The sequence below is a fragment of the Curtobacterium sp. MCPF17_031 genome, from assembly GCF_003234035.1.
In the GTDB taxonomy this organism is placed as follows: Bacteria; Actinomycetota; Actinomycetes; order Actinomycetales; family Microbacteriaceae; genus Curtobacterium.
Genome location: NZ_QKSG01000001.1, coordinates 280,831 through 338,501, shown reverse-complemented (window position 1 = coordinate 338,501; position 57,671 = coordinate 280,831). Strand labels below are relative to the sequence as shown.

At 70.3% G+C, this 57,671-nt stretch carries 48 protein-coding genes (2 of these 48 only partly in view); 29 read left to right on the top strand and 19 right to left on the bottom strand.

Translation table 11 applies throughout. The features are described from left to right. From polA to DEJ31_RS01610, 7 genes are all read left to right on the top strand, one after another. Positions 1-2,531: the 3' portion of a DNA polymerase I gene (polA, locus tag DEJ31_RS01640; RefSeq protein ID WP_111121052.1), read on the top strand. 142 nt of this gene lie to the left of the window's left edge; 2,531 of the gene's 2,673 nt are visible here — the last part of the coding sequence; the start codon falls outside the window, past its left edge; the stop codon is at positions 2,529-2,531. A 113-nt stretch (positions 2,532-2,644) separates the two neighbouring features. Further along, positions 2,645-4,324 carry a DUF885 domain-containing protein gene (locus tag DEJ31_RS01635; RefSeq protein ID WP_110902215.1) on the top strand — a complete coding sequence of 560 codons (1,680 nt, stop codon included), beginning with the start codon at positions 2,645-2,647 and terminating at the stop codon, positions 4,322-4,324. Between the two features lie 175 nt (positions 4,325-4,499). Then, entirely contained in the window at positions 4,500-5,951 is a 1,452-nt protein-coding gene (gene rpsA, locus DEJ31_RS01630; RefSeq protein ID WP_110902487.1) for a 30S ribosomal protein S1, read from the top strand. A 162-nt stretch (positions 5,952-6,113) separates the two neighbouring features. Continuing rightward, positions 6,114-6,716, top strand: coding sequence for a dephospho-CoA kinase (gene coaE / locus DEJ31_RS01625; protein ID WP_111121051.1), 603 nt, complete (start codon positions 6,114-6,116; stop codon positions 6,714-6,716). After that, positions 6,713-7,789 carry a hypothetical protein gene (locus DEJ31_RS01620; protein WP_146243081.1) on the top strand — a complete coding sequence of 359 codons (1,077 nt, stop codon included), beginning with the start codon at positions 6,713-6,715 and terminating at the stop codon, positions 7,787-7,789. Before coaE ends, DEJ31_RS01620 begins: the two co-directional genes overlap by 4 nt. Positions 7,790-7,811: 22 nt before the next feature. After that, a complete protein-coding gene (locus tag DEJ31_RS01615; RefSeq protein ID WP_111043744.1) occupies positions 7,812-9,395 on the top strand; it encodes a class I adenylate-forming enzyme family protein in 1,584 nt (527 codons plus the stop codon). Next, a complete protein-coding gene (locus tag DEJ31_RS01610) occupies positions 9,392-10,552 on the top strand; it encodes an acyltransferase (RefSeq protein WP_111121049.1) in 1,161 nt (386 codons plus the stop codon). Before DEJ31_RS01615 ends, DEJ31_RS01610 begins: the two co-directional genes overlap by 4 nt. Before the next feature lie 113 nt (positions 10,553-10,665). Here DEJ31_RS01610 and DEJ31_RS01605 read toward each other — a convergent pair whose 3' ends face one another. Further along, positions 10,666-11,997, bottom strand: coding sequence for an MFS transporter (locus DEJ31_RS01605; protein ID WP_110902219.1), 1,332 nt, complete (start codon positions 11,995-11,997; stop codon positions 10,666-10,668). A gap of 143 nt (positions 11,998-12,140) precedes the next feature. Between DEJ31_RS01605 and uvrB the strand changes: the two genes are divergently transcribed. The 11 genes from uvrB to DEJ31_RS01550 all read left to right on the top strand — a co-directional run bounded on the left by uvrB (position 12,141) and on the right by DEJ31_RS01550 (position 26,481). Then, a complete protein-coding gene (uvrB, locus tag DEJ31_RS01600; RefSeq protein ID WP_181421449.1) occupies positions 12,141-14,231 on the top strand; it encodes an excinuclease ABC subunit UvrB in 2,091 nt (696 codons plus the stop codon). Next, entirely contained in the window at positions 14,221-15,159 is a 939-nt protein-coding gene (locus DEJ31_RS01595; RefSeq protein ID WP_110902220.1) for an SDR family NAD(P)-dependent oxidoreductase, read from the top strand. Before uvrB ends, DEJ31_RS01595 begins: the two co-directional genes overlap by 11 nt. Positions 15,160-15,207: 48 nt before the next feature. Next, positions 15,208-18,216, top strand: a complete 3,009-nt coding sequence (gene uvrA, locus DEJ31_RS01590; protein WP_258366068.1) for an excinuclease ABC subunit UvrA — start codon at positions 15,208-15,210, stop codon at positions 18,214-18,216. Next, positions 18,217-20,337 carry an excinuclease ABC subunit UvrC gene (uvrC, locus tag DEJ31_RS01585; protein WP_110902221.1) on the top strand — a complete coding sequence of 707 codons (2,121 nt, stop codon included), beginning with the start codon at positions 18,217-18,219 and terminating at the stop codon, positions 20,335-20,337. It begins immediately after the preceding gene. Between the two features lie 151 nt (positions 20,338-20,488). Further along, positions 20,489-21,376: an RNase adapter RapZ gene (gene rapZ / locus DEJ31_RS01580; RefSeq protein WP_110902222.1), complete on the top strand. Its 888-nt coding sequence runs from the start codon at positions 20,489-20,491 to the stop codon at positions 21,374-21,376. Between the two features lie 78 nt (positions 21,377-21,454). Continuing rightward, a complete protein-coding gene (gene whiA / locus DEJ31_RS01575) occupies positions 21,455-22,435 on the top strand; it encodes a DNA-binding protein WhiA (RefSeq protein WP_110902223.1) in 981 nt (326 codons plus the stop codon). A 239-nt stretch (positions 22,436-22,674) separates the two neighbouring features. Further along, on the top strand, positions 22,675-23,679 hold the full coding sequence (gap, locus tag DEJ31_RS01570; RefSeq protein ID WP_110902224.1) for a type I glyceraldehyde-3-phosphate dehydrogenase: 1,005 nt from the start codon (positions 22,675-22,677) through the stop codon (positions 23,677-23,679). 4 nt (positions 23,680-23,683) lie between these two features. Beyond that, a complete protein-coding gene (locus DEJ31_RS01565) occupies positions 23,684-24,901 on the top strand; it encodes a phosphoglycerate kinase (protein ID WP_111121048.1) in 1,218 nt (405 codons plus the stop codon). A gap of 43 nt (positions 24,902-24,944) precedes the next feature. Continuing rightward, entirely contained in the window at positions 24,945-25,724 is a 780-nt protein-coding gene (gene tpiA, locus DEJ31_RS01560; RefSeq protein ID WP_111121047.1) for a triose-phosphate isomerase, read from the top strand. Positions 25,725-25,865: 141 nt separating this feature from the next. Then, positions 25,866-26,117, top strand: coding sequence for a preprotein translocase subunit SecG (gene secG / locus DEJ31_RS01555; RefSeq protein WP_110825023.1), 252 nt, complete (start codon positions 25,866-25,868; stop codon positions 26,115-26,117). Between the two features lies 1 nt (position 26,118). Next, positions 26,119-26,481 (top strand): RNA polymerase-binding protein RbpA, encoded by a 363-nt coding sequence (locus DEJ31_RS01550; RefSeq protein ID WP_110902226.1) that lies wholly within the window; start codon positions 26,119-26,121, stop codon positions 26,479-26,481. A gap of 158 nt (positions 26,482-26,639) precedes the next feature. Here the strand turns inward: DEJ31_RS01550 and pgl are convergent, their stop codons facing one another. The 6 genes from pgl to tkt all read right to left on the bottom strand — a co-directional run bounded on the left by pgl (position 26,640) and on the right by tkt (position 34,982). Further along, positions 26,640-27,410 carry a 6-phosphogluconolactonase gene (gene pgl / locus DEJ31_RS01545; RefSeq protein WP_110902227.1) on the bottom strand — a complete coding sequence of 257 codons (771 nt, stop codon included), beginning with the start codon at positions 27,408-27,410 and terminating at the stop codon, positions 26,640-26,642. A gap of 108 nt (positions 27,411-27,518) precedes the next feature. After that, positions 27,519-28,463, bottom strand: a complete 945-nt coding sequence (locus DEJ31_RS01540) for a glucose-6-phosphate dehydrogenase assembly protein OpcA (RefSeq protein ID WP_111121046.1) — start codon at positions 28,461-28,463, stop codon at positions 27,519-27,521. Next, the gene (gene zwf, locus DEJ31_RS01535; RefSeq protein WP_110902229.1) at positions 28,460-29,998 is read right to left on the bottom strand and encodes a glucose-6-phosphate dehydrogenase; all 1,539 of its coding nucleotides are present in this window, start codon (positions 29,996-29,998) and stop codon (positions 28,460-28,462) included. The genes DEJ31_RS01540 and zwf overlap by 4 nt, the downstream gene beginning before the upstream one ends. Before the next feature lie 19 nt (positions 29,999-30,017). Then, positions 30,018-31,616, bottom strand: a complete 1,599-nt coding sequence (locus tag DEJ31_RS01530) for a glucose-6-phosphate isomerase (RefSeq protein ID WP_111121045.1) — start codon at positions 31,614-31,616, stop codon at positions 30,018-30,020. Between the two features lie 2 nt (positions 31,617-31,618). Beyond that, positions 31,619-32,731: a transaldolase gene (tal, locus tag DEJ31_RS01525; RefSeq protein WP_111121044.1), complete on the bottom strand. Its 1,113-nt coding sequence runs from the start codon at positions 32,729-32,731 to the stop codon at positions 31,619-31,621. 154 nt (positions 32,732-32,885) lie between these two features. Next, entirely contained in the window at positions 32,886-34,982 is a 2,097-nt protein-coding gene (gene tkt, locus DEJ31_RS01520) for a transketolase (protein ID WP_111121043.1), read from the bottom strand. Between the two features lie 414 nt (positions 34,983-35,396). On the opposite strand from tkt, the gene DEJ31_RS01515 reads away from it, so the two are divergent. Beyond that, positions 35,397-36,326: a heme o synthase gene (locus DEJ31_RS01515; RefSeq protein WP_181421450.1), complete on the top strand. Its 930-nt coding sequence runs from the start codon at positions 35,397-35,399 to the stop codon at positions 36,324-36,326. Between the two features lie 507 nt (positions 36,327-36,833). On the opposite strand, the gene DEJ31_RS01510 is transcribed toward DEJ31_RS01515, so the two are convergent. After that, positions 36,834-37,799 carry a heme A synthase gene (locus DEJ31_RS01510; protein WP_111043738.1) on the bottom strand — a complete coding sequence of 322 codons (966 nt, stop codon included), beginning with the start codon at positions 37,797-37,799 and terminating at the stop codon, positions 36,834-36,836. Positions 37,800-38,049: 250 nt separating this feature from the next. Between DEJ31_RS01510 and sufB the strand changes: the two genes are divergently transcribed. The 5 genes from sufB to DEJ31_RS01485 all read left to right on the top strand — a co-directional run bounded on the left by sufB (position 38,050) and on the right by DEJ31_RS01485 (position 42,245). Next, positions 38,050-39,468, top strand: a complete 1,419-nt coding sequence (gene sufB, locus DEJ31_RS01505; protein WP_110902235.1) for a Fe-S cluster assembly protein SufB — start codon at positions 38,050-38,052, stop codon at positions 39,466-39,468. Then, positions 39,469-40,752, top strand: a complete 1,284-nt coding sequence (sufD, locus tag DEJ31_RS01500; protein WP_111043737.1) for a Fe-S cluster assembly protein SufD — start codon at positions 39,469-39,471, stop codon at positions 40,750-40,752. It abuts the gene before it with no gap. Then, the gene (locus DEJ31_RS01495; protein WP_372377828.1) at positions 40,752-41,078 is read left to right on the top strand and encodes a non-heme iron oxygenase ferredoxin subunit; all 327 of its coding nucleotides are present in this window, start codon (positions 40,752-40,754) and stop codon (positions 41,076-41,078) included. The genes sufD and DEJ31_RS01495 overlap by 1 nt, the downstream gene beginning before the upstream one ends. 61 nt (positions 41,079-41,139) lie before the next feature. Then, positions 41,140-41,913, top strand: coding sequence for a Fe-S cluster assembly ATPase SufC (sufC, locus tag DEJ31_RS01490; RefSeq protein ID WP_111043735.1), 774 nt, complete (start codon positions 41,140-41,142; stop codon positions 41,911-41,913). Between the two features lie 2 nt (positions 41,914-41,915). After that, a complete protein-coding gene (locus DEJ31_RS01485; protein WP_110902238.1) occupies positions 41,916-42,245 on the top strand; it encodes a metal-sulfur cluster assembly factor in 330 nt (109 codons plus the stop codon). A 79-nt stretch (positions 42,246-42,324) separates the two neighbouring features. Here DEJ31_RS01485 and DEJ31_RS01480 read toward each other — a convergent pair whose 3' ends face one another. Beyond that, positions 42,325-42,924, bottom strand: coding sequence for a biotin transporter BioY (locus DEJ31_RS01480; protein ID WP_111121042.1), 600 nt, complete (start codon positions 42,922-42,924; stop codon positions 42,325-42,327). Between the two features lie 114 nt (positions 42,925-43,038). On the opposite strand from DEJ31_RS01480, the gene DEJ31_RS01475 reads away from it, so the two are divergent. Continuing rightward, entirely contained in the window at positions 43,039-44,637 is a 1,599-nt protein-coding gene (locus DEJ31_RS01475) for an ABC-F family ATP-binding cassette domain-containing protein (RefSeq protein ID WP_110902240.1), read from the top strand. A gap of 95 nt (positions 44,638-44,732) precedes the next feature. Here DEJ31_RS01475 and DEJ31_RS01470 read toward each other — a convergent pair whose 3' ends face one another. The 3 genes from DEJ31_RS01470 to DEJ31_RS01460 are packed head-to-tail and all read right to left on the bottom strand — an operon-like array spanning position 44,733 to position 46,509. Next, a complete protein-coding gene (locus tag DEJ31_RS01470; RefSeq protein WP_111043733.1) occupies positions 44,733-45,722 on the bottom strand; it encodes an SURF1 family protein in 990 nt (329 codons plus the stop codon). After that, entirely contained in the window at positions 45,719-45,994 is a 276-nt protein-coding gene (locus DEJ31_RS01465) for a hypothetical protein (protein WP_110902242.1), read from the bottom strand. The genes DEJ31_RS01470 and DEJ31_RS01465 overlap by 4 nt, the downstream gene beginning before the upstream one ends. Further along, entirely contained in the window at positions 45,994-46,509 is a 516-nt protein-coding gene (locus DEJ31_RS01460) for a DUF3099 domain-containing protein (protein ID WP_220033158.1), read from the bottom strand. Before DEJ31_RS01460 ends, DEJ31_RS01465 begins: the two co-directional genes overlap by 1 nt. A 165-nt stretch (positions 46,510-46,674) precedes the next feature. On the opposite strand from DEJ31_RS01460, the gene fabG reads away from it, so the two are divergent. After that, entirely contained in the window at positions 46,675-47,388 is a 714-nt protein-coding gene (gene fabG / locus DEJ31_RS01455; protein ID WP_111043732.1) for a 3-oxoacyl-ACP reductase FabG, read from the top strand. A gap of 62 nt (positions 47,389-47,450) precedes the next feature. On the opposite strand, the gene serB is transcribed toward fabG, so the two are convergent. Both serB and glgC read right to left on the bottom strand, forming a co-directional pair. Then, on the bottom strand, positions 47,451-48,089 hold the full coding sequence (serB, locus tag DEJ31_RS01450) for a phosphoserine phosphatase SerB (protein WP_111121041.1): 639 nt from the start codon (positions 48,087-48,089) through the stop codon (positions 47,451-47,453). A gap of 66 nt (positions 48,090-48,155) precedes the next feature. Then, positions 48,156-49,397: a glucose-1-phosphate adenylyltransferase gene (gene glgC, locus DEJ31_RS01445; RefSeq protein ID WP_111121040.1), complete on the bottom strand. Its 1,242-nt coding sequence runs from the start codon at positions 49,395-49,397 to the stop codon at positions 48,156-48,158. A 47-nt stretch (positions 49,398-49,444) separates the two neighbouring features. Between glgC and glgA the strand changes: the two genes are divergently transcribed. From glgA to DEJ31_RS01430, 3 genes are all read left to right on the top strand, one after another. Further along, the gene (gene glgA, locus DEJ31_RS01440; protein WP_110902245.1) at positions 49,445-50,641 is read left to right on the top strand and encodes a glycogen synthase; all 1,197 of its coding nucleotides are present in this window, start codon (positions 49,445-49,447) and stop codon (positions 50,639-50,641) included. 138 nt (positions 50,642-50,779) lie between these two features. Further along, a complete protein-coding gene (locus DEJ31_RS01435) occupies positions 50,780-51,562 on the top strand; it encodes an ABC transporter ATP-binding protein (protein ID WP_111121039.1) in 783 nt (260 codons plus the stop codon). A 139-nt stretch (positions 51,563-51,701) separates the two neighbouring features. After that, positions 51,702-51,950 carry a type B 50S ribosomal protein L31 gene (locus tag DEJ31_RS01430; RefSeq protein ID WP_071275272.1) on the top strand — a complete coding sequence of 83 codons (249 nt, stop codon included), beginning with the start codon at positions 51,702-51,704 and terminating at the stop codon, positions 51,948-51,950. A 70-nt stretch (positions 51,951-52,020) separates the two neighbouring features. Here DEJ31_RS01430 and DEJ31_RS01425 read toward each other — a convergent pair whose 3' ends face one another. The 5 genes in view from DEJ31_RS01425 to DEJ31_RS01405 are tightly spaced (at most 3 nt apart) and all read right to left on the bottom strand, a layout consistent with a single transcriptional unit that may run on beyond the window. Further along, positions 52,021-52,836, bottom strand: a complete 816-nt coding sequence (locus tag DEJ31_RS01425) for an HAD family hydrolase (RefSeq protein WP_111121038.1) — start codon at positions 52,834-52,836, stop codon at positions 52,021-52,023. After that, positions 52,833-55,547 (bottom strand): phosphoribosyltransferase, encoded by a 2,715-nt coding sequence (locus DEJ31_RS01420; RefSeq protein WP_258366067.1) that lies wholly within the window; start codon positions 55,545-55,547, stop codon positions 52,833-52,835. Before DEJ31_RS01420 ends, DEJ31_RS01425 begins: the two co-directional genes overlap by 4 nt. Next, a complete protein-coding gene (locus DEJ31_RS01415; protein ID WP_110902248.1) occupies positions 55,544-56,710 on the bottom strand; it encodes an HpcH/HpaI aldolase/citrate lyase family protein in 1,167 nt (388 codons plus the stop codon). The genes DEJ31_RS01420 and DEJ31_RS01415 overlap by 4 nt, the downstream gene beginning before the upstream one ends. Positions 56,711-56,713: 3 nt before the next feature. Continuing rightward, entirely contained in the window at positions 56,714-57,595 is an 882-nt protein-coding gene (locus tag DEJ31_RS01410; RefSeq protein ID WP_111121037.1) for a hypothetical protein, read from the bottom strand. Beyond that, positions 57,592-57,671, bottom strand: the 3' portion of a protein-coding gene (locus DEJ31_RS01405) for a TerD family protein (protein ID WP_110902250.1). 481 nt of this gene lie beyond the right edge of the window; only the last 80 of its 561 coding nucleotides appear in the window; the start codon falls outside the window, past its right edge; it ends in the stop codon at positions 57,592-57,594. Before DEJ31_RS01405 ends, DEJ31_RS01410 begins: the two co-directional genes overlap by 4 nt.

Genomic DNA, 57,671 nt, shown 5'->3' with positions numbered 1-57,671 from the left:
TGCTCATGCTGCTGCAGCGTGAGAAGCCGACGCACCTGGCGGTGGCGTTCGACATCTCCCGGTTCTCGTTCCGCACGCGCGAGTACGCCGAGTACAAGGGCACCCGGTCGGAGACCCCGGCCGAGTTCAAGGGCCAGATCCCGCTCCTGCAGCAGGCGCTCGAGGCGATGGGCATCACGACCGTCACGAAGGAGGACTTCGAGGCGGACGACATCCTCGCCACGCTCGCGAAGCAGGGTGCTGACCAGGGATTCCAGGTCTACGTGGTGTCCGGCGACCGCGACTCGATCCAGCTCGTGAACGACGACGTCACACTGCTGTACCCGTCGGTCCGCGGCGTGTCCGAACTCACGCGCTACGACCGCGACAAGGTGTACGAGCGGTACGGCATCGAGCCGCACCAGTACCCGGACATCGCGGCCCTGGTGGGGGAGACCAGCGACAACCTGATCGGCATCGACAAGGTCGGCGAGAAGACCGCGGTGAAGTGGGTCACGCAGTACGGCTCGCTCGACGGGGTGCTCGAACACGCCGACGAGATCAAGGGGGTGGTCGGGAACAACCTCCGCGAGCAGCGTGACCGGGCGATCCGGAACCGCCGGTTGAACCGCCTCGTCACCGACGTCGAACTGCCGGTCGGCCCGGCGGACGTCGCCCTCCGCCCGCTCGACGAAGCCGCGGTGCGCGAGCTCTTCGCCACGCTGCAGTTCCGGACCCTGCTCGACCGGGTGTTCAAGGTCGTCGGCAGCGGCGAACCGACCGAACCGTCGACGACCGACGGCAGCGTCGAGGACGCCGGCCCGACACCGCCTCCGGTCAAGACCCTGATCGACGAGGAACTCGGCTACTGGCTCGAGCGGAAGAACGCCGCGGACGCCGAGAACGGTTTCGGCGTCGCGGTGGAGGTCATCGACGGTCGTCTCAGCGCGATCGGCATCGCCACCCACGACGACGCCGTCCTGGTCCCCGGTGGCAGCGGGGCACAGGATTACGAACAGCTCTCCGCCTGGTTCGCCTCGGACGCCCCGAAGCACTTCCACGACGCCAAGGCCGCGATCAAGGCGCTCGGGACGGCGGGCTTCACCGTCGCGGGCATCGCCGGCGACGCCCGCATCACCGGCTGGCTGGCGAACCCGGGCAAACAGGGTCAGCCCCTGGCCGACCTCGTCTACCAGGAGCTCGGTGAGGAACTGCCGGCGGCGGACCCGAACCAGCTTGTGCCGGAGACCGACCCGGTGAACGTCGGGGTGCACGCCTGGTACGTCCTCCGAGTCACCACGGCACTCCGCGCCCGCGTCGACCCGAGTTCGCTCACGGTGCTCGACGACATCGAGCTGCCGCTGACGTCCGTGCTCGCGCGCATGGAGACCACCGGTGTCGGCATCGACCGCCCGGTGCTCACCGGGCTCTCGCACGAGCTCGGGGAGCGCGCCGCGGACCTCGCCCAGCAGGCCTTCGCCGAGATCGGGCACGAGGTCAACCTCGGGTCGCCGAAGCAGCTGCAGGAGGTCCTGTTCACCGAGCTCGCGATGCCGAAGACCCGCAAGACCAAGACCGGCTTCTCCACCGACGCCGCGAGCCTCACCGACCTGCAGGAGCAGCACCCGCACCCGTTCCTCGGCCTGCTGCTGCAGCACCGCGACGCGACGAAGCTCCGCCAGATCGTCGACACCCTCGACGCCGCCGTGGTCGACGGCCGCATCCACACCCGGTACGAGCAGACCGGCACGAGCACCGGGCGTGTGTCCTCCACAGACCCGAACCTGCAGAACATCCCGGTGAAGACCGCCGTCGGTCGCCGGATCCGGTCGGCCTTCGCGGTCGCCGAGCCGTACACGACGCTCCTCACCGCGGACTACTCGCAGATCGAGATGCGGATCATGGCCCACCTGTCGGGAGACGCGGGGCTCATCCAGGCGTTCAACGAGGGCGAGGACCTGCACCGCTTCGTCGGCGCCCGGGTCTTCGGCGTGGAGCCGTCCGACGTCAGCCCGGAGATGCGCACGAAGGTCAAGGCGATGTCCTACGGCCTGGCGTACGGCCTCAGCGCCTTCGGCCTGTCGAAGCAGCTCCGCATCGAGCAGAGTGAAGCCCGCACGCTGATGACGGAGTACTTCGCCCGCTTCGGCGCGGTGCGCGACTACCTCCGGAACGTCGTGGAGCAGGCCCGCGAAGACGGCTACACCGAGACGATCTTCGGTCGCCGCCGTCCGTTCCCGGACCTGAAGAGCCCGAACCGGGTGCTCCGCGAGAACGCCGAGCGCGCGGCGCTGAACGCTCCGATCCAGGGGTCCGCGGCGGACATCATGAAGATCGCGATGCTCGGTGTCGACGCGGACCTGCGCGACGGTGGCCTCGGTTCGAGACTGCTGCTGCAGGTGCACGACGAACTGATCCTCGAGATCGCGCCGGGGGAGCAGGACCGGGTCGAGGAGATCCTCCGCACCCGCATGGGCGGCGCAGCCGAACTGACCGTCCCGCTCGACGTGTCGGTCGGGCTCGGCACGAACTGGGAGGCGGCGGCGCACTGAGCGCGATCGCACCCGGGTGAGCGGCGGGACGGACGGGAGGCGCGCCTCCCGTCCGTCCCGCCGCTCACTCCGTGCTGGTGGGTAGGGTCGGGCTGGTGGGTAGTGTCTGGGACATGAGCGATGACCGTCCCGTCCGTCAGCCGTCCGCCGTCGACCAGGTCGCCGAGCAGTGGGTCACCACGCTCGTGGACCTCGACCCGACCGTCGCCACGTACATCGGTGTGCCGGGTCGCACCGACGGGTACGGCGACACCTCGCCGGCCGGTGCTGCGGCCCTCGCCGACGCCGCTCGCACGGCACGCCGCGCGCTCGATGCCGCCGACGCTCGCGACGACGTCGACCGTGTGACGAAGACCGACCTCGGTGCCGAGCTCGACCTGACCGTCGAGTCGTACGAGCGGAAGCTGCACCTGCGCGACCTCAACGTCATCCAGAGCCCGGCGCAGTCGCTCCGTGACGTCTTCGACCTGATGCCGACCGCGACGGCGGAGGACTGGCAGGACGTCGCCGGCCGCCTGCAGTCGCTGCCCGACGCGCTGGAGGGCTACCGCGAGACCCTGCTGGAGGGCACGCGCGAGGGCGTCACCGCGGCGAAGCGCCAGGTCGAGCTCATCGCGGAGCAGGCCGCCCGCAACGGCGCGCCCGACGGGTTCTTCCGGCAGCTCGCCGACGGTGCCGTGCTCGAGGGCGGCGCTCCCGTCCCCGACCGGTTGCGCGCCGAGTTGACCCGGGGAGCCGAGGTCGCCGCGGCCGCCTACCGGTCCTTCGGTGCGTTCCTGGAGCACGACGTGCTGCCGCTCTCGACCCCGGTGGACGCCGTCGGCCGGGACGACTACACGCTGCACTCCCGCCGGTTCCTCGGCGCCGTCGTCGACCTCGACGAGACGTACGAGTGGGGCATCGAGGAGCTCGCCCGGATGCGCGACGAACAGGAGCGCATCGCCGACCGCATCGAGTCCGGTGCGAGTGTCGCCCGCGCGATCGAGGTCCTGGACGCTGACCCGGCGCGGGTGCTGCACGGCACCGATGCGCTCCGGGCCTGGATGCAGGAGACCAGCGACGAGTCGATCCGGGCGATGGACGGTCGCTACTTCGACATCGCGGACCCGATCAAGCGCCTGGAGTGCCGGATCGCCCCGACGCAGGAGGGCGGGATCTACTACACCGGACCGTCCGACGACTTCTCGCGTGCCGGCCGCATGTGGTGGTCCGTCCCGCAGGGTGTCACCGAGTTCGGCACCTGGCGTGAGAAGACCACCGTCTACCACGAGGGTGTCCCGGGCCACCACCTGCAGATCAGCCAGGCGGTCTACAACCGCGGCGAGCTCAACACCTGGCGTCGGCAGCTCGCCGGGCCGTCCGGCCACGTCGAGGGCTGGGCGCTGTACGCCGAGCGGCTCATGGAGCAGCTCGGGTTCCTGGACGACGACGGCGACCGCCTGGGCATGCTCGACGGGCAGCGGATGCGGGCCGCCCGCGTGGTGCTCGACATCGGCGTGCACCTGCAGAAGACCAACCCGGACGGCGGCGGTTGGACGTGGGAGTACGCCCTCGACTTCATGGGGCGGAACGTCAACATGGACCCGGCGTTCGTGCAGTTCGAGGTGGCGCGGTACTTCGGGTGGCCGGGACAGGCGCCGTCGTACAAGGTCGGGCAGCGCGTCTGGGAGTCGATCCGCGACGACGTGGCGGCCCGTGAGGGTTCGTCGTTCGACCTCAAGGCCTTCCACCACCGCGCCCTCGCGCTCGGCGGCGTCGGCCTCGACACCCTGCGGAGTGCGCTGGTCGGCTGAGCGGACACGCCCGGTTGTGGGCGTCCCGCCTGCTGGATAGACTTGTGCGGCGCAATCCGCGCCAACAACACTCATCGCCATGGTGGCTCGCACCGGTCGCTCGACCGGCACGCGGACCGGGGGTCGCTCCCTCGCCGCCACGGCCCGACTCATGTCCGTTCGGAGCAATCTCTACATGACAACCACCACGACCAAGGCTCCCAAGCAGGTCGCCATCAACGACATCGGCTCGGCTGATGACTTCCTGGCCGAGGTCGAGAAGACCCTGAAGTTCTTCAACGACGGAGACCTCATCTCCGGCACCGTCGTGAAGATCGACCGCGACGAGGTCCTCCTCGACGTCGGTTACAAGACCGAGGGTGTCATCCCCTCGCGCGAGCTCTCGATCAAGCACGACGTCGACCCCAACGAGGTCGTCAACGTCGGTGACGAGGTCGAGGCCCTGGTTCTCCAGAAGGAGGACAAGGAAGGCCGCCTGATCCTGTCGAAGAAGCGTGCACAGTACGAGCGTGCATGGGGCGACGTCGAGAAGATCAAGGAGTCCGACGGCGTCGTGACCGGCACGGTCATCGAGGTCGTCAAGGGCGGTCTGATCGTCGACATCGGCCTCCGCGGCTTCCTCCCGGCATCGCTCATCGAGCTTCGCCGTGTCCGCGACCTGACGCCGTACCTCGGTCAGGAGCTCGAGGCGAAGATCCTCGAACTCGACAAGAACCGCAACAACGTGGTCCTCTCGCGTCGCGCCCTGCTCGAGCAGACGCAGTCCGAGTCGCGCACCACCTTCCTGAACAACCTCCACAAGGGCCAGGTCCGCAAGGGCGTCGTCTCGTCGATCGTCAACTTCGGTGCGTTCGTCGACCTCGGTGGTGTCGACGGTCTCGTCCACGTCTCCGAGCTCAGCTGGAAGCACATCGAGCACGCCAGCGAGGTCGTCGAGGTCGGTCAGGAAGTCACCGTCGAGATCCTCGAGGTGGACCTGGACCGCGAGCGCGTGTCGCTCTCGCTCAAGGCCACGCAGGAAGACCCGTGGCAGGTCTTCGCCCGCACCCACGCGATCGGTCAGATCGCGCCGGGCAAGGTCACGAAGCTGGTGCCGTTCGGTGCCTTCGTCCGTGTCGCGGACGGCATCGAGGGCCTGGTGCACATCTCGGAGCTCTCGAACAAGCACGTCGAGCTCGCCGAGCAGGTCGTGTCCGTGGGCGACGAGGTGTTCGTCAAGATCATCGACATCGACCTCGACCGTCGCCGCATCTCGCTCAGCCTCAAGCAGGCCAACGAGGGCGTCGACCCGGAGAGCACCGAGTTCGACCCGGCGCTCTACGGCATGCCGACCGAGTACGACGACAAGGGTGACTACAAGTACCCCGAGGGCTTCGACCCGGAGACCAACGAGTGGCTCGAGGGCTACGACACCCAGCGCACCGAGTGGGAGGGCCAGTACGCGGCCGCCCAGGCGCGTTGGGAGGCCCACAAGGCCCAGGTCGCCAAGTCCCTCACCGAGGAGGCGCAGGGTGGCTTCGACCTCCCGGCCGCCGCTTCGACGTTCACGAGCGAGACGACCGGAGCCGGCACCCTCGCCGACGACGCGTCCCTCGCCGCGCTGCGCGAGAAGCTCAGCAACAGCTGAACGGATGTGACCGGGTGAGCTGATCATCCGTCGCATCGACCGGGAGCCCGGTCCTGGTCGTCCCCCGGGGACGGCCGGGGCCGGGCTCTTCGGCGTCGTGCCGGAGCGCTCGGCGTGCGTCGCTGGGAGCATTCGTGGAGCAGGCCGTGCGACGCTGTCCCCGTGCGCATCATCGGACTCACGGGCGGCATCGCCGCGGGCAAGTCGACGGTCTCCCGGCGGTTCGCGGATCACGGCGCGGTCGTGGTCGATGCCGACCGGCTCGCGCGGGACGCCGTGGCACCCGGCAGCCCGGGGTTGCAGGCGGTGCGGGAACGCTTCGGCGACGCGGTGATCGCCCCCGACGGCAGCCTCGACCGTCCCGCGCTCGGTGCCGTCGTGTTCGCCGACCCGGAGGCGCGCAAGGCCCTGGAGGCCATCACCCACCCGGAGGTCTGGCGGCTGGCGCAGCAGCGCTTCGACGCTGCCGAGGCAGCCGACCCGGATGCCGTCGTCGTCTACGACGTGCCGCTCCTCGCCGAGGCACAGGGGACGCGGCCGCTGCGGTTCGACGCCGTCGTGGTCGTGGACGCCCCTGCCTCGGTGCGGATCGGGCGCCTCGTCGAGCACCGGGGGATGCGCCGCGACGACGCGGAACGCCGAGTGGCGGCACAGGCCTCCGACGCGGACCGACTCGCCCTGGCCGACCATGTGGTCGACGCCACCGGCACGCTCGAGCAGACGATCCGGTCGGCCGACGAGGTATGGGCGCGCCTCGTCCGATGAGGACGCACCACCGGCTGCTCGTCGTGGCGGTCCTCGTCCTCGCCGCCATGGGGCTCGCCGCGCTGGTCGGGGCGAACGTCCTCGGTGGTCAGCGTGTGGCGGAGGGCGGTCGTCCCGGACAACCGCACCGGACGCTCGAGCCGGGCGAGGCACCGCACGGCGACTTCCACCGCTTCCGGCTCGGCGCGATCGACGGGGAGCGCCTGGCCCCGAACCGCGACGACTTCGCGGCCCGGACCTCGCCGAACGGTCCGCTGCTGCTCTTCCTGCCGGCCACCCGCGCGAAGCCGGCCGACTACCAGCGGTTCCTCACGACGGCGCTGGACGACGGGTACCACGTGCTCGGGCTCGACTACTGGAACCTCGGCAGGACCCTGTCCGGCACGTGCGAGGCCGACGCGCGGTGCTACGGGCAGGTGCAGCGGAACCGGTTCGACGGCACCCGCGGTTCGACGTTCAGCGACGTCAGCCCGGCGGGCTCGATCGTGTCGCGGTTCCGGGACGCCGTCGCACACCTCGACGACGTCGACCCCGCCGGGGGATGGGGGCGGTTCGTCCAGGCCGACGAGGACATCCGGTGGCAGGACATCGTCGTCGCCGGGCATTCACAGGGCGGGGGCGAGGCCGCGTACATCGCCCACATCCGGCCGGTGCTCGGTGCACTGATGTTCTCGTCGCCGGTGGAGTCCGTCGGCCCGGTGCACGCAGCGTGGATGGACCACCCCGGTCAGACCCCGGCGAGCCGGATGTACGCGCTCGACGACGTCCGCGACGAGTTCGGCCCGCGCATCACCGGGTCGTGGTCGGCGATGGGACTCGACGGCGCTCGTGGGACCGAGGGGCCGGCCGGTACCGACGGCCCGTGGCGGACCGACACCGCGCCACCGCCGCCCGCCGCCGACCCGCACGCGATCCTCACCGACCTGCCGGTGGGCGACCCGCGCTGGGCGCACTCGCGGATCATCAAGGACTCGACCCCGCTCGACGAGCACGGCGACCCGCGGATGCTCCGGATCTGGCAGTGGATGCTGCACCGGTTCCCGACTCCTGCCGTTCCCTCCGGACGGTCATAGCCAGCGGAAATACGATGAGGCGGTGCACCACGACGGCGAACGCCCCACCCCCGACCGCACGGCGGTCACCATCGACGAGCCAGACGACGGACACATCGACGGACACAGCGACGCGACGACCCTGGCCGCGCTCATCCGGCAGCGCGCCGAGCGCACCCCGGACCACGTCTACCTCGAGGACGCCCGCTCCGACCGGACGCTGACGTACGGCGGTCTCGACGCCGCCGTGACGGCCTGGTCGCGGACGTTCGACGCCATCGGCGTCCCGCCCTCCGGCGGCGTCCTCGTCGACGTGGGGGACCCGATCGCGTTCGCCGCCGTGCACCTCGCGGCCGTCGCCTCCGGCCGTCGGTCGGTCCCCGTCGACACCGGGCAGCCGGCCTCCGAACCCGCTCGGCTGGCGGCGCTCCTGGGCGGGGCCGCGATGGTCGTGTCGGACCGAGACCCTGACCCTGGTGCGGAGGCCGGAGCGGCGAGTGTCCCCGGAGCCCCGTCGGCCCGGGTGGACGCGGCCACGGGCCTCCCGGTCGGGGTCCGGGACGGCGACGTGCCGGACGCACCCATCGACGGCCCCGGCGAGGGCTCGGTCGTGCTGTTCACCTCCGGCTCGACCGGGACGCCGAAGGGCGTCGAGCTGCCGGAGTCGCAGCTCCGGTTCGTGGCGCACGCGATCGCCCGGCACAACGGCCTGACCGAGCGGGACCGCGGGTTCAACTCGCTGCCGCTGTTCCACGTCAACGCCGAGGTGGTCGGTCTCCTCGCGACACTGGTCGCCGGGGCGACCCTGGTGCTCGACCGCCGGTTCCGACGCACCGGGTTCTGGGAACTGCTCGAGGCCCGCCGCGTGACGTGGCTGAACGCCGTGCCCGCGGTCCTGGCCGTCCTCGCCAAGACCGGCCCCCTGCGGCCGCCGGCGAGCCTGCGGTTCGTGCGGAGCGCCTCTGCGCCGCTGCCCGACCCGGTGCGGGCCGCGCTCGGTGACCTGCCGCTCGTGGTGAGCTGGGGGATGACGGAGGGCGCCAGCCAGATCACCGCCACGCCGCTCGACGCGCCGCCCCGACCGGGCACAGTCGGGCTGCCCGTCGGGTCCGAGGTCCAGGTCCGCGGCGAGGACGGCGCGCTCCTGCCCGCGGGCGAGGTCGGTGCCCTGTGGGTGCGCGGTCCGGGCATCGTGCGCTCCTACCTCGGCGGTCGGGCGGCCGACCGGTTCGACGCTGACGGCTGGCTCGCGACGGGCGACCTCGGCTCCGTCGCCGTCGACGGCTGGGTCTCGCTGGCCGGCCGGTCCGACGACGTCATCAACCGTGGCGGTGAGAAGGTCTACCCGTCCGAGGTCGAGGACGTCCTGCTCCGGGACCCGCGCGTGCTCGAGGCAGTCGTCGTCGGCCGGCCGGACGAGGTCCTCGGGGCGGTGCCGGTGGCGTACGTCATCCCCCAGCCCGACACCGACACCGACGGGCTCGTCGAGGACCTGCGGGCCCTCGCCGAGTCCGCCCTGACCCGGTTCCGTCGTCCGTCCGAGATCACCGTCGTCCTCGACCTGCCCCGGGCCCCGACGGGCAAGGTGCAGCGCGCCCGCGTCCGAGCGATGACCGAGTCGCGGTGAGCGCCGCCACCACCACGCCGGGCGTGCAGACCCCCACCCGGACTGCCTCCGGCAAGCCGCGGCACCTGTACGAGGTCGACGTCCTCCGCATCCTCACCTTCGCGTGCGTCATCGGCGTGCACACCACGAGCCACACCATCGCGTCCGACGACGTCCCACTGAACGCCCTGCTCGGCCTGCTGCACTTCACCCGCCTGGTGTTCTTCTCGCTCACGGCGTTCGTGCTGGTCTACAGCTGGTCGCTCCGCCCGCGCCCGCTGGCGCAGTTCTGGCCACGCCGGTTCCTGCTCGTCGGCGTGCCCTACCTGGCGTGGTCGTCCGTGTACGTCACCGCGTCGTGGCTCCTCAGCTCCACGACCCGGGGTGACGTGCCGGCCCTGGTGACGACGTACGCCGAGGGGATCGTCACCGGGACGTCCTGGTACCACCTGTACTTCCTGCTCGTGACGATGCAGGTCTACCTGCTGCTGCCGGTGATCATCTGGCTCGTCCGGGTCACCCGTCGCCACCACGTCGCCGTGCTCGTCGTCGCCTTCCTGCTGCAGCTCGCCGTCTTCGCCGCGTACAAGTACTGGCCGCACTCCATCGACTGGTTGCGCGGCTACCAGAAGCAGTTCTTCTTCTCGTACGTGTTCTTCATCGTCTCCGGGGCGGTGGCGGCCGACCACGCGGACCCGTTCCTCCGGTTCATCCGGGAGCACCGGCGGGCCGTCCTCTGGGCCTTCGCCGGCACCGGGGCGCTCACCCTGGGCGTGTGGTGGCTGCAGGTCGGGCTCGGCCAGTCCCTGTACGCCGCCGGCACCCCGCTGCAGCCCGTCCAGGTCCTCTGGAGCACGGCGGTCTTCGTCGGCTTCCTGGCGATCGGTGCGGCCTGGGCGGACCGCCGTCGGGCCGGCTCGGCGCTGGCGCGGGTCGTCGACTACGGATCGGACCGGTCCTTCGGGATCTTCCTCAGCCACCCGTTCATGATCTGGATCCTGCTGTACGGCGACAGCTGGCTCGAGAGCGTGGTGCCGAAGCCGTGGCTGACACTCGTCACGTACGTGCTCGTGCTGGTGCTGTCGGTCGCGGTGACCGAGGCGTTCCGGTGGACGCCGCTCAGCGTGCCGCTGACCGGACGGCCGTCGCGGGCGCGCCGGGCACGGGCGAGGGGCTGACGGCGGTCCGGTCAGGACGGACGGTCGCGGGCCTCCCGGCCTGGAGGCCCGCCACAGGTCCGACGGGACGCTGACCGACCGACGGCTGCGCCGGCGGGTCCGCCGCTCGATCGCTAGTGCGTCGCGTCGCGCTCGACTGCGGGGACGCCCACCTCGAGCACGCCGTCGGTCACGGTGAGCCGCTGCGGCTTCATCACCCACGCCACGACCGCCGCACCGGCGAGGAGCGCACACGAGATCCCGAACGGCAGCTGCCAGCCGGAGGTGTCGATGAGGAACCCGAACACGATGGGCGAGACGACGCCGGCCACACCGAACCCGGTGTTCATGAAGCCCGAGGCGGTGCCGGACCACTGCGGCGCCACGTCCATCGGGATGGCCCACAGGTTCGCGTTGCAGAGCTCGAGGAAGAAGAACGACAGCGCGAGCGACACCGTCGCCACCGTCAGGCTCTGCCCGACCACGACGAGCGGCAGCAGGCAGACCAGGGATCCACAGAGGCCGATCACCAGCACCAGACGACGGGCCTGACGGGAGTCCCCGCCCCGGTGGATGATCCGGTCGCTGAGCATCCCGCCGACCGTGTCACCGACCACACCGGCCAGGAGGACCGCGGTCGTGAACCATGCGAAGGCATTGATCTCGAGGTCGTACTGGTCGCTCAGGAACGTCGGGATCCAGGTGAGGAACACCCAGAGTGTCCACCCGTACCCGAAGTCGACGAAGGACACCGGCAGGATCTGCTTCGCCAGGGCGCGCCAGGGGACCGGCGGACGCGTGGCCCGGGTCTCGACGGGTGGCAGCTCGGCGAGTTCGGCCTTCGTGATCCCGTGGGCGTCCTCCGGACGGTCCCGGAAGAGGAAGAACCAGGCGATGCCCCAGGCCACGGACAGCACGGCGGTGGCGAAGAACGCCAGACGCCAGCCGCTGATCGCGATGAAGTAGGCGACGAGCAACGGCGCGAGGGCGTTGCCGAGCCGGGCGGCGGAGTGCACCACGCCCTGGGCGAAGCCGTTCCGGTCCCGCGGGATCCACCGACTCATCGCCTGGGTGGCGGACGGGAACGCGGCTGCTTCACTGAGGCCGAGGAGCAGGCGTGCCGCGAACAGCGTCCAGAACCCCAGCGACAGCCCGGTCCACAGCGTCGCGACTCCCCAGACCACGGTGATCACGAAGAGGGCCCGTCTCGGCCCGAACTTCTCGCTGATCGTGCCGCCGAACACCTGGAGCAGGGCGTACGGCAACGAGAAGGCGGACACGATGAAGCCGGCGGCCGTCTCGGTCAGCCCGAACTCGTCGGTGATGTGTGGGAGGGCGGTGGAGATGTTCGTACGGTCGATGTACGAGATGGCGTACATGCAGCAGAGGAGCAGCAGCACCCGTCCGCGGATGCGTCCGCGGAACGGGGTGCCCTTCGCCGGTGCTGCAGCGGGGGCCGTGGTCATGGGGCCTCTTCGGTCGGGTTGCTGAACGGATCGGAGGCTACGACCGGATTCGATCAGGGACCTCTGAGTGCGCTATCGGGAGACAGTACGCCCAGGGCGAGCAGAGCACGTGGATGTCGGGGGCCGCGCCTACTGTTGAGGCCATGGGAGTTGCCATCGAGCCCACGCGTGCCATCCGACCCTTCGAGGTCATCAGCGAGTACTCGCCGAGCGGTGACCAGCCCGCGGCGATCGCCGAACTCGCCGGGCGCATCAACGCGGGTGAGACCGACGTGGTGCTGCTCGGCGCGACCGGTACCGGCAAGTCGGCGACGACGGCCTGGCTCATCGAGCAGGTGCAGCGGCCGACGCTGGTGCTCGCGCACAACAAGACGTTGGCGGCGCAGCTCGCGAACGAGTTCCGCGGGCTGATGCCGAACAACGCGATCGAGTACTTCGTCTCGTACTACGACTACTACCAGCCAGAGGCCTACGTCCCGCAGACGGACACCTTCATCGAGAAGGACTCGTCCGTCAACGCCGAGGTGGAACGACTGCGCCACTCGACGACGAACTCGTTGCTCAGCCGGCGCGACACCGTCGTGGTGTCGACCGTGTCCTGCATCTACGGCCTCGGCACGCCGGAGCAGTACATGAACGCCTCGGTCGCGCTCCACATCGGGCAGAACATCTCCCGTGACCAGCTCGTCCGCAAGTTCGTCAGCATGCAGTACCAGCGCAACGACGTCGACTTCGCGCGCGGCACCTTCCGGGTCCGCGGCGACACGCTCGAGATCATCCCGATGTACGAAGAGCACGCGATCCGCATCGAGATGTTCGGCGACGAGATCGAAGCGCTCTCCTCGCTGCACCCGCTGACGGGCAACGTGATCGACGACCTGCCCGCGGTCTCGATCTTCCCGGCGTCCCACTACGTGGCGGACACCGACGTCATGCACCGCGCGATCAGCTCGATCAAGGAAGAACTGGCCGAACGGCTCGCCGAGCTCGAAGGTCAGGGCAAGCTGCTCGAAGCCCAGCGGCTGCGGATGCGCACCACGTTCGACATCGAGATGATGGAGCAGATCGGGTTCTGCTCGGGCATCGAGAACTACTCGCGGCACATGGAAGGCCGTGGGCCGGGCGAAGCACCGCACTGCCTGATCGACTACTTCCCGGACGACTTCCTCCTCGTCATCGACGAGTCGCACGTCACCGTGCCGCAGATCGGTGCGATGTACGAGGGCGACGCCTCCCGGAAGCGCACCCTGGTGGAGCACGGCTTCCGTCTGCCGAGCGCGATGGACAACCGCCCGCTGAAGTGGGAGGAGTTCCTCGACCGCGTCGGGCAGAAGGTCTTCCTGTCGGCGACGCCCGGCAAGTACGAGCTCGGCATCACGGACAGCGTCGTCGAGCAGATCATCCGCCCGACTGGCCTCGTCGACCCCGAGATCATCATCAAGCCGAGCGACGGTCAGATCGACGACCTGCTCGAGGAGATCAAGCAGCGCTCCGAGAAGAACGAGCGCGTGCTCGTCACCACGCTGACGAAGCGCATGGCCGAAGAGCTCACCGACTTCCTCGGCAACGCCGGGGTCCGGGTGCGGTACCTGCACTCGGACGTCGACACCCTGAAGCGTGTGGAACTCCTCACGGAGCTGCGCCAGGGGGTCTACGACGTGCTCATCGGGATCAACCTGCTCCGCGAAGGCCTCGACCTGCCCGAGGTCTCGCTCGTCGCGATCCTCGACGCGGACAAGGAGGGCTTCCTGCGCTCGTCGACGTCGCTCATCCAGACGATCGGTCGTGCAGCGCGCAACGTGTCGGGCCAGGTGCTCATGTACGCCGACAAGATGACCGACTCGATGAAGCAGGCCATCGAGGAGACCGACCGCCGCCGCGAGAAGCAGGTGGCGTACAACCTCGAGCACGGCATCGACCCGCAGCCGCTGCGCAAGAAGATCGCGGACATCACCGAGGTCCTCAACCGCGAGAGCGACGACACCCGCGAACTCCTGGAGCGCCGCGGTGGTGGCGTCCGTGACGGTCGTCGTGCCCCGACCCCGTCGCTCCGCCGCGAGGGCATCGCCGGCGAGGGTGCGACGCAACTCGAAGCGACGATCGCCGACCTCAACGACCAGATGCTGCAGGCGGCCGCCGAGCTGAAGTTCGAGCTCGCAGCACGACTCCGCGACGAGGTCCAGGACCTCAAGAAGGCGCTGCGCCAGATGGAGTCGGCCGGACATGTCGTCTGATCCCGGCGCCCCGGCCGGACCTCGCACGGTCGTCGTCACCGGCGCCAGTGCGGGGCTCGGGTACCAGGCGGCCGAACAGCTCGCCGTGGGCGGACACCGGGTGGTCCTGGCGACGCGCGACTCCGGCAAGGCCGCGGCTGCCGAGCGCAGCATCCGCTCGGTGGTGCCCGACGCGCAGCTCGAGCACGTGCACCTCGACCTGGCGGACCTCGACTCGGTGCGCGCGGCTGCGGCAGCGCTGGGAACGCTCGGGCCGGTGCACGCGGTGCTCAACAACGCCGGGGTCGTCGGGTCTCGCGAGCGTCGGTCCACGGCGCAGGGCCACGAACTGCAGATGGGGACGAACCACCTCGGGCACTTCGCCTGGACGGGCCTGGTGCTCCCGCTGCTCCGGGACACCGGCGGTCGGGTCGTCCACCTCGGATCCATCTCGCACCGCTGGGTGACGCTCGACCGGCACGACCCGCTCGGTGCCGGGCACTACAACGGCTACCGGCAGTACGCGCGCAGCAAGCTCGCGGTGATGCTGTTCGGGTTCGAGTTGGCCCAGCGTCTGGCAGACGCAGGGTCCCCGGTGTCCAGCGTCGTGGCGCACCCGGGCCTCGCCCTCGACTCCCTGACGCAGGAGGCCGTCACCGGCACCCTGGCAGTCGGCCGGTCGCGACCCGAACCCGCGTGGATCGGGCCCGGGCAGCGCTTCGTCGCGCAGGGGAAGGACGCGGGCGCGGTCCCGCTCGTCCACGCCTCGGTGGGCGACGACGTCCGGTCCGGCGAGTACTGGGGACCGGACGGCTGGTTCCAGCTCCGCGGTCGGGCGACGGTCGTCCCGGCGGAACCCCGGGCGCACGACCGCCACGAGGCCGCGCGACTCTGGGCCGCCAGCGAGACGGCTTCCGGCGTCACGTTCGCTCTCGACGCACTCGGCTGAGCCGGCTCAGCGGGCGTTTGTCGGACCGGCTTCGTAGAATCGTCTGCGATGACCATCACCTCTGACCGCGGAACCGCCATGTCCGGCCCGGACGACTTCGACGAGCCGTCGGACCTGCACCTGCCCGGCGGGACGGCCCCGCACGACACGTCGACGCTCAGCGTCCGTGGTGCGCGCGTGCACAACCTCCGAGACGTCGACCTCGAGATCCCGCGCGACTCGCTCGTCGTGTTCACCGGGCTGTCCGGCTCGGGGAAGTCCTCGCTCGCGTTCGACACGATCTTCGCCGAGGGCCAGCGGCGCTACGTCGAGTCCCTGTCGGCGTACGCCCGCCAGTTCCTCGGCCAGGTCGACCGCCCCGACGTCGACTTCATCGAGGGCCTGTCGCCGGCGGTGTCGATCGACCAGAAGTCGACGAACCGCAACCCGCGTTCCACGGTGGGCACCATCACCGAGGTCTACGACTACATGCGTCTGCTCTGGGCGCGCATCGGCATCCCGCACTGCCCCGTCTGTGGTGAAGTGATCAGCAAGCAGAGCGTGCAGCAGATCGCCGACCAGTTGATGACGCAGGAGAGCGGCACCCGTTTCCAGGTGCTCGCGCCGATCGTGTCGAAGAAGAAGGGCGAGTTCGTCGACCTCTTCCAGGAGCTCGCGGCCTCCGGCTACTCGCGCGCCATCGTCGACGGCGAGCGGATCCAGCTGAGCAGCCCGCCGACGCTGAAGAAGCAGGTCAAGCACGACATCTCCGTCATCGTCGACCGCCTGGTCGCCAGCGACGACATCCTCGGACGCCTGACGGACTCGCTCGAGACCGCCCTGCGCCTGACGAACGGCACCGTGGCGATCGACCTCGTGGACCACGAGGGCCCCGGCGCCGTCCGGACCTACTCCGAGAACCTGTCGTGCCCGAACAACCACCCGCTGGCCCTGACCGAGATCGAGCCGCGGACCTTCTCGTTCAACGCCCCGTTCGGCGCCTGCCCGGAGTGCTCGGGCCTCGGTACCCGGATGTCCGTCGACCCGGACCTGGTGCTCGGCGACCCCGAAGCCTCGTTGAAGGACGGCGTGCTGCTGCCCTGGACCGGCACCAGCGGCCTGTACTCCTACTTCGAGAAGCTGCTCGCCGGTCTGGGCAAGGAGCTCGGGTTCCGCATGGACACCCCGTGGAGCCAGCTGCCGTCGTCGGTGCAGGCGGCGATCCTGACGGGCAAGGACTTCGAGGTCTCGGTGTCCTGGCGGAACCGCTTCGGCCGCGAGATGCGGTACACGAGTGGGTTCGAGGGTGTCATGCCCTACATCGAGCGGAAGTTCGCCGAGGCCGAGACCGACTCGCAGCGCCAGCGCTTCCAGGGCTACCTGCGCGAGGTGCCCTGCCCGGTGTGCGACGGCACCCGCCTGAAGCCCGAGGTGCTCGGCGTGACCGTCGACGGTCGCAGCATCGCCGACGTCACGAGCATGGCCCTGGACCAGGCATACGCGTTCATGGCGGACATCGCCCTCACGGATCGCGAGGCGCACATCGCCGCGGCCGTCCTGCGGGAGATCCGGGCGCGTCTCGAGTTCCTGCTCGAGGTCGGCCTCAACTACCTGACGCTCGCGCGCGGAGCAGGCGGGCTCTCCGGCGGCGAGGCGCAGCGCATCCGTCTGGCGACGCAGATCGGTTCGGGCCTGACCGGCGTCCTCTACGTGCTCGACGAGCCGAGCATCGGTCTGCACCAGCGCGACAACCGCCGGCTCATCGACACCCTGGTCAAGCTCAAGGACCTCGGGAACACCCTCATCGTCGTCGAGCACGACGAGGACACCATCCGCACCGCTGACTGGGTCGTCGACATCGGACCGGGCGCGGGCGTCAACGGCGGCAACGTCGTGCACTCGGGCTCCTACGCGGACATGATCGAGAACCGCGAGTCGATCACGGGTGACTACCTGGCCGGACGTCGGGCGATCGAGATGCCGTCGGAGCGCCGGAAGGTGAACCGCAAGCGCGTCATCAGCGTGCAGGGTGCGCGGGCGAACAACCTCAAGGACGTGGACGTCGACTTCCCGCTCGGGGTGTTCACGGCGGTCACCGGCGTGAGCGGTTCGGGCAAGTCGACGCTGGTGAACGACATCCTCTACAAGGTGCTCGCCAACCAGCTCAACGGTGCCCGACACATCGCCGGCAAGCACACCCGCGTGAAGGGCCTCGACCAGCTCGACAAGGTCGTGCACGTCGACCAGGCACCGATCGGCCGCACCCCGCGCTCGAACCCGGCGACGTACACCGGCGTCTTCGACCGCATCCGTCAGCTCTTCGCCGAGACGCAAGAGGCCAAGACCCGCGGCTACCAGCCCGGTCGCTTCAGCTTCAACGTCAAGGGCGGGCGCTGTGAGAACTGCTCTGGCGACGGCACGATCAAGATCGAGATGAACTTCCTGCCCGACGTCTACGTCGCGTGCGAGGTCTGTGGCGGCGCCCGGTACAACCGCGAGACGCTGCAGGTCCACTACAAGGGCAAGAGCATCTCCGAGGTCCTGGACATGCCGATCAGCGAGGCGGCCGAGTTCTTCGAGCCGATCTCCGCGATCCACCGGTACATGGCGACCCTGGTCGACGTCGGCCTCGGCTACGTCCGACTCGGCCAGAGCGCGACGACCCTGTCTGGTGGCGAGGCGCAGCGCGTCAAGCTCGCGACCGAGCTGCAGCGTCGCTCGAACGGCCGCACCGTGTACGTGCTCGACGAGCCGACCACGGGTCTGCACTTCGAGGACGTCCGGAAGCTGCTGCTCGTGCTGCAGTCGCTGGTCGACAAGGGCAACACCGTCATCACGATCGAGCACAACCTCGACGTCATCAAGTCCGCCGACTGGCTCATCGACATGGGTCCCGAAGGCGGTTCGGGTGGTGGCACGGTCCTCGCGACCGGCACCCCGGAGCACGTCGCCGACGTCCCGGAGAGCCACACCGGTGTCTTCCTCCGCGAGATCCTCGAGGCGCAGGACGCCCGCGTGGGCAAGGAGCGGTCGGTCGGCGCGCGTCGAGCAGGTGCACAGAAGGCAGGTGCTCGCTAGGTGGCCGACACCGTCCCCTGGCGGCCGAAGGCGGGTGAGATCCCGACCGACCCGGGCGTCTACCGATGGCGCGACGGCAACGGTCGGGTGCTCTACGTCGGCAAGGCGAAGAACCTCCGCGCCCGCCTGAGCAACTACTTCGCGCCGCTGCCGACCCTGCACGAGCGCACCCGGCGGATGGTCCTGACGGCCAAGAGCGTCGAGTGGACCACCGTCGGATCCGAGATCGAGGCGCTGCAGCTCGAGTACACGTGGATCAAGGAGTTCGATCCGCCGTTCAACGTCAAGTTCCGGGACGACAAGTCGTACCCGTACATGGCGATCACGATGGCGGACGAGGCGCCCCGCGTGATGGTGACCCGGAACCGCAAGATCAAGGGCGCCAAGTACTTCGGGCCGTACCCGAAGATCTGGGCGGTGCACGACACGATCGACCTGATGATCAAGGTCTTCCCGATCCGCACGTGCTCGGAGTCCTCGTACAAGCGGGCCATGCAGACCGGCAAGCCCTGCTTCCCGGGGCAGATCGGCAAGTGCGGCGGCCCGTGCTCCCAGCGCGTGACCATCGAGGAGCACCGCGCGCTCGTCGAGGAGTTCGTCCGCTTCATGGGCAGCTACGACCGACGCGTCATCACGCAGCTCCGGCAGCGGATGGCCGCGTCGGCGGACGCCATGCAGTACGAGCAGGCCGCGCGCTTCCGTGACCAGGTCGAGGCGCTCGAAGCGGTCCTCGAGAAGTCCGCCGTCGTGCTCAAGGACTCGGTCGACCTCGACCTCTTCGGCATCGCCGAGGACGAACTGGCCGCGGCCGTGCAGCTGTTCTCGGTCCGTGGCGGCCGCATCCGCGGTGTGCGCGGCTGGGTGGTCGACAAGGAGCTCGACATCAGCACCGGCGACCTCGTCGAGCAGATCGTGCAGGGCGTGTACGCCGACGACGGGCTCTCGACCGGTGCCGACGGTGCCCTGCTCACGCAGGCGAGCGCAGACCCCACCCCGGGCGTCGCGAACGACGGCCCGCCGCGTGAGGTCGTCGTGCCCGTGCTGCCGGACGACGCCGACGCGCTGCAGCAGTGGCTCAGCGACCGCCGTGGGGGTCGTGGCACGAAGCTCAGCACGGCGCAGCGCGGTGACCGGGCCGGACTGGCCCGGACCGCGTCACAGAACGCCCAGCAGGCGCTGATGCTCTACAAGACCAAGCGCTCGGCCGACTACACCACGCGGGCCGCAGCCCTGGCCGACATCCAAGAGGCCCTCGGCATGAGCGAGGCACCACTGCGGATGGAGTGCTACGACATCTCGCACCTGCAGGGCACGAACGTCGTCGCCTCGATGGTCGTGTTCGAGGACGGCCTGCCCCGCAAGGACCAGTACCGCCGCTACACGATCGCCGAGACCACTGACGACACCGACAGCATGTACCAGGTGCTCACACGGCGCCTGGCGCGGCTCGACGAGGACGCGGCAGTACCCGACGTCCCGGACGTGACGGGGGACGGCGTTGTCGAGGGATCGAAGCCCTCGAAGCGGTTCGCGTACCGGCCGCAGCTGCTCGTCGTCGACGGCGGGCAGCCCCAGGTCGCGGCGGCGAAGCGTGCGCTCGACGAGGCCGGGGTCCGGGACATCGCCCTGGTCGGCATCGCGAAGCGCCTCGAGGAGCTCTGGCTGCCGGACGACGACTTCCCGGTGATCCTGCCGCGCAACTCCGAGGCGCTCTTCCTCATCCAGCGCCTCCGTGACGAGGCACACCGGTTCGCGATCACGCACCAGCGCACACGTCGGAAGCGTGACGTGCGCTCGCAGCTGTCCGAGATCCCCGGGCTCGGACCGAACCGCGTCTCGGCGCTGCTCAAGCACTTCGGGTCCGTCGCCCGGCTCCGGCAGGCGACGCCGGAAGAGGTCGCCGAGGTCCCGGGCGTCGGACCGGCGACCGCGGCCGCGGTGGTCCGGAAGCTCACGACGGTGCCGGCCAGTGCGCCAGAGTCGGCCAGTGCACCTGGACCGACCGGTGCACCTGGACTGACCAGTGCGCCAGAGCCGCCCGAGCCCGTCAGTGCTCCCGCGCCGGCAGGCCCGGTGCGTGTGCCCGAGCCGACCCCGGACGGTCCGCACCGGCCTGTGTGACCCCGGCACGGGCCTCCCGGCCGGACGGTAGCCTGGACGCGGACCCGGGGCGTGCAGCCCGAGGGTCCGCGGGCCGACCCCTGCCGAGCGCACCGCGCACGGCGACGACGGGCGACCCGCCCGGCCAGACCACGATGGAGCCCCTTCGCAGATGACCGACACCACCTCGCAGCAACAGCACGACGTCCTCATCGTGACGGGCATGTCCGGCGCGGGGCGGTCGACGGTCGGCAAGGCGCTGGAGGACCTCGGCTGGTACGTCGTCGACAACCTGCCGACGCAGATGCTGGGGCCGCTCACCGACCTGGCGGACCGAGCGGGGGAGTCGATCCCGAAGATCGCCACCGTCGTCGACGTCCGCGGCGGCCGGTTCTTCACCGATCCCGAGCGTGCCGTGCAGTCGCTTCGCGAGAGCACGAGCGCCCGCGTCCGGGTGCTGTTCCTCGAGGCCACCGACCAGGTCCTGGTGCGGCGCTTCGAGCAGGTGCGCCGGCCGCACCCGCTGCAGGGCGAGGACACGCTGCTCGACGGCATCGCACGGGAGCGCACTCGGTTGCTCGGCCTCCGCGAGGCATCCGACCTGATCATCGACACGTCCGACCTGAACATCCACCAACTCGCGAACTCGGTGACCGAGAAGTTCGCAGAGGACCGGTTCGTCGGAGTCCAGGTGACGCTGATGAGCTTCGGGTTCAAGTACGGCCTGCCCGCCGACGCCGACATGGTGGCCGACGTGCGCTTCATCCCGAACCCCTACTGGGTGCCGGAACTGCGGCCGCACACGGGGCTCGACAAGCCCGTCTCCGACTACGTCATGGAGCAGTCCGGAGCCCGTCCGTTCGTCGACCGCTACGCCTCGGTCCTCGAGCCCGTGTTCGAGGGGTACCAGCGCGAGAACAAAAGACACGCTACGATCGCCATCGGCTGTACCGGCGGCAAGCACCGTTCGGTCGCCATCGTCGCCGAGTTGGCGAGCCTCCTCCGCGGGATGCCCAACGTCGCCGTGCGTGTGAAGAACCGAGATCTCGGCCGGGAGTGACCGTCCCACCGGCCGCCTCCACACGTGTGCGCCCCGGGACCGCAGAACCCCACCCCGAAGAACGTAAGGAATGATGCCGTGCCGTTGACTGCCGAGGTGAAGGACGAGCTGGCCAGGGTCGTCGTCAACCGGAACACGGTCCGCGCCGCCGAACTCGCGACCGTCCTGCGCTTCGCCGGGGGCCTGCACGTCATCTCCGGCCGCATCGCGGTCGAGGTCGAGCTCGACACCCGGATCATCGTGCACCGGGTCCGCAAGGACCTGGCCGAGCTCTACGGCGTCCGCAGTGAGGCCTCCGTCGGCTCGACCGCGTCGTCCCGTCGCGGCACCCGCTACCTGGTGCGTGTGCTCGAGGCGGGCGAGACGCTCGCCCGCCAGACCGGCCTGATGGACGCCCGTCGTCGTCCGGTGCGGGGCCTCCCGAACCGGCTGACCACCGGCAACCGCGAGGACCTCGCCGCCATCTGGCGCGGGGCGTTCCTGGCCTCCGGGACCCTGACCGACCCGGGCCGTGCCGCGGCGCTCGAGGTCACCTGCCCGGGCAACGAGGCCGCGATGGCGCTCGTCGGTGCAGCCTCCCGCCTCGGGATCGCCGCGAAGGGCCGTGAGGTCCGCGGGGTGCACCGCGTCGTGATCCGTGACGGCGAGGCGATCGGTCAGATGCTCACGGCCATGGGCGCCGCCCGCACCACCGCCGACTGGGAGGAGATGCGCCAGCGCCGGGAGGTCCGGGCCACCGCCAACCGCCTGGTCAACTTCGACGACGCGAACCTCCGCCGTTCCGCGCAGGCCGCCGTGGCCGCGTGCGCCCGGGTCGAGCGCGCGCTGGAGATCCTCGGCGACGAGGTGCCCGACCACCTGCAGTACGCCGGCGCACTGCGCCTCGAACACCGTGACGCCTCGCTCGACGAGCTCGGCCAGCACGCGGACCCGCCCATGACGAAGGACGCCATCGCCGGGCGCATCCGCCGACTGCTCGCGATGGCTGACAAGCGTGCCAGCGACCTCGGCATCCCGGGCACCGAGGCGAGCGTCCCGGAAGAGCTCGAGGGCGCCTGACCGCAGCCCGCGCCGGGCAGTCATCTGACCCACCGTCGGACCCCCGTGGCCGCCGCACCCGAACCGTCCCCAGGACGGCGTCATGCAGGCGGTCCGCGGGGGTCCGACTGCTAGGGTCGGTACGGCGACGTCACGGGGCCCATCGTCCCGTGCGTGGGTCGGCCGTCGTCCACGACGACGCCTCCACACTCCGAAAAAGCAGCGTCTCCCGAGGCGCTCCACACCCAACAGGAGATCCATTGACCGTCAAGATCGGCATCAACGGCTTCGGCCGGATCGGCCGTAACTTCTTCCGCGCCGCTCTGGCCAAGGGCAGCGACCTCGAGATCGTGGCGGTGAACGACCTCACCGACAACGCGTCCCTCGCGAACCTGCTCAAGTACGACTCGATCACCGGCAAGCTCGGCGTCTCCGTCGAGCTCGACGGCGACAACATCGTCGTCGACGGCAAGGCCATCAAGGTCCTCGCCGAGCGTGACCCCGCCAACCTGCCCTGGGGCGAGCTGGGTGTCGACATCGTCATCGAGTCGACCGGCTTCTTCACGAAGGCCGCCGATGCGCAGAAGCACATCGACGCCGGTGCCAAGAAGGTCATCATCTCCGCTCCGGCGACCGGTGACGACGTCACGATCGTCCTCGGCGTGAACGAGGACACCTACGACGCCGCGAACCACCACATCATCTCGAACGCCTCGTGCACCACGAACAGCCTCGCGCCGCTCGCCAAGGTGTTCCACGACGCGTTCGGCATCGAGCGTGGTCTCATGACCACCGTGCACGCGTACACGGCCGACCAGAACCTGCAGGACGGCCCGCACAAGGACCCCCGTCGTGCCCGTGCGGCCGCGCTGAACATCGTCCCGACCTCCACCGGTGCAGCGAAGGCCATCGGCCTGGTCCTGCCGGAGCTCGCCGGCAAGCTCGACGGCTTCGCGCTCCGCGTCCCGGTCCCGACCGGATCGATCACGGACCTCACGCTCGAGACCAAGGCCGACGTCACCGTCGATGAGATCAACGCCGCGTACAAGGCTGCCGCCGAGGGGCCGCTGAAGGGCATCCTGCTCTACAGCGAGGACCCGCTGGTGTCGACCGACATCACCACGGACCCGCACTCCTCGATCTACGACTCCGGCCTGACCAAGGTCATGGGCAACCTCGTCAAGATCACCTCGTGGTACGACAACGAGTGGGGCTACTCGAACCGCCTGGTCGACCTGACCGAGTTCGTGGGCGAGAAGCTCTGACCTGATGGCTCTCCGCACCCTCGAGGACCTCGGCGACCTCGCCGGCAAGCGTGTCGTCGTCCGCTGTGACCTGAACGTCCCGCTCGCGGACGGCACGATCACGGACGACGGCCGCGTGCGGGCGTCGCTCACCACCCTGAACACCCTGATCACCGCCGGTGCGCGCGTGGTCGTGGTGTCCCACCTCGGCCGGCCCGACGGCGAACGGAAGCCCGAGTACTCACTCGCGCCCGTCGCCCAGCGCCTGTCCGAGCTGCTCGGCAAGCCGGTCGCCTTCGTCGGCGAGACGGTCGGCGACGACGCGACCGCGGCTGCCGAGGCCCTCGAGGACGGTGACGTCCTGCTGCTCGAGAACCTCCGCTTCAACCCGGAGGAGACCTCGAAGGACGCCGCCGAGCGGACCGCCTTCGCGGAGCGCATCGCCGCACTCGGGGACGCCTTCGTCTCCGACGGCTTCGGTGTCGTGCACCGCAAGCAGGCCTCCGTCTACGAGCTGGCGTCGGCGCTCCCCAGCGCTGCCGGTCAGCTCATCGAGCAGGAACTGACCGTGCTCGAGCGGCTGACGAAGGACCCGGAGCGGCCGTACACCGTCGTGCTCGGTGGTTCGAAGGTCAGCGACAAGCTCGGTGTCATCGACCACCTCCTGCCTCGGGTCGACACGATCTGCATCGGTGGCGGGATGCTCTTCACCTTCCTCGCGGCCCAGGGCCACGGCGTGGCAAAGTCGCTGCTCGAGCAGGACCAGCTCGACACGGTCCGCGAGTACCTCTCGCGGGCGACCGAGCTCGGCGTGACCATCGACCTGCCGACCGACGTCGTGGTGGCCTCCGGGTTCGCCGCGGACGCCGAGCACGTGACGGTCGCCGCGGACGCCATCGAGTCGTCGTCGTTCGGCACGGACGGCATCGGCCTGGACATCGGACCGGAGACGGCCGAGCGGTTCGCGGCAGCGGTCTCCGCGTCGAAGACGGTCTTCTGGAACGGCCCGATGGGCGTGTTCGAGTTCCCGGCCTTCGCCGCCGGCACGAAGACGGTCGCCCAGGCGCTGACCGAGGTCGACGGTCTCGGTGTGGTCGGCGGTGGCGACTCCGCCGCCGCGGTCCGGTCGCTCGGGTTCACGGACGACCAGTTCGGCCACATCTCCACCGGTGGTGGAGCGAGCCTCGAGTTCCTCGAGGGCAAGTCGCTGCCGGGTCTCGAAGCACTGGGGTGGTCCGCATGAGCCGCACGCCGCTGATCGCCGGGAACGCTCGGGAGGACGCAGCATGAACCGCACCCCCTTGATCGCGGGCAACTGGAAGATGAACCTCGATCATCTCCAGGCCATCGCGACCGTCCAGAAGCTCGCGTGGACGCTGAAGGACGCGCGCCACGACCACGCGGACGTCGAGGTCGCGGTGTTCCCGCCGTTCACCGACCTGCGAAGCGTGCAGACGCTGATCTCGGCGGACAAGCTGCCGCTGGCGTTCGGTGCCCAGGACCTCTCGCAGTACGACTCGGGTGCGTACACCGGTGACGTCTCGGGCGCCTTCCTCGCGGCACTCGACGCGAAGTACGTCATCGTCGGGCACTCCGAACGTCGCACCATGCACGGTGAGACGGACGAGGTCGTGGCTGCCAAGACGGCCGCTGCCGTGAAGCACGGTCTCGTGCCGGTCGTCTGCGTCGGCGAGACCGGCGAGCAGCGGGAGCAGCGCGGGGCCGGCGTCGTGCCGGTCGAGCAGCTCCAGGTCGTCCTCGGCACCGTGCAGCCGTCCGAGATCGTCGTCGCGTACGAGCCGGTGTGGGCCATCGGCTCCGGCCAGGCAGCGACCGCAGAGCAGGCGCAGGACGAATGTGCTGCGCTGCGCCGCGGGATCGCCGCCGCCTGGGGTGACCAGGCCGCTGCCGACACGCGGGTGCTGTACGGCGGTTCGGTCAAGTCGGGCAACATCGCCGGCTTCCTCCGCGAGCCCGACGTCGACGGCGCCCTCGTCGGTGGCGCGTCCCTCGACGTGCAGGAGTTCGCCGCCATCGCGCGGTTCCAGCAGCACGTCGGTCTCTAGACCAGCACCGCCGAGGCGCGACGGGCACCGCCCGTCGCGCCTCGTGCTGTGCCCCTCCCGAACCGCCCAGCCCGTCCGGGTCCCGACCGCGCTCCGCGTGACCGGTATACTCGGATGGCTGACTGACACGAAAGGTACGTCGTGGCGATACTCTCCGTCGTGCTGCAGGTCCTGCTCGCGATCACGAGCCTCCTGCTCACGCTCCTCATCCTCCTGCACAAGGGCCGCGGTGGCGGCCTCTCGGACATGTTCGGCGGTGGTGTGACGAGCAACCTCGGGGCATCTGGCGTCGCCGAGCGCAACCTGAACCGCATCACGGTGATCCTCGGGCTCCTCTGGATCTCGAGCATCATCGTGCTCGGTCTCATCAACAAGTTCACGGCAGGGAGCTGACATGGCATCCGGAGGAAGCGCAATCCGCGGGTCGCGCGTCGGCGCGGGCCCGATGGGCGAACAGGACCGTGGGGTCCAGGCCGAGCGTGTGGCCATCTCCTACTGGGACGCGATGGGCAACGAGGTCGTCCGGTACTTCGCCGCGAACCTGCCCGACGACGAGATCCCGGAGACGGTCGACTCGCCGTCCACGGGTCTGCCGGCCGGTCGTGACAAGGAGAACCCGCCGCAGGTCGCCAAGACCGAGCCGTACAAGACGCACCTCGCGTACGTGAAGGAGCGTCGCACCGAGGAAGAGGCAGCGCAGCTCCTCGAGGACGCGCTCCAGCAGCTGCGCCAGCGCCGCGGGACCGCAGCCAAGTAGACCACCACCGGGTACAGAGAAGGCCCCCGCACCGATCGGCGCGGGGGCCTTCTCTGTCATCGCCGTGACGGTCCGGGAGCGGACGACGGACGGGAGGCCCGGTACCAGCTGGTACCGGGCCTCCCGTCCGTGTGCAGGCGCGTCACGCGCCCCGTGCGTCAGTACGTCGACGCAATGAGGTTCTCCGGGACGTCGCGTGCGGCGTCCTGGTCGACGAAGAAGACGGTGCGCTTCCGACCACGCACGCCGCCGACGGGGACCTCGTCGACCGAAGCGCCCGCGAGTGCCAGCCCGAGGACCGACGCCTTCTCGGCTCCGGACAGGATGACCCAGACGCGCTGCGAGGCGTTGATCACCGGGTACGTGAGCGTCAGGCGCTGTGCCGGCGGCTTGGGGGAGTCGTCGACCGGGACGACCTTGCGGTCGGTGATGCGCAGCTGCGGGAACTCCGGGAACAGCGAAGCGGTGTGGCCGTCCGGTCCGACGCCGAGCAGCGTGATGTCGAACCGGGGGGTCTCGGCGGAGTCCGGGGCAGCGGCGAGGAGTTCGCGCTCGTACTGCTCGGCGGCCTCGTCGATGCTGATGCCGGCGTCCGACGGAGCCATCGGGTGGATGTTCTCCGGCGGGATGCTCACGTGGTCCAGGAAGTCCGTCTGCGTGCCGGTGATGTTGCGGTCCGCGTCCCCCTCCGGCACCCAGCGCTCGTCGACCCACCAGACGTGGACCTTCGACCAGTCGACGCTCTGCTTCGCCTGCGACTGACCGATCGCAGCCAGGACGAGAGTGGAGACGGAGCCCCCGCTGATCGCGATGTCGGCTCGCCCCTGCTCGTCGAGGACGTCGATGATCTTCGTGATGAAGCGTGCGGCGACGGAGGCGCCGAGGGCCTGCTTGTCGGGGTGCACGAGCACCCGCCGTTCGTTGGTCACGTGACTCCTGTGTTCGTGTGCGGTCGGTGTGCCCGCGGGCCGGTCCGGCCGGCCGTCCGACCGTCCACCGTGCGGGTGGGGGAGGACGGGCGGCCGGACCGTGGTGGTTCAGCCCGCGATGCGTTCGCGGAGCTTGGCCACCCCGTGCTTGACGACGTCTCCGAAGAGGACGTCCGGGTCGAGTCTACGGAGTTCCTCGGCCAGGCAGTCGCGGAGGTTCCGACGGGGCAGGGACAGGTCGTGCGTCGGCTGACCGGGCATCGACAGCGTCGCCACGTCGACCAGGGACCGCTCGAGTTCGATGGTCCCGGACTCGCGGATCAGCTTGACGCCGTGGATGCCGCTCGAACCGGTCGCCCGGGGCGAGGTGGTGACCTCCACCGGGACCTTGAGCTGCAGTCCGAGCCAGGCCGCGAGCAGGACGGTCGACGGGCTGTCGAACGCGCCCGAGACCTCCACCGCGGTGATCGGCTCGAACGGCGGCTGGTCGAGCGCGGCGGCGAGCTGGTTCCGCCAGAGGGTCAGGCGGGTCCACGCGAAGTCGGTGTCACCCGGTGCGTAGGAGTCGGCCAGCGCCATGATCGCCGCGTTCGGGTCCTTCTGAGCGGCTGCGTCCGTGATGCGACGCTGGGCGATCCGGCCGAGCGGGGACGCCGAGGGCTTCTCCGGCGCGGCTTCCGGCCACCAGGCCACGACGGGCGCGTCGGGCAGCAGCAGCCCGGTGACCAGGCTCTCCTCGTCCGCCGCGGTCTCGCCGTAGGCACGGAGGACGATGACCTCGCTGGCTCCGGCGTCGCTACCCACGCGGATCTGCGCGTCGAGCCGGCCGGGGGACGCGACGTCCCCCTCGTTCTTCGACACGATGATGACGCGCATCGGGTGCTCGCGGGACGCCTGGTTCGCGGCCTCGATCGCCTCTTCCTCGCGACCGAGGGCGGTCGAGACGATGAGGGTGAGGACGCGGCCCAGGGCGACGGCGCCGCCCTCTTCGCGGATGTGCACCAGGGTCTTCTGGATCTTCGAGACCGTGGTGTTCGGCAGGTCGATCTTCATGGACGCCTCCAGGTCCGACCGTCGCGGGCCAGGAGCTCGTCGGCCGAAGCCGGGCCCCAGGTGCCGGGACGGTACTGTTCGGGCTGGCCCTGAGTCCGCCAGAACTCCTCGATCGGGTCGAGGATCTTCCAGGACAACTCGACCTCCTGGTGCCGCGGGAACAGCGGCGGGTCACCGAGGAGCACGTCGAGGATGAGCCGTTCGTAGGCCTCGGGAGAGGCCTCGGTGAACGCGTGGCCGTAGCCGAAGTCCATCGTCACGTCGCGGACCTGCGTCCCGACGCCCGGGACCTTCGAACCGAAGCGGAGCGTGACGCCCTCGTCCGGCTGCACGCGGATCACGAGGGCGTTCTGGCCGAGCGGGGACTGCTCGATGCCGAAGACGTCCTCGGGCACGCGCTTGAACACGATCGCGATCTCGGTCACCCGACGACCGAGTCGCTTGCCGGCACGCAGGTAGAACGGGACGCCCTGCCAGCGGCGGGTCGCGATGTCGAGACGGATGGCCGCGAAGGTCTCGGTCGTGGACTCGGGGTTCATGCCCGCTTCCTCGAGGAACCCGAGCACCTTCTCGCCGCCCTGCCACCCACCGGCGTACTGCCCGCGGCTGGTCGCCGTGGACAGGTCCTCGGGCAGGCGGACCGCGGAGAGCACCTTCTCCTTCTCGGCACGGAGGTGTCCGGCCTTGAACGAGACGGGCTCCTCCATCGCCGTGAGGGCGAGGAGCTGCAGGAGGTGGTTCTGGATGACGTCGCGCGCCGCGCCGATCCCGTCGTAGTACGCGGCTCGTCCGGCGACGCCGATGTCCTCGGCCATCGTGATCTGCACGTGGTCGACGTAGTTCGAGTTCCAGATGGGTTCGTACATCTGGTTCGCGAACCGCAGCGTCAGGAGGTTCTGGACGGTCTCCTTGCCGAGGTAGTGGTCGATGCGGAACACGTCGTCGGGAGCGAAGACGCTCTCGACGATGGCGTTCAGCTCACGTGCGGTGCGGAGGTCGGAGCCGAACGGCTTCTCGACCACGACGCGGCTCCAGGAGCCGTCGCGCTTCTCGGTGAGGCCCGAGACCTTGAGCTGCTCCGTGACCACGGGGAACATCTTCGGCGGGATGGAGAGGTAGAAGGCGTGGTTGCCGAGCGTCCCACGTTCGGCGTCGAGCGTGTCGACGGTCTCCTTGAGCAGCCGGAACGCCTCCGGGTCGTCGAACGATCCCTGGACGAAGCGGATGCCCTGTTCGAGCTGACGCCAGACGTCCTCGTCGAAGGGGGTCCGCGAGTGCTCCTTGACGGCATCGTGGACGAGTTGGGAGAAGTCCTGGTCCTCCCAGTCGCGCCGAGCGAACCCGACCAGCGCGAATCCCGGGGGCAGGAGCCCCCGGTTCGCGAGGTCGTAGACCGCGGGCATCAGCTTCTTCCGGGAGAGGTCTCCCGTCACCCCGAAGATGATGAGGGTGCTGGGACCCGCGATCCGGTTCAGTCGACGGTCCGCGGGCAACCGGAGCGGATTGTGCTCCGGGGTGATCGCCACCGGTGACATGTCGGTGAACTCCTTTGAATCAGGTGGTGAGTGCAGCCGCGATGACCGCCACCGCCGCGGGGACGTCCCGCGTCGACAGGGTCAGCACCGGGCGGCCGTGCTCGGCGAGGACACTCGCGTCACCGGCTGCCTGGGCTCGGATGAGCCGGCCGAACGTGAACGGGCGGCCGGGGACGGCGAGGTCGTCCTGCTCGTCGGAGACGATCTGCAGGAACACTCCGTTCGCGGGGCCGCCCTTGTGGTACTGGCCCGTGGAGTGCAGGAACCGGGGCCCGAAGCCGAAGGTGACGGGCCGACCGGTGCGAGCGGCCAGCTGGTCGCGGAGCGACACCAGGCCGGCACCGGCGGCGCGGTCCACGTAGGCGTGGACGGCCACGTAGCCGTCGGCACCGAGACCGGCCAGGAGGCCCGACACGGCCTCGGCGAGCGTCGTCCCGACGTCGACTCCACCCGTCGCGGACACGGCGATGCCGTGCTCCTCGAAGGCCGGCGTGACGTCCGGTGACGCAGGACCGTCGAGCAGCGTGCGGGCGGCGACCTTGGCGGCCTCCACGTCGGGCTGGTCGAAGGGGTTGATGCCGAGCAGCCGCCCGGCGACCGCGACCGCGTACTCCCAGACGAGGAACTGACCACCGAGCGTGCCGGTGATCTCCAGCTCGCCGTCGGCGACGTGGCGCTCGTCCTCGCGGGACCCGACGAGCCGCACGACCTGGAGGTCGGGCAGACCCGCGCCGAGTTCTGGGGCGTCGACGTCGAGGACGACGGGGAGCAGCCCCGTGCCGTCCTTGCCGGTCGACTCGGCGATGAGCTGTTCGATCCAGTCACCGAAGCCGAGGATGTGGGTGCCGTCCGCGACGATGGCGATCTTGTCGCGCAGCGGAGCGGTCCCGCCGAGGACCGCGCCCAGCACGAGGCCGGGGTTCTCGTCGGTGTCGACGGCCAGCAGCACGCTGATGGCGTCGGCCTCGTCGAGGAGCTCCGCGATGTCGGCGCCGGCCAGTCCGGCCGGGACCAGCCCGAAGGCGGTCAGTGCGGAGTAGCGGCCGCCGACGGTCGGGTCGGCGGTGAAGACGGGGTACCCGGCCTGCTGCGCGGCGGACTCGAGCGCGGAGCCCGGGTCCGTCACGACGACGATGCGCCCGGCGGGGTCGATGCCGGCGTCCTCGAACGCCTGCTCGAACACCCGGCGCTGCGAGTCGGTCTCGAGCGTGGAGCCCGACTTCGACGACACGACGAGCACGGTGCGCTCGAGGTCGGTGAGCGCGACCCGGACCTGCGCGGGATCGGTGGAGTCGAGCACCACCAGTGGCACGCCGGCGGTCCGGGCGATGACCTCCGGCGCGAGCGACGATCCGCCCATGCCCGCGAGGACCACCCGGTCGACGCCCTGCTCGTGCAGCTGGTCGCGGAGTGCCACGACCTCGGCGACGAGCGGACGCGAGACCGAGACGGCCTCGACCCAGCCGAGGCGGTTCGACGCCTCGGCTTCGGCTGCAGGACCCCACAGTGCGGCGTCCTGTGCCGTGATCCCGGACGCCACCAGATCGGTGACGAGGCGCGGGACCACCGTGTCGATGGCCCGCGCCGCGTCACCGCTGGCGGCGATGGAGACGGTCACTCTTACTTGGCGTTCTCGAGGGCCGTCTTGACGGTGTCGACGAGCTCGCCCCACGAGACGTTGAACTTCTCGACGGCCTCCTTCTCGAGGAGGTCGACGACGTCGTCGTAGTCGATGCCGACGGCGGCGAGCTGGTCCATGACCTGGTTCGCGTCGTCGAAGGTCCCGGCGATGGCATCGCCGTGGATCTGACCGTGGTCGAACGTGGCCTCGAGGGTCTTGCCCGGCATCGTGTTGACGGTGTTCGGGGCCGCGAGCTCGGTCACGTAGAGGGTGTCGGGCAGCGACGGGTCCTTGACACCGGTCGAGGCCCAGAGCGGGCGCTGCGTGTTCGCGCCGGACTCGAGGAGGCCGAGGGCACGCTCGGTCGCGAACGCCTGGGTCCACACCTGGTAGGCGAGCTGCGCGTTGGCGATGCCGGCCTTCGACTTGAGTTCGGTCGCCTCGTCCGAGCCGACGGCGTCGAGACGCTTGTCGATCTCGGAGTCGACGCGCGAGACGAAGAACGACGCGACCGAGTGGATCTTCGAGAGGTCGTGGCCGGCGGCCTTGGCCTTCTCGAGGCCACCGAGGTAGGCGTCGATGACGGCGCGGTAGCGCTCGAGCGAGAAGATCAGGGTGACGTTGACCGAGATGCCGGCGCCGATGACCTCGGTGATGGCCTCGAGCCCGTCGACGGTCGCCGGGATCTTGATGAGGACGTTCTCCTTGCCGACCTTGTCGAACAGGAACTTCGCCTGCTCGATGGTCTTCGCGGTGTCGTGCGCGAGACCCGGCTCGACCTCGATGGAGACGCGGCCGTCGAAGCCGTTGGACGAGGCGTAGATCGGGGCGAAGATGTCGGACGCGTCGGCGACGTCGCGCGTGGTGATCTCGAAGATCGCGTTCGTGACGTCGGTGCCCGCAGCGGCGAGCTCCTTGACCTGCGCGTCGTAGCGCTCGCCCTTGGCGAGGGCCGAGGCGAAGATCGTCGGGTTCGTGGTCACGCCGACGACGTTGCGGTCCGCGATGAGGTTCTCGAGACGGCCGGTCTCCAGCAGCTCACGGGACAGGTCGTCGAGCCAGATGCTCACGCCGACGGCGGAGAGGGCTTCGGTGGGGGTGGTGTCAGTCATTCGCTTCTTCTCTGCTTCGTTTTCGTTCGTCGGCTCCGGGGAGCCGTGGTCTGTGCGGGGGTCGAGCCCCCGGCACGGGAGAGACGTGGCGGGACCGCCACGGGCCTCCCGTGCGGAAGGGCCGGGCCCGGATGTCCGGACCCGGCCCGGTGGGTCAGGACGCTGCTGCGATCGATTCCTTGGCAGCCGAGATGACGTGCTCGGTGGTGAAGCCGAACTCCTCGAACAGCTTCTGGTAGTCGGCCGAGGCACCGAAGTGCTCGATCGACACGCTGCGGCCGGCGTCGCCGACGATGTCGCGCCAGCTCATCGCGATCCCGGCCTCGACCGAGACACGGGCCTTGACGGCCTTCGGCAGGACCGACTCGCGGTACGCCTCGTCCTGCTCGAAGAACCACTCGAGCGACGGGGCGGACACGACGCGGGCGTTGATGCCCTCGCTCTTCAGCTGCTCACGGGCGTCGACCGCGATCTGGACCTCGGAGCCGGTGCCGATGAGGATGACGTCCGGAGTGCCGTTCGGCGCTTCGGCGAGGATGTACGCACCCTTGGCGACGTTCTTCGCCGAGGCGAAGACCTCGCCCGAGGCGTCACCGTCGCCACGCTCGAAGACGGGCAGGTTCTGGCGGCTGAGCGCGATGCCGGCCGGGCGGTCCTGGTGCTTGAGCATCTCGAGCCAGGCGTACGCGACCTCGTTGGCGTCCGCGGGGCGGACGACGTCGAGACCCGGGATCGCACGGAGGGCGGTGATCTGCTCGATCGGCTGGTGCGTGGGGCCGTCCTCGCCGAGGGCGATGGAGTCGTGCGTCCAGACGTAGATCGCGGGCGCCTTCATGAGGGCGGCGAGACGGACTGCCGGACGCATGTAGTCGCTGAAGATCAGGAAGGTGCCGCCGAAGGGGCGGGTGTTGCCGTGCAGGACGATGCCGTTCAGGATCGAGCCCATGGCGTGCTCACGGATGCCGAAGTGCAGCACGCGGCCGAACGGGTCCGTCGTCCAGGTCTTCGTCGAGGCCTCGGCCGGACCGAAGGACTTGCCGTCCTCGATCGTGGTGAGGTTCGACTCGGCGAGGTCGGCGGAGCCACCCCAGAACTCGGGCATCAGCGGCGCGATGGCGTTGATGACCTTGCCGGAGGCGGCGCGGGTCGAGACGGCCTTCTCGGTGCTGAACACCGGGAGGGCGGCTTCGAGGCCCTCGGGCAGCTGCTTCGCCTGCACCCGGTCGAATAGCGCCTTCTTGTCGGCGTTGGCCGCGGCCCACGCGTCGAAGGTCTTCTGCCACTCGGCGTGCTCGGCCTGGCCCTTGGCGATCGCGCCACGGGTGTAGTCGAGGACCTCGGGGTCGACGTCGAAGGTCTTCTCGGTGTCGAAGCCGAGGACCTCCTTCAGGCCCTTGAGCTCGTCGGCACCGAGGGCCGAGCCGTGGATCTTGCCGGAGTTCTGCTTGGTGGGCGACGGCCAGCCGATGATCGTCTTGATGACGATCAGCGACGGCTTGTCGTGGACCTGCTTGGCGGCCTCGACGGCGGCGAAGAGTGCTTCGGCGTCCTCGTGGTACTCGCCGGTCTTCTTCCAGTCGACGACCTGGACATGCCAGCCGAGCGCCTCGTAGCGGGCGTGGACGTCCTCGGAGAACGCGATGTCGGTGTCGTCCTCGATCGAGATCTGGTTCGAGTCGTAGAAGGCGATGAGGTTGCCGAGCTGCTGGCGACCTGCGAGCGAACCGGCCTCGTTCGTGACGCCTTCCTGCATGTCACCGTCACCGGCGATCACGTAGGTGTAGTGGTCGAACGGCGACTGACCGGCCGGGGTCTCCGGGTCGAACAGGCCGCGCTCGAAGCGCTGCGCGTAGGCGAAGCCGACCGCGGACGCGAGGCCCTGGCCGAGCGGTCCGGTGGTGATCTCGACACCGTCAGTGTGGCCGTACTCCGGGTGACCCGGCGTCTTGGAGCCCCACTTGCGGAGGTGCTGGAGGTCGTCGAGCTCGAGGCCGTACCCGTGCAGGTAGAACTGCACGTACTGCAGGATCGATGCGTGACCCGCCGACAGGATGAAGCGGTCGCGGCCGATCCACGTGGAGTCGCTCGGGTCGCGACGCATCACCTTCTGGAAGAGGAGGTGAGCCAGCGGCGCGAGGCTCATCGCGGTGCCGGGGTGACCGTTGCCGGCCGCCTCGACAGAGTCGGCGGCGAGGACGCGGGCCGTGTCGACGGCCTTCCGGTCGATGGCGTCCCAGGTGAATTCAGCCACTTGGATGTTGACCCTTCATTGATGCGACATGTGCGAGGGCTCGTGCCATCGCACGGACATGGTGCCCACCCGGGGCTCCGTCGCGGCGCCGTTGCCGGCGGCCGACCGGCTCGATCGCGGCCGACGTCTTCGGGGCACGCTGCGGGAGGGCCTCTCCAGCATAGTGAACCGGCACTCAGAAGGTGCCCAGGTGACCGGCGGGCCTCGGTGGCCGTTCGGTGGCCGGTCACCGTCCGGGCGTGTCCCGGACCCGCTGCGATGCTGCCGGACATCGTCGTGGCGCCCTCGATCGCGTAAACTGATCGTGATCCGCGACCATTCCGCGGACACGCGCGCCCGGACGCCGACGGTGACGTCCTCCCGAGCGTGCGAGCTGCAGCGAAACAGACTGAGGTTCCCTTGCCGACTGCCACCGTGACCAGGCCAGACACCGTTCGTCGGTCGATGCTGTCCCGCAAGGTCCGGGCGTACGTCTCGCTCACCAAGCCGCGCGTGATGGAGCTCCTGCTCGTCACCACCGCGCCCACGATGTTCCTCGCCGAGCGCGGCGTGCCCGACCTGTGGCTCGTGTTCTGGACGATGCTCGGTGGCGCGATGTCGGCCGGCTCGGCGTCCGCGTTCAACTGCTACATCGACCGCGACATCGACCGCCTGATGAAGCGCACGAGCACACGTCCGCTGGTGACCGGTGAGCTCTCGGACCGCGAAGCGCTGGTGTTCTCGTGGATCCTCGGCATCGTGTCGACCGCGGTCCTCGTCGTCTTCGTGAACTGGCTGGCGGCTGCGTTGAGCGTCGCCGCGATCCTCATCTACGTGTTCGTCTACACGCTCTGGCTCAAGCGCCGGACCCCGCAGAACATCGTCTGGGGCGGCTCTGCGGGGTGCATGCCGGTCCTCATCGGGTGGGCGGCCGTCACCGGCTCGCTGACCTGGGCGCCGGTCGTCCTCTTCATGGTGATCTTCCTCTGGACGCCGCCGCACTACTGGCCGCTGTCGATGAAGTACCGCGACGACTACGACGCCGCCGACGTGCCGATGCTGGCCGTCGTGCGCGGGCGGACCGTCGTCGGGCTGCAGGTCGTGCTCTACGCCTGGGCGACCCTGGTCTGCTCGCTGCTGCTCGTCCCGGTCGCGAACATGGGCCCGCTGTACACGGTGGTCGCACTCGCCGGCGGCATCTGGTTCGTCGTCGAGTCGCACCTGCTCTACAACCGGGCGATCCAGCACATGGAGCAGGTCCACCCGATGCGCGTGTTCCGCAGCTCGATCACGTACCTGACGCTGCTGTTCATCGCGGTCGGCATCGATCCGCTGCTCCCGCAAGTGTTCACGTTCACGATCTGATCCACCCGGTGTGACGGCGGGCCCGGCCTCCTCGGAGGTCGGGCCCGCCGTCGCTTCGTGGGGCGGGCGCGTCGGGCGCCTCGGGCGGCAGGCTGGCGGCACGGCTGCCGACCCCGACGCGAGAGCGACAGTTCGCGGCGGAAGGTCCGCGCAAGTCTGTCGCTTTCGCGTCCGCGTCCGGGTCCGCGCCCGGGACGGGGACCGGGTGCGGCGGTGACGCGGTCCGGCTCCCGACTCCGACTCGTGCTCGGAAGCGACAGTTCACCGCAACGTGGCCGCACTCATCTGTCGCTTTCGCGCCCGGGGTCAGGCGGCAGCGGCGCAGCGGCGTGCGGTGCCGGCGGACTCCTGCGCGGAAGCGACGGTTCGCGGCCGAAGGTGCGCGCAGACCTGTCGCCTTCGGCGACCGGACCGGGTCCGCGGCCGACCGGGAGGTGCGGATCACCGCTCGCGGACGGCTGCCGTGACGAAGTGGCCGGCCCACAGCCGCGGCGGGGCCGAGCCGGGTCAGGCCCGGACGGCGTCCCGACCGGCACTCGAGCGGGTGGAGAGCACCACCGCCGTCATCGCGGCGACGAGCAGGCCGGCGAGCACCATGTGGGTGCCCACCAGGCCGACGGGGAGGCCGGTGCGGGCCTGGGTGAGCCCGACCGCGATCTGGACGAACTCGACGACGAGCAACAGCAGCGCGCTCCTGCTGGAGACACCGAGGCGGACCGCTCCGATGACGAGCACGAGCGTCAGGGCGAAGGTCGCGTAGGCGGGGATCGCGTGCAGGTGCTCCATGAGTTGCGTGTCGAAGCCGGTCCGGTGCACGGCGCCGCCGTCCACCCGTTCGCTCGCCCCGGCATGCGGACCGCTGCCCGTGGTGAGGATGCCGACCAGGACGGTGACGGCGACGGCGACCACGGTGCCGCGGACGACGGCGAAGTACCAGCGGGGCACGATGCGGTCGCGGACACGCGGGCCGGTCACCGAGCGGTAGACGAGCGCGGCGGTGATGCTCGTCAGGACGGCGGAGACGACGAAGTGCAGTCCGACGACGAACGGGTTGAGGCCGGATATGACCGACACGCCGCCGATGACGGCCTGGACGGGGATCGCCGCGCCCTGGGCGAACGCCAGCCAGAACAGCTCCGGCCGGGTCTTCCGCATCCGGACGACCGCCAGGAACATCGCGATCGCGACGACGACCAGCACGAAGGTGAGGAGGCGGTTGCCGAACTCGATGACGCCGTGGATGCCCATCTCGGGCGTCGACACGAGCGAGTCGGTGGTGCACTTCGGCCAGGTGGGGCAGCCGAGGCCGGAGGCGGTCAGGCGGACCAGCCCACCGGTGCCGATGAGCACGACCTCGACCGCGAAGGACGCCCAGGCGAGGACCACGACGCGCGGGTCGACGGTGCGGGGGAGTGACCACCAGGTGGTCGGAGTCCGGACGTCCTGCTCGACAGTGGGGCCGACGCGAGTCACGAGGGTGGTGCCTTCCTGTTGTTCCGGGCCCTGGACCTGTAGGATTCGAGGGTTCAGCAGCAGTCAAGTCTAGGCAGGCGCCGGCTCCGAATGAGCCGTGATCGCCGATCGGTCCCGCGACTGCGTGGAAGCATCGACGTTGCGAGGCAGCAACACCATGGACCGCCGTGTCGGCGGCCTGCGGTGGAATGGTGTCCGACACCACCGGGTTGTACCGGAGACGCTGTTGCGAGAAGGAAACGAGGAGACCATGTCCGACGTGCTCATCGACCGTCCAGAACTCGAAGGGCTCGGCCAGTACGAATTCGGCTGGGCCGACTCCGACGCTGCCGGCGCCTCTGCGCGCCGTGGCCTGTCGGAAGAGGTCGTCACCGACATCTCCGGCCGCAAGGGTGAACCCGAGTGGATGCGTGCGAACCGGCTGAAGGCGCTGAAGCTCTTCGACCGCAAGCCGATGCCCTCGTGGGGCGCCGACCTGTCGGACATCGACTTCGACAACATCAAGTACTTCGTGAAGTCGACGGAGAAGCAGGCCGAGTCGTGGGAGGACCTCCCCGAGGACATCCGCACCACGTACGAGCGCCTGGGCATCCCGGAGGCCGAGCGTCAGCGCCTCGTCGCCGGCGTCGCCGCGCAGTACGAGTCCGAGGTCGTCTACCACCAGATCCGCGAGGACCTGGAGCAGCAGGGCGTCATCTTCATGGACACCGACACGGCGCTGCGCGAGCACCCGGAGCTGTTCGAGGAGTACTTCGGCACCGTGATCCCGGCCGGCGACAACAAGTTCGCTGCGCTGAACACGGCCGTGTGGTCCGGCGGCTCGTTCGTCTACGTCCCGAAGGGCGTCCACGTCGAGATCCCGCTGCAGGCCTACTTCCGCATCAACACAGAGAACATGGGCCAGTTCGAGCGGACGCTGATCATCGCGGACGAGGACTCGTACATCCACTACATCGAGGGCTGCACCGCCCCGATCTACAAGTCCGACTCCCTGCACTCGGCCGTCGTCGAGATCATCGTGAAGAAGAACGCCCGTGTTCGCTACACGACGATCCAGAACTGGTCGAACAACGTCTACAACCTCGTCACCAAGCGTGCGATCGCCCACGAGGGCGCGACCATGGAGTGGATCGACGGCAACATCGGGTCCAAGGTCACGATGAAGTACCCGTCCATCTACCTCGCCGGTGAGCACGCCAAGGGCGAGACGCTGTCCGTCGCCTTCGCCGGCCCCGGCCAGCACCAGGACGCCGGCGCGAAGATGATCCACATGGCGCCGTACACGACGTCGTCGATCGTCTCGAAGTCGATCGCCCGTGGTGGCGGTCGTGCCGGGTACCGCGGCGAGGTCCGGGTCGACCCGGGCGCACACCACTCGGCCAACACGGTCCGCTGTGACGCGCTGCTCGTCGACACCGTCTCGCGGAGCGACACCTACCCGGCGATCGACATCCGTGTCGACGACGTGCAGCTCGGCCACGAGGCCACCGTCTCCCGCGTCAGCGAGGAGCAGCTGTTCTACCTCATGTCCCGCGGCATGGCCGAGGACGAGGCCATGGCGATGATCGTGCGCGGTTTCATCGAACCCATCGCCCGCGAGCTCCCGATGGAGTACGCACTCGAACTCAACAAGCTCATCGAGATGAGCATGGAAGGATCCGTCGGCTAGATGTCCAGCACCACCCCTCCTCCCCACATCGACCAGCCGACGGAGCCCGCGAGCACGCTCTCGTCGGGCGGTACGGACCAGCACGGCGCCCGGGCGCACTCCGACGGCGGCTGGGACACCAAGGTGCCGGTGCAGACGCGTTCCGAGCGGTTCCGCTCGGGCGACGTCGACGCCTTCCCCGTCGTCACCGGCCGAGAGGTCAACTGGAAGTTCGCGCCGCTCGCCAAGATCCAGCCGCTGCTCGACGGCCCGCTGGACGGCTCGGCGTACCCCTTCCTCGCGACCCAGTCCGCGGGCGCCGACGTCGAGTGGGGTCGCAGCGACGACCCCCGCGTCGGCGGCGCCGGACTGCCGGAGGACCGGGCGGCCGCGGCCGCATGGAGCGCGCGCGACGCCGTCCTGGCGATCACCGTGAAGGGCACCGACGAGCACGAGTTCATCACGGTGACCCGCTCCGACTTCGGCTCGCAGCCGCGGGCGGCGCACACGGTCATCACGGCCGAGCCGCACGCCCAGGGCATCGTCGTCATCGACAACCGCGGCACGGCGCTCCTCAGCGAGAACGTCGAGGTCGTCGTCCGCGACGGCGCACGGCTCACCGTCGTCACGGTCCAGGACTGGGACGACGACGCGGTGCACGTCTCGACGCACTTCGCCGAGGTCGGCCGCGACGCCTTCCTCAAGCACGTCGTGGTCTCGCTCGGCGGTGACGTCATCCGCGTCAACCCGTCCACGCACCTCGGTGCGCAGGGCGGCGACGTCGAGATGTACGGCGTCTACTTCGCCGACGCCGGCCAGTACATCGAGCAGCAGGTCTACGTCGACCACGACGCGCCGAACACCCGCAGCCGGGTCAACTACAAGGGCGCGCTGCAGGGCCAGGGTGCGCACACGGTGTGGATCGGCGACGTCCTCATCGGACGGTCGGCCCCCGGCACGGACTCGTACGAGCAGAACCGCAACCTGGTCCTGACCGACGGCACGCGCGCCGACAGCATCCCGAACCTCGAGATCGAGACGGGCGACATCACCGGTGCCGGCCACGCCAGCGCCACCGGTCGTTTCGACGACGAGCAGCTCTTCTACCTGCAGGCCCGCGGCATCCCGGAGGAAGAGGCACGTCGTCTCGTCGTCCTGGGCTTCCTGGTCGAGGTGATCCAGAAGATCGGTGCGCCCGAGCTCGAGGAGCGTCTCATCGCCGCCGTCGAGCAGGAGCTGATGGAGGGCCGGACGGTCCTCGCCGCGCCCGCCGCCGAGGCTGCTGCCGCCGGGGTCGACGCCTGATGGCCGAGAAGGTCTGTGCCGAGAGCGACATCGCGGTGGACAGCCCGATGCGTGCGGTCGTCGACGGCACCGCGATCGCGATCGTGAAGGACTCGGCCGGCACGGTGCACGCCATCGGTGACACCTGCACGCACGGCGACATCTCGCTGTCCGAGGGCTTCGTCGAGGGCGACTCGCTGGAGTGCTGGGCGCACGGGTCGCAGTTCTCGCTGACGACCGGCAAGCCGAAGAACTTCCCGGCGTACGAGCCGGTGCCGGTCTTCCGGGTCGAGGTCCGTGACGGCGACGTCTACGTCGACGTGCACGAGCCCGTCCCGGTCGACTGACCGCCACCCCACACTCTTCCCGCGGCTGACGCCGCACCACAGCTGCAACCGAAGGAACGCAATGTCCACTCTCGAAATCCGTGACCTGCAGGTCGCCATCGACACCGATCAGGGCGTCAAGGAGATCCTCAAGGGCGTCGACCTGACGATCAACGAGGGCGAGATCCACGCGATCATGGGGCCGAACGGCTCCGGCAAGTCGACCCTGGCGTACACGATCGCCGGTCACCCGCGCTACCACGTCACGGGCGGCTCGATCACCCTCGACGGCCAGGACGTCCTGGCGATGAGCGTCGACGAGCGTGCTCGCGCGGGCATGTTCCTCGCGATGCAGTACCCGGTCGAGATCCCCGGCGTCACGGTGTCGAACTTCCTCCGCACCGCCAAGACCGCGATCGACGGCGAGGCGCCGGCCCTCCGCGGCTGGATCAAGGACCTCCGCACCTCGATGGCTGACCTCAAGATGGACCCGGCCTTCGCCGAGCGCAACGTCAACGAGGGCTTCTCCGGTGGCGAGAAGAAGCGCCACGAGATCATGCAGCTCGAGCTGCTCAAGCCGAAGTTCGCTGTCCTCGACGAGACCGACTCCGGCCTGGACGTCGACGCGCTGAAGATCGTGTCCGAGGGCGTCAACCGTGCCAAGGGCGCGACCGGCCTCGGGGTGCTGCTCATCACGCACTACACGCGCATCCTCCGCTACATCCGCCCGGACTTCGTCCACGTGTTCGTCGCGGGCAAGATCGCCGAGCAGGGTGGCCCCGAGCTGGCGGAGCGCCTCGAGAACGAGGGCTACGACCGCTACGTGCAGGCCGCCGCTGCCGCACCGGCGGAGTGACGATGATCACCACACTGGCACCGCAGAAGTTCGACGAGGTCGTCGAGGGCCTGAAAGAGGTGCAGGACCCGGAGCTCGGCGTCAACATCGTCGACCTCGGCCTCATCTACGACCTGGCCTGGGACGACGAGGCGAGTGCGCTGATCATCAGCATGACCCTGACGAGCGCCGGCTGCCCGTTGACCGACGTCATCGAGAACGACACCGCGAACGCGTTGGACGGGATCGTCGACGCGTTCCGCATCAACTGGGTCTGGATGCCGCCGTGGGGTCCGGAGCGGATCACGGATGACGGTCGCGAGATGATGCGCGCACTCGGCTTCTCGATCTAGTCACGAGAGCCCGAGACGGACGGGAGGCCCGGTACCAGCTGGTACCGGGCCTCCCGTCCGTGCGTGGTGCGGAGTGCGCTCAGCGGCGGCCGAACGCCTTCCACGCCAGGGGCAGCACGCCGGCCGCGATGAGCGCCTTCGCGACGCCGCCGACGATGAACGGGTACAGGCCCGCCGCGAGGACCGACTGGAGGTCGTTCGGAGCCCCGAGGGCGCCGAGGGCGACGGCGAGGTACGGCAGGCCGGTGACGAAGGGGATCGCGCTCGCGAGCAGCATCGCCACCGCCGCGCGCCCGACCTTGCGGTCCCAGTTGCGACGCGCGAGCCAGCCGACGAGCCCGGCTGCCGGGATGAACCCGATGACGTACCCGAAGCTCGGCAGGGTGAGGGCGTGCAGGCCGCCCTGCGCGTCGGCGAAGAACGGCGCGCCGGCCAGTCCGACGACCGCGTAGACGAGCATCGAGAGGACACCTCGGCGGGCACCGAGGGTCGCGCCGACGAGCACGACGGCGAGCGTCTGACCGGTCACGGGGACCGGCCACATCGGCACCTGGACCTGCGCCAGGACGGCGGTGAACAGCGCGCCGCCGGCGATCAGCGCCATGTCGGTGGCGAGACCGTGCGTGCGCAGACGGTCGGCGAGGACTGCGCGGGGAGCGAACCCGGTGGCGTTCGTCATGGATTCTCCTAGAATGGACTGCTGGTCCTCTTCGGACCATCGGTCCCGTCAGCGTAGCGGTGCACCTCCCGCACACACCGTTGTGCACTTCCACCAACTGATTGGACCACCACTGTGCTTGCCGTGCACGACCTCGAGATCCGCGTCGGGGCTCGCCTCCTGATGGAGAACGTGTCCTTCCGTGTCGAGCGGGGTGACAAGATCGGCCTCGTCGGCCGCAACGGCGCGGGGAAGACCACCATGACCAAGGCCCTGGCGGGTGAAGCTGCCCCGACCGACGGCAAGATCGAGCGGTCGGGTGAGATCGGCTACCTGCCGCAGGACCCCCGTTCGGGCAACCCCGAGGACACCGCGCGCAAGCGCATCCTGGATGCCCGCGGCCTCGGCGAGCTCGTCGACGGCATCCGCAAGGCCACGCTCGACATGGCCAGCACGGACCCGGCGGTCGCCGAGAAGGCGATGAAGCGATACTCGCGGCTCGACGACGAGTTCAACGCCCTGGGCGGCTACGCGGCCGAGGCGGAGGCGGCGTCGATCGCGTCGAACCTCAAGCTGCCGGACCGCATCCTCGACCAGCAGCTGAAGACGCTGTCCGGTGGGCAGCGGCGCCGCATCGAGCTCGCGCGCATCCTGTTCTCCGATGCGGACACGATGATCCTCGACGAACCGACGAACCACCTCGACGCGGACTCCGTCGTGTGGTTGCGCGAGCACCTCAAGACCTACCCGGGCGGCGTGATCGTGATCTCCCACGACGTGGAACTCGTCGACGAGGTCGTCAACCGGGTCTTCTACCTGGACGCGAACCGCCAGGCGATCGACATCTACAACATGGGCTGGAAGCTCTACCAGCGGCAGCGTGCGGCCGACGAGGAGCGCCGTCGCAAGGAGCGGGCCGGTGCCGAGAAGAAGGCCGCGACGCTCAAGGACCAGGCTGCTCGGTTCGGCGCGAAGGCGTCGAAGGCGGCTGCGGCCCACCAGATGGTGGCGCGCGCCGACAAGCTGCTCGCGGGCCTCGAGGACGAGCGCGTCGCCGATCGGGTCGCGAAGATCCGCTTCCCCACCCCGGCTCCTTGTGGTCGAACGCCACTGATGGCCGAGGGGCTGTCGAAGTCCTACGGGTCGCTCGAGATCTTCGCGGGCGTCGACCTGGCGATCGACCGCGGTTCCCGCGTGGTCATCCTGGGCTTCAACGGTGCAGGCAAGACGACGCTGCTCCGCATCCTCGCCGGCGCGGACGCACCCGACACCGGCGAGATCCTGCCCGGCCACGGCTTGCGGATCGGTTACTACGCGCAGGAGCACGAGAACATCGACGTCAACCGAACGGTGATCGAGAACATGGTCTCCGCGTCGACGGACCTCAACGAGACCGAGGCGCGCCGCGTCCTGGGCTCGTTCCTGTTCACCGGCGACGACGGCTACAAGAAGGCAGGCGTGCTCTCCGGCGGTGAGAAGACCCGCCTGTCGCTCGCGATGATCGTCGTCTCGGGTGCGAACGTGCTGCTGCTCGACGAGCCCACGAACAACCTGGACCCGGCATCGCGTGAGGAGATCCTCAACGCGCTGGCGGGCTTCGAGGGCGCGGTCGTCCTCGTGTCCCACGACGCCGGCGCGGTCGAGGCGCTGAACCCCGAGCGCGTGCTGCTCCTGCCGGACGGCACCGAGGACCACTGGAACAAGGACTACGCGGAGCTCATCGAGCTCGCATGACGTGAGCGCGGCCCGCGGATGCGGAACCGGGACACAGACGGACGGGAGGCCCGTGGCCACGTCGCCACGGGCCTCCCGTCGGTCCGGTCAGCCCGTCAGCGACCGGACGTGAGCAGTTCGTCCTCGATCTCGGCGTCGGACTTCGGCTTCGCGTCCTTGCGGCGCTGCCGGTCCAAGGCCCGCTCGCGCTCTTCCGGGTCGTCCTGGTTGAGGTTCCGGTACTCCTGCACCATCACGTACGCCAGGAAGCCGAAGCCCCCGACGGCGAACAGGAACCACTGGATGAAGTAGCTGAGGTGCAGGCCGGTGTCGGCGCTCGGGCGGTCCCAGCCGAGGGGCGCCCGCTCCGACGGAGCGGGCGTCTCGCTGTCGAGCTGGCCGTACGCGCCGGTCCAGATCGGATGGCCGGCCTTGTCGGCGACGTCGGGCAGCGTGACGGACTGCACCTGATCGGTGTTCGCCGGGTCAGTGCGGCCGGGGATGCGTGGCTCGGACTGCTGCAGACGCACGACGACGGTGACGGTCCCCGTCGGGGGAGTCGGGATGCTGTCCGGCGCGTCCTGCTCGTTGCCGGTGGGCACCCAACCGCGGTCGACGACGAAGGCGCGACCCTCGGCAGTGACCAGGGGAGTGAGTACCTCGAACCCCGGCTGCCCGTTGTGCACGCGGTTGCGGACGAGGAGCTGGTGGTCGGTGTCGTACCGGCCGGTGACGCTCGCGCGAAGCCAGGTCAGGTCGTTGCTCCACGTCGCGGAGCGGGGGAGCACCTGGTCGATCGGGATGGGAGCGTGGTCGTAGTTCGCAGCGATCTGGTCGTTCTGGCGGACGGCCTCGTTCCGACGGTCCCATTGCCACATGCCGAACAGCGCGCAGACGACCGCGAACGCCACGGCGATGGCGAAGTAGCCGAGCCACCGACGGCTGCGGACGAAGTGCCAGCCGACGAAGGGCTCGGTGGGGAGACCGCCCTGATCGCCCTGATGGTCCGCAGTGGCGACGTCGGTCGTCGCGTCGTTGCCCGCCCGGCGGATCCGGGCCGCGTGGCGCCGGCCGTACCGGGAGCCGGGGTCGAAGCCCTCGGTCATCGCCCGTCACCCGCGACGCGCGCGGTGGTGTCGTCGAGGTCCTCCACGTCGTCGTCGATGCCGGTCACGCGCACGGGGAACGAGCGCGACCGCAGGTAATCGGCGAGGAAGTCGCAGTGGTCGTCGCAGGCGGCCCAGATCTTCACCCGGTCCTCCGCGTGGATGCGGGGGTTCCGCCAGTTCACCCGCCACGATGCCGTCGACGAGCAACCGGCCCGCGAACACACCGGCGTCGCGCCGGGTTCGGTGAACAGGTCGAAGGTCGATCCCATCAGCGGCGGCCGCCGTTCCGGGGCGACCAGACACGCGAGCGGTCGCCGTTGCGCTGCCAGTCCTCCTGGGCGCGCTGGGCCTGGTCGCGCAGACGCTCCTGCTCGGCACGGTAGGCCTGGGCTCGGGCCTCTTCCTGCTCGTCACGGAGGTGCGGGTCGACGGCGTCGTACAGCTCGATGGCACCACCCGGTCGCACCACGTCGCCACCGGTGCGGTTGCCTGCGTTCGCCAGCACGACCGCGACCCAGGGGACGACGGCGGCGGCGACGATGGGCAGGACGGCGATCCAGGAGTGCCATGCGCTCCAGATGAGCACGGCCGCGACGAAGCACACCACGCGGAAGGCCATCTGCCACACGTAGCGGGAGAGCCGGTGCGCGCGGTCGATCTCCGGGTTGTCCGGGAGCGTCGTGATGTTCTGGGCCGACATCGGCTCTGCGATCACGTGTTCCGGCGCGGAACGCTGGAGCTGGATGCGCGGGCCGCTCGGGTTCTGCTGGTTCTTGCGGTTCATGCGGTGGGGTCTCCGTCTGCCGACCTCCAGTTTACGCCCGGGTACCGACATCCGGCCGGTGGTGCGGGGACCGGCCGTCGGGGGATGCGCACCGGTAGGCTCGTCCGGGCGTGTCCGGACCCGCGGGTCCTGGCGCGCCAGCGACCACCAGCGAACGGAGCGACCATGACCACCCCCCGTACCGTCCTCATCACCGGCGGCAACCGCGGCATCGGCCACGCGCTGGCCGTACGGTTCGTCGCAGCCGGTCACCGGGTGGCCGTCACGTCGCGCAGCGGTCAGGGCGGCCCCGAGGGCGCGCTCACGGTGCAGGCCGACATCACCGACACCGCCTCGGTGGACCGCGCCTTCACCGAGGTCGAGGCAGCGCTCGGGCCGATCGAGGTCCTGGTCGCCAACGCCGGCATCACGAACGACCAGCTGCTGCTCCGGATGTCCGAGGAGGACTTCACGAGCGTCATCGACACCAACCTGACGGGCACCTTCCGGGTGGTCAAGCGCGCGACCAAGGGGATGATGAAGGCGAAGTTCGGCCGCATCGTCCTGATGTCGAGCGTCGTCGGGGCGTACGGGCAGATCGGGCAGGTCAACTACGCGTCGTCGAAAGCCGCGCTGGTCGGGATGGCCCGGTCCATCACGCGCGAGCTCGGCTCCCGCGGCATCACCGCGAACGTCGTCGCGCCGGGCTTCATCCAGACCGACATGACGGCGGCGCTCTCGGACGAGCTGCAGGCCGAGTTCAAGAAGGCGATCCCCGCGGCACGGTACGGCAGCGTCGACGACGTCGCGGACGCCACGCTGTTCCTGGCCGGCGACGGCGCGGGCTACATCTCCGGCGCGGTCATCCCGGTCGACGGCGGCCTGGGCATGGGCCACTGACTTGCTGAGCAGCTGAGCAGCTGAGCCGCTGAGCAGCTGAGCCGCCGGAGTGGCGGCGGGAGTCAGCCGCGCAGACCGAGGGCCGCCAGCACGACGGACAGGTCGCGGTCGACGACGGCGACGTCCGCCTCCGCACGCACCCGGGGCTTGGCGTCGAACGCGACGGCGAGACCGGCGACCGCCATCATCGCGAGGTCGTTGGCGCCGTCCCCGACGGCGACCGTGCGGGCGAGCGGGACCCCGTCCGCCGCGGCCCAGGTCCGGAGTGTGTCCGCCTTGGCCTGCGCGTCGACGACCGCGCCCGCGACACGTCCGGTTAGCACGCCGTCCTGCGTGTCGAGACGGTTCGCCCGGCAGTGGTCGAGCGCGAGACCGGTCGCGAAGGGGTCGAGCACCTCGTGGAAGCCCCCCGACACGACGCCGACCGTCCCGCCCGCGGCGTGCACCCGGCGCACCAGCTCGTCGGCTCCGCGCGTGACGCGGACGGCTTGCTGCGCGCGCCTGAACGTGTCGACCGGGAGGCCCGCCAACGTCGCGACCCGCTCCCGGAGGCTCTCGGCGAAGTCGATCTCGCCGCGCATGGCACGCTCCGTCACCGCCTGGACCTGTGGCCGGGTCCCCGCCGCGTCGGCGAGGAGCTCGATGACCTCGTCCTCGAGCAGGGTCGAGTCGGCATCGAGGACGACGAGGAAACGGGGCACACGACCACGGTAGCGGGTCGGGTGCCCCGTGACGTCGTGCTGACGCGACGTGCGGAGGCTGCTCGCTCAGGCCTCGACGCGCACGCCCTTCCCGACGACGGTGATGCCCGAGTCGGTGACGGTGAACCCGCGGGCCTCGTCGGCCTCACGGTCGACGCCGACGTGCGCACCCGGTGCGAGGACGACGTCCTTGTCGAGGATGGCCCGGTTCACGATCGCGCCGGCACCGATGGTCGCGCGCTCGAAGACGATCGAGTCCAGGACCTTCGCCTGCGAGTCGATCGTCGCCCAGGGGCCGATGACGCTGCGCTCGACCTGGGCACCGGAGAGCAGGCAGCCGAGCGAGACGATGGAGTCCACGGTCGCGCCGGTGTTGCCGTTGGCGTCGCGCACGAACTTCGCCGGGGGCAGGTTCGTCTGCTGGTTGAAGATCGGCCAGTCCTGGTTGTACAGGTTGAAGACCGGGACCGGGGCGATGAGGTCCATGTGCGCGTCGAAGAACGAGTCGATCGTGCCCACGTCGCGCCAGTAGTACTTGTCACGGTCGTTGGACCCGGGCACCTCGTTGCGCTGCAGGTCGTACACACCGGCGTCGCCGCGTCCGACGAAGTCCGGGATGATGTCGCCGCCCATGTCGTGGTCGGACGACTCGATCTGGCCGTCTCGGAGCACCGCGTCGACCAGGGCGTCGGCGTCGAAGACGTAGTTGCCCATGGATGCCAGGACCTCGTTCGGCGAGTCCGGCAGACCGGTGGCGTCCTTCGGCTTCTCGAGGAACGCCTCGATCCGCGTCGGGTCCGCGTCGTCGACCTTGATGACGCCGAACTGGTCCGCGAGCTCGATCGGCTGGCGGATCGCCGCGACGGTGGCGCTGCGTCCGGAGGCGATGTGCGCTTCCACCATCTGGGAGAAGTCCATGCGGTACACGTGGTCGGCGCCGACCACGACGACGATGTCGGGCCGCTCGTCCCGCATCAGGTTCAGGGACTGCAGGATCGCGTCGGCGGAGCCGGCGAACCACCGCTTGCCGAGCCGCTGCTGTGCGGGGACGGAGGCGACGTAGGAGCCGAGCAGCCCCTCCATGCGCCAGGTCTGGGAGACGTGCCGGTCGAGTGAGTGTGACTTGTACTGCGTCAGGACGACGATGCGCTGGAGCCCGGAGTTGACCAGGTTCGACAGCGCGAAGTCCACGAGGCGGAAGTTCCCACCGAACGGCACGGCCGGCTTCGCGCGGTCGGCGGTGAGCGGCATGAGTCGTTTGCCCTCGCCGCCGGCCAGGACGATGCCGAATACCTTCTTCGTTGCCATGTCGCTCACAGTAGGCGTCAGCACTGGGAAACCGTTACCTTGAACCCGTGCGAGTCGATCTACTGACCAGGGAGTATCCGCCGGAGGTCTACGGCGGTGCCGGAGTCCATGTTGCCCAGCTGACCGCGGCGCTGCGGTCGGGGACCGACACCGACGTGCGCGTCCGGGCGTTCGGCGGGTTCCGTGACGAACAGGGAGTGTGGGCGTACCGCACCCCGGCAGGCCTCGAACAGGCCAACGGCGCGCTGCAGGCGCTCGGCACCGACGTGCAGATCGCGGCCGACGTCGAGGGTGCCGACCTCGTGCACTCGCACACCTGGTACGCGAACTCGGCCGGACGTCTGGCGCAGTTGACGCACGGCATCCCGCACGTCGTCACGGCACACAGCCTCGAGCCGCTCCGTCCGTGGAAGGCCGAGCAACTCGGCGGCGGGTACCGCCTGTCCAGCTGGATGGAGCGCGAGGCGTTCACGAACGCGGACGGTGTCGTCGCGGTGTCGAAGGCGATGCGTGCGGACATCCTCCGCTCGTACCCGTCGATCGACCCGTCCCGCGTGAAGGTCGTCTACAACGGCATCGACATCGACGACTGGGCTCCCGACCGCGACGACGACGCCGTCCGCGCGCTCGGCATCGACCCGGACCGCCCCAGCGTGGTCTTCGTCGGTCGCATCACCCGCCAGAAGGGCCTGCCATACCTGCTCCGCGCGGTGGCGTCGCTGCCTGAGGACGTCCAGGTCGTGCTCTGCGCGGGCGCGCCTGACACACCCGAGATCCTCGCCGAGGTCACGGGCCTGGTCGAGGACCTCCGGACCCGTCGGAACGGCGTGATCTGGATCGACCGGATGCTCGAGCACCGCGAGATCGTGCACGTCCTGTCCAGCGCGACCGTGTTCGTCTGCCCGTCGATCTACGAGCCGCTCGGCATCGTGAACCTCGAGGCCATGGCCTGCGGCATCCCGGTCGTCGGCACGAAGACCGGCGGCATCCCCGAGGTCGTCGCCGATGGACTCACCGGCCGCATCGTCCCGATCGACCAGGCGACCGATGGCACCGGCACCCCCACGGACCCGGACCGGTACGTCGCCGACCTCGCCGCGACCCTCAACGAGGTGCTCGACGACCTCGGGCTCGCCAAGCTGATGGGCCGCGCCGGCCGGCTCCGCGTCGAGAGCGAGTTCACCTGGGGCGCCATCGCCACGAAGACCCGCGCCGTGTACGACGAGGTGCTCGCCGGGCGCTGACCGCGTCGCGCCGACTGACGGCCTGGAGGCCCGGTGCCGGTCCCCGAGACCGGCACCGGGCCTCCCTTCCGTCGCGCGTGGACAGCCGGGCGCGCGGCGCTGACGGGGGAGCCGACCGTGCTCGTCTAGGCTTGCGGCATGCCCTCGGTCGTGCGCTTGTCAGACGTCTCCGTGGTCCGTGACGGGTCCACCATCCTCGACGGGATCTCGTGGGAGGTGCAGGACGACGAGCGCTGGGTGGTGCTCGGCGCGAACGGTGCCGGAAAGACCACGCTGCTGCAGGTCGCGGGTGCGCAGACCTTCCCGACCTCCGGCGACGTCGAGGTCCTCGGGACCGAACTGGGCGGCGCCGACCTGTTCGAACTCCGCCCCCGGATCGGCTTCGCGTCGACCGCCCTGGCGCGTCGCATCCCGATGACCGAGAAGGTCATCGACGTGGTCCTGACCGCCGCGTACTCGGTCACCGGCCGTTGGAACGAGGAGTACGAGGAGCTCGACGTCCGCCGTGCCCAGCGCGTGCTCGAGGAGTGGGGCCTCGGTGCCTTCACCGAGCGCAGCTTCGGGGAGCTCAGCGACGGTGAGCAGAAGCGTGTCCAGATCGCCCGTGCGGTGATGACCGACCCCGAGGTGCTGTTCCTCGACGAGCCGGCCGCGTCGCTCGACCTGGGCGCCCGCGAGAGCCTGGTGCGGACGCTCGGCGGCTACGCGCAGAGCCAGGACTCACCGGCGATCGTCATCGTCACCCACCACGTCGAGGAGATCCCGGCGGGCTTCACCCACGCGCTCGTCCTCGCCGACGGCCACGTGCAGTCCGCCGGTCCGATCGCCGAGGTCCTGACCGCGGAGACGCTCTCCGCGGCGTTCGGTGTCGAACTCACGGTGTCCCAGGACGCCGGTCGCTGGACCGCCCGCGCCGTCTGATCCGCCTGGGCCCGACTCCGGTCGGCCGCGACACGGCTCCGGACGCTCCCGATCAGGGCCGTGGTCTGGTAACGTGGTCCGCTGGCGTAGGCCACACGACTTCCCATCTTCCGTCATCGCGATCCACCGAGGAATCCCCATGAAGACCGAAACCCACCCCGAGTACCGCGCCATCGTGTTCCGCGACCTGGCTTCCGGTGAGACGTTCCTGACGCGTTCGACCGCGAACAGCGACAAGACCATCGAGCTCGACGGTGCGACCTACCCGGTCATCGACGTCGAGATCTCGTCCGCCTCGCACCCGTTCTACACGGGCAAGCAGCGCATCCTCGACTCGGCCGGCCGCGTCGAGAAGTTCAACCAGCGCTTCAAGGGCTTCAGCAAGTAAGCAGCTCTGCTCCCTCTGGGAGTTCGAACGGGCGGTCCTCCTGTGGGAGGACCGCCCGTTCTGCGTCCGGTCAGGTCGTCGTCTGGACCGTGGCGGCGGCTGCGAGCCCGATGAGCTCCTCACCGGCCACGACCCCGCGCGCCTGCGTGACGACGAGGTTCGGTGCCGTCCACCCCACCGCGTGCAGCTCGCCGTGGGCCGGGCGGATCGCGACGTCCGCCCAGGCCAGCATCTCCCGGTCGAGCAGCGAGTCGCCCGCGGCGACCGTGCGGGTCGCTCGGGTGCGCTCTGCGACGGCCGCCAGGGCCCGTTCCTTCCGGATCGGCACCGGGACCGCGTAGAGCTTCCGCCCCTGCACCGACACCCGCCAGCCGAGGTCGGCGAGTTCGGCCGCGAAGCCCTCCACAGCGGCATCGGGCAGCTCGGCCCGCTCGACGATGGCGTACACGAAGAGGTCCTCGGCGCGCCGGGTGCGGAGGACGGCGCCCTCGGGCAGAGCGGTGGCCAGGCGGTGCTCGACCTCGGGGAGCGGTGCCGACGTCGCCGCGATCTCCTCGCGGAGCGTTGCGGTCCAGGACTCGTCCGGTGTGCCGTCGTGCAGCACGACCGCGCCGTTCGTCGTGACGGCCCAGCCGGTCGTCGGCAGCGGCAGACGGATCCGCTGGAACTGTGCGACCGTGCGGGTGGTCACCGGGACGACGACGGACGTCTCGGCCAGCGCCGCGAGTGCACGCTCCGCCGTGCGCGTCATGAACGACAGCGGCAGGCCCTGGTACACCTCGGTGACGACGAGTGAGGGTGCGTCCTCGTCAGGGCCGTCGAGCATGAGCGCGGCGGCGGAGTAGACGACGGTGCGGTCGAGGTCGAACCCGACGAGCGCGCTCACGCGACGCTCCCGGTGGTGCCGGCAGCGGTCCCGGTGTCCGACACCCGACTACCGAGCGGGTGGATGAGCCCCACGCAGCTGTAGGACAGCTCGGGGCGGGTCACGACGGGCACGCCACGCTCACGGGCCAGCGCGACGACGTGCGCGATGTCGACGTCCTCCGGGTCGCGCACCAGGACCTGCCACGGCACGCGGCGGAGCAGCACCCGGGTGGTCTCGCCGACCCCCGGCTTGACCAGGTGCAGGTCGGTGATGCCGTACTCGGCACCGATCGCCTCGACCGTCCGCATGCCCCGCCAGTCGACGGCCCGTGACGCCGGTCCGCCGTCGGCTGCCACGGCAGCATCGACGCGGGGACGGACGGCGCTGAACCGGTCGGCGATGGTGGCGACGAACGAGCGGGAGTGGTCGCGGGGACCGAGCTCCCGGTACTGCTTCGCACCGTGCAGGGTGCCCGCCGGCGTCCACGCTCGGTTGAACACCGTGCGGGACACCAGCCCGGACACGGTCGAGTTGAGGCATGCCGACGGCACCAGGTAGTCGTCGCGGGTGCCGTGCAGCGGGGTGCAGCCGGCCGGGTCGGCGAGGACGGCGAGTCCGTCGCCGAAGCGCACGCCGTCGGAGGCCGCGAACCGGTCGAGCGCGTCGGTCAGCTCCCGCGTGATGGCGCCCTTGCCCGTCCATCCGTCGACGAAGACGACCTGCGTCGCGTCGTGGTGCGCGGCGAGCCAGCGCAGGGCCGTCTCGTCGATGCCGACCCCGCGGACGATGCTCGCCGTGTAGTGCTGCAGCCGGATCCCGCGCTGCTGCTCGGCCCAGCGGCGCATGAGGATGCCGACGGGCGTTCCCGCGCGGGCGAGGGAGACGAGCACCGCGTCCGGTCGGTCGCGGAGGACCAGGTCCGTGACGATCCCGACCGCCTCCGCGATCCGATCCGCCGACCGCGCGAGGGCCTCCCGGTACAGCTCCTCGTAGGACTCCGACGGCACGTACTCGACGGGGAGCGACTCCGCGTAGTTGGCGCCCTCGAGCTGGATGGCGCGTTCCCGGTCGGCGGTGTCGGCCTCGAGGGCGGCGTCGGCGAGGTCCTGCAGCAGCCAGGTCACCTCGTCCGGCTCGTACGACCCGAAGGACGGCCCGGTGAGCGGACGAGGCGAGGACGCGGCAGCACTGGCGGATTCGAGGGCGCTGTCCACGAGCAGCACCCGGGGCGTCACGGTGGCCAGGACGTCGAGCAGGCCGCCGGGTCCCTCGAGCGTCGCCCGTTCGGTCCCCGGTTCGGGGACGACGACGACCGCGTCGAAGCCGTGCACGTTGTACGCGTACCGCTCGCCGGGACCGTCGACCGTGACGTCGTGGGACCGGTGCCGGATGCCGGACCGGATCGGCCAGGTCGGGGCGTCGAACACCGCGACGGGGGAGCGGGTGCTCGTCGAGGACCGGACGTCCGCCGTCGTCCGGCGGCGGAGTGCGTCCGCGACGGCGAGCGGCGTCGCCATGTGCTCCTCGGTCCCGAGGACCAGGACCCGGTCCGGCACCCGGCCGGACGTGTCGGTCAGGACCCGGGCGAGGTCGGCCGCGATGCCCTCGACGTCGGTCCGCGGGGTGCGGACGCGTGCGGCGGGGGTCCCGGTGCGGTCGACGACGGTCGGCGGGGCGGCGACGACGGTGACCGCGTCGGGACGGGAGGCGCGTGCCGGGCCTGGTGCGGGCCTCCCGTCCGCGGTCGGTCCGCTGTCGAGCGCCGTCGTGCCGTCCGGTGACGTCGTGCCGTCGGGTGACGTCGTGCTGTCCGGCGTCGTCGTGGTGAGGGGCGCCGCGGCCGAGGCGACGAGCTCCGCTGCCGTGTCGGTGAGGCCGTCCGGGAGGGAGACGCGGCCGCGTCCGAGGGCGACGACCGCGACGGGCGCGCCGAGCTCGGTCGCGAGGGCTTCGGTGGCGGCGACGTCCGCGTCGGAGCGGAGGTCGACGAGCGCGGCGACGACCCACTGTCGCTGCGGTGCGACGGCGTGCAGGGCGCGGATCGTGGCGCGGGCCGTCGCTCCGGTGCTCAGCTCGTCGTCGACCAAGACCACGGTGCCGTCGGCCGGCAACCAGTCGTCCTCGGCGGGCAGCAGGCGGTGCGCCGTGGCGTGCGAGTGCGCCTCGTCGAAGCCGGCGGCCGGCGTCGCCCCGGGCGGGTCGTGGCGCGTCGAGTGCAGGTACCCGGCACCGAGGGCCTCGGCGACCGTCGCGCCGAGGGCGGTCGCGGTCTCCGCGAACCCGAGGACGAGGACGTCGGGCAGGGTCGGCCGGACCGCGGCCAGGTCGGTGCGGAGCGTCGTTGCGGCTCGGTGCAGGGCGTCGGACCCGTCGCCCGCATCCGTCGCGGTGTCGGTCGCCTGCTGCCGGTCGAGGACGGCCCGGAGGCGCGCGGCGGCTCCGGCGTCGAGCCGCGCGCCGCCGTCCAGGACGTCGGCGACCCGGGCGCCGAGCGCCTCACCGGCGAGGAGCGCGACCGCGGGCACGGTCGGGACGTGCTTCGCGAGCACGGTGGACACGAGCAGATGCGCCCGTCTGGGGTTCCGACGGAGTGCGAGCCGGACGAGCGACGCCAGCGGCACGCCGGGTGCAGTGGGCACGATCGGCGCGTCGGTCAGGACCACGCCGAGCTCGTCCGGGCTCGGCAGGGCGGCCTCCGTCGTCGCGGTCGTCGAGGTGGTCGTGGTCACGGGAGGCTCCGCTCGAGCAGGTCGACGTAGGTCACGTCCGGGGCCGCCACACCGAACGCCCGGGCGCGGAGCATGGTGCGCTCCGCCCAGGCGTGGTGCGGTTTCATCTCGTTCATCTTGTTGCCGTAGCGGGAGGCGGCGACCCCGCCCGTGGCGTTCGCGAGCACGTCGGACGCGTCGGAGAACTCCTCGTCACTGACCACCGACATCGCGTGGACGAGGGGCACGTGGCGCGGGTGGATGACCGTCTTGCCGGTCAGGCCGTTCGCGCGGTCGAGGGTGACCTCGCGGAGGAGCCCGTCGAAGCCCTCGAGGAGCAGCTGCCGGCGGAGCGCCAGGTCCCCGGCCTCCTGGAACGGCGTGGTGCGCAACTGCGTGCGGAACACCCGGTCGGAGTCGGGGTAGTGCTCCCACACCGGCCCGGCGACCACGAAGCCGTCCCTCGCCCGACCGAGGACGTTGACCACGTCGCCGATCACGGACGCCAACACCTGCACGTCGTACACGGTCAGGTGCGAGGGACGCCGGAGGCCGTACACGCTCGAGAGGTCCGTCGCCCCGATGCGCACCGCCAGGACGTCGTCCCGTCGTTCGAGCAGCAGGTCGTGGACGTCGGCCAGGGCCTCGGTGCGCGACTCACGGTGCATGATCGCGGGGGACTCGAGGATCGGCATCACGAGCAGACGGCGGCCGGGTGCCCGCCCCTCGTTCGCGGCGTCGAGGACCGCGAACCACGCTGCGCCGGCACCGTCGGGGTCCTCGAACTTCGGCAGGACGATCCCGGCCAGGACGTCGAGCGCTCGACTGCCGAAGCGGTCGAGCAGCCGTGCGAAGTGCTCCGGCGTCCGGACCCGGAGGAACAGCTGTGGCAGCATCGCCGGGTCGAGGTCCTCCGCGAGGATCCGCAGCGCGGCCTCGACGTTCGCCTCGGCCGTGGGCAGGTCGTCGTCGGCGACGGAGTCCTCCAGGCAGAGGACGATCGACCCCGCGCCGAGCTCCGTCTGCCGACGGACGTCACGCACCAGGTCCGGACGGACCCCCGGCGTGTACAGGGTCGCCCCGAGTGCCACCGCGCGGAGGTCCTGCGGGCTGTCCCGCGTCACGTCCTCGGGTGGTCGGAGGAAGAGCGGTTCCTGATCGGCGATGTTGGCGAAGTGGCGCACGGATCAGACTCCGACGGTCGGGGCGGACAGGACGAACCCGAACGCGGCGAACACGTCACCGTCGTGGGTGGCCCGGGGGAACGGCTCGGCGCGGAGCTCGAGTTCGCCGTCGATGACGGAGAGCGCCAGGATCGTGGTGGTGTCGGCGTCGCCGGGGTCGACCGCCAGGGTGGTGCCGTCGTGCAGGGCGACGACGAGACGGTCCGACCCGCGGCCCATCACGAGTGCCCGCCGCAGTTCGCGGACGTGGCGGAGGGCGACCAGGACGTCGGAGCCGTCGTAGCCGACCAGGGGGCGGTTGCCACGGGTCGTCACGGCGCGCCCGGCGGTCGCGCCGTCAGCGGTCGCCGCGCCGACCAGGTGGTCGACCGACTCCCACGCAGCACTCGTCGAACCGGTGATCCGGAGTGCTCCGACGGCGGAGCGGCGGCGGTCGATGCGGACCACCGGGTCCTCGGGTCCGAGCACGCGGACGTCGCGGGGGTCTGGTGCGGGGAACGGTCGGATCCGGGAGGCCCGTTGCCGCAGTCGGCGTGCGACACGGTCGGAACGGGGCGGGGTCGCGCCGGGTTCGGCCGCGGAGGCCGACGGTGCGGTCGAGCTGCGCTGGTCCGGCGTCCGGACCGCCGACGGTGCGGGCTGCCGCCCGGAGGACAGGCTCAGCCCGCCGCCGGAGCTGGCGGGCGCGGCCGGTACCGATGCCACGGGCGGTCCGGCGGGCGGGGTCGGGCGACGGAGCGGCACGCCGGGCGTGGCGGTGGTGCCCGACGTGGCGGGGGTGCCCGACGTGGTGGCGGTGCCGGACGTGGCGGCGGTCGGGCGGGCCTCCTGGCCGGGCGGGGTCGGACGGACGCGACGGCGGAGGAACGGGTGCCCCGTCGTCATCGCGCGCGGCCGATGCCGTGGTCGGTGCGGAGGCCGGTCAGACCCGTCGTGTACCCCTGGCCGACGGCGCGGAACT

Excerpts from the sequence above, each read along its gene's own strand:
- DEJ31_RS01635 (WP_110902215.1), top strand. The coding sequence starts at position 2,645 with ATGAGCGATGACCGTCCCGTCCGTCAGCCGTCCGCCGTCGACCAGGTC.
- rpsA (WP_110902487.1), top strand. The coding sequence starts at position 4,500 with ATGACAACCACCACGACCAAGGCTCCCAAGCAGGTCGCCATCAACGAC.
- DEJ31_RS01620 (WP_146243081.1), top strand. The coding sequence starts at position 6,713 with ATGAGGACGCACCACCGGCTGCTCGTCGTGGCGGTCCTCGTCCTCGCC.
- DEJ31_RS01605 (WP_110902219.1), bottom strand. The coding sequence starts at position 11,997 with ATGACCACGGCCCCCGCTGCAGCACCGGCGAAGGGCACCCCGTTCCGC.
- uvrB (WP_181421449.1), top strand. The coding sequence starts at position 12,141 with ATGGGAGTTGCCATCGAGCCCACGCGTGCCATCCGACCCTTCGAGGTC.
- DEJ31_RS01595 (WP_110902220.1), top strand. The coding sequence starts at position 14,221 with ATGTCGTCTGATCCCGGCGCCCCGGCCGGACCTCGCACGGTCGTCGTC.
- uvrA (WP_258366068.1), top strand. The coding sequence starts at position 15,208 with ATGACCATCACCTCTGACCGCGGAACCGCCATGTCCGGCCCGGACGAC.
- rapZ (WP_110902222.1), top strand. The coding sequence starts at position 20,489 with ATGACCGACACCACCTCGCAGCAACAGCACGACGTCCTCATCGTGACG.
- DEJ31_RS01565 (WP_111121048.1), top strand. The coding sequence starts at position 23,684 with ATGGCTCTCCGCACCCTCGAGGACCTCGGCGACCTCGCCGGCAAGCGT.
- tpiA (WP_111121047.1), top strand. The coding sequence starts at position 24,945 with ATGAACCGCACCCCCTTGATCGCGGGCAACTGGAAGATGAACCTCGAT.
- DEJ31_RS01550 (WP_110902226.1), top strand. The coding sequence starts at position 26,119 with ATGGCATCCGGAGGAAGCGCAATCCGCGGGTCGCGCGTCGGCGCGGGC.
- DEJ31_RS01540 (WP_111121046.1), bottom strand. The coding sequence starts at position 28,463 with ATGAAGATCGACCTGCCGAACACCACGGTCTCGAAGATCCAGAAGACC.
- zwf (WP_110902229.1), bottom strand. The coding sequence starts at position 29,998 with ATGTCACCGGTGGCGATCACCCCGGAGCACAATCCGCTCCGGTTGCCC.
- tal (WP_111121044.1), bottom strand. The coding sequence starts at position 32,731 with ATGACTGACACCACCCCCACCGAAGCCCTCTCCGCCGTCGGCGTGAGC.
- sufB (WP_110902235.1), top strand. The coding sequence starts at position 38,050 with ATGTCCGACGTGCTCATCGACCGTCCAGAACTCGAAGGGCTCGGCCAG.
- sufD (WP_111043737.1), top strand. The coding sequence starts at position 39,469 with ATGTCCAGCACCACCCCTCCTCCCCACATCGACCAGCCGACGGAGCCC.
- DEJ31_RS01495 (WP_372377828.1), top strand. The coding sequence starts at position 40,752 with ATGGCCGAGAAGGTCTGTGCCGAGAGCGACATCGCGGTGGACAGCCCG.
- sufC (WP_111043735.1), top strand. The coding sequence starts at position 41,140 with ATGTCCACTCTCGAAATCCGTGACCTGCAGGTCGCCATCGACACCGAT.
- DEJ31_RS01485 (WP_110902238.1), top strand. The coding sequence starts at position 41,916 with ATGATCACCACACTGGCACCGCAGAAGTTCGACGAGGTCGTCGAGGGC.
- DEJ31_RS01480 (WP_111121042.1), bottom strand. The coding sequence starts at position 42,924 with ATGACGAACGCCACCGGGTTCGCTCCCCGCGCAGTCCTCGCCGACCGT.
- DEJ31_RS01470 (WP_111043733.1), bottom strand. The coding sequence starts at position 45,722 with ATGACCGAGGGCTTCGACCCCGGCTCCCGGTACGGCCGGCGCCACGCG.
- DEJ31_RS01465 (WP_110902242.1), bottom strand. The coding sequence starts at position 45,994 with ATGGGATCGACCTTCGACCTGTTCACCGAACCCGGCGCGACGCCGGTG.
- DEJ31_RS01460 (WP_220033158.1), bottom strand. The coding sequence starts at position 46,509 with ATGAACCGCAAGAACCAGCAGAACCCGAGCGGCCCGCGCATCCAGCTC.
- fabG (WP_111043732.1), top strand. The coding sequence starts at position 46,675 with ATGACCACCCCCCGTACCGTCCTCATCACCGGCGGCAACCGCGGCATC.
- glgC (WP_111121040.1), bottom strand. The coding sequence starts at position 49,397 with ATGGCAACGAAGAAGGTATTCGGCATCGTCCTGGCCGGCGGCGAGGGC.
- DEJ31_RS01435 (WP_111121039.1), top strand. The coding sequence starts at position 50,780 with ATGCCCTCGGTCGTGCGCTTGTCAGACGTCTCCGTGGTCCGTGACGGG.
- DEJ31_RS01430 (WP_071275272.1), top strand. The coding sequence starts at position 51,702 with ATGAAGACCGAAACCCACCCCGAGTACCGCGCCATCGTGTTCCGCGAC.
- DEJ31_RS01410 (WP_111121037.1), bottom strand. The coding sequence starts at position 57,595 with ATGACGACGGGGCACCCGTTCCTCCGCCGTCGCGTCCGTCCGACCCCG.